General features: G+C 59.5%; 56 protein-coding genes and 1 other RNA gene. 10 read left to right on the top strand and 47 right to left on the bottom strand.

Translation table 11 applies throughout. The features are described from left to right. The first annotated feature begins 367 nt into the window (after window positions 1-367). The 3 genes from yiaY (at window position 368) to J9892_RS12525 (ending at window position 2726) form a co-directional block, all read left to right on the top strand. Window positions 368-1519 carry an L-threonine dehydrogenase gene (gene yiaY, locus J9892_RS12535; RefSeq protein WP_210538440.1) on the top strand — a complete coding sequence of 384 codons (1152 nt, stop codon included), beginning with the start codon at window positions 368-370 and terminating at the stop codon, window positions 1517-1519. A 132-nt stretch (window positions 1520-1651) separates the two neighbouring features. Next, window positions 1652-1990, top strand: a complete 339-nt coding sequence (locus J9892_RS12530) for an outer membrane protein assembly factor BamE (RefSeq protein ID WP_029314185.1) — start codon at window positions 1652-1654, stop codon at window positions 1988-1990. A gap of 100 nt (window positions 1991-2090) precedes the next feature. Further along, window positions 2091-2726 (top strand): NAD-dependent epimerase/dehydratase family protein, encoded by a 636-nt coding sequence (locus J9892_RS12525; RefSeq protein WP_182935432.1) that lies wholly within the window; start codon window positions 2091-2093, stop codon window positions 2724-2726. Between the two features lie 68 nt (window positions 2727-2794). On the opposite strand, the gene J9892_RS12520 is transcribed toward J9892_RS12525, so the two are convergent. Together J9892_RS12520 and J9892_RS12515 are read right to left on the bottom strand one after the other, a co-directional pair. Beyond that, window positions 2795-3151: an RnfH family protein gene (locus J9892_RS12520; protein ID WP_109112424.1), complete on the bottom strand. Its 357-nt coding sequence runs from the start codon at window positions 3149-3151 to the stop codon at window positions 2795-2797. Next, window positions 3144-3578: an SRPBCC family protein gene (locus J9892_RS12515; RefSeq protein WP_010673974.1), complete on the bottom strand. Its 435-nt coding sequence runs from the start codon at window positions 3576-3578 to the stop codon at window positions 3144-3146. The genes J9892_RS12520 and J9892_RS12515 overlap by 8 nt, the downstream gene beginning before the upstream one ends. Window positions 3579-3826: 248 nt before the next feature. Here J9892_RS12515 and smpB point away from each other — a divergent pair, with 248 nt between their 5' ends. Together smpB and ssrA are read left to right on the top strand one after the other, a co-directional pair. Next, the gene (gene smpB, locus J9892_RS12510; RefSeq protein ID WP_010673973.1) at window positions 3827-4315 is read left to right on the top strand and encodes an SsrA-binding protein SmpB; all 489 of its coding nucleotides are present in this window, start codon (window positions 3827-3829) and stop codon (window positions 4313-4315) included. A gap of 122 nt (window positions 4316-4437) precedes the next feature. Continuing rightward, window positions 4438-4797: a transfer-messenger RNA gene (gene ssrA / locus J9892_RS12505) on the top strand. 208 nt (window positions 4798-5005) lie between these two features. Here the strand turns inward: ssrA and J9892_RS25045 are convergent. Next, window positions 5006-5128 carry a hypothetical protein gene (locus J9892_RS25045; RefSeq protein ID WP_258955566.1) on the bottom strand — a complete coding sequence of 41 codons (123 nt, stop codon included), beginning with the start codon at window positions 5126-5128 and terminating at the stop codon, window positions 5006-5008. A 362-nt stretch (window positions 5129-5490) separates the two neighbouring features. On the opposite strand from J9892_RS25045, the gene J9892_RS12500 reads away from it, so the two are divergent. Beyond that, window positions 5491-5853 carry a helix-turn-helix transcriptional regulator gene (locus tag J9892_RS12500; RefSeq protein WP_210538439.1) on the top strand — a complete coding sequence of 121 codons (363 nt, stop codon included), beginning with the start codon at window positions 5491-5493 and terminating at the stop codon, window positions 5851-5853. Window positions 5854-5881: 28 nt separating this feature from the next. Here J9892_RS12500 and J9892_RS25040 read toward each other — a convergent pair whose 3' ends face one another. After that, window positions 5882-6013 (bottom strand): hypothetical protein, encoded by a 132-nt coding sequence (locus tag J9892_RS25040; RefSeq protein WP_257520022.1) that lies wholly within the window; start codon window positions 6011-6013, stop codon window positions 5882-5884. After that, window positions 6010-6861, bottom strand: coding sequence for a phage antirepressor KilAC domain-containing protein (locus J9892_RS12495; protein ID WP_210538438.1), 852 nt, complete (start codon window positions 6859-6861; stop codon window positions 6010-6012). The genes J9892_RS25040 and J9892_RS12495 overlap by 4 nt, the downstream gene beginning before the upstream one ends. A gap of 325 nt (window positions 6862-7186) precedes the next feature. On the opposite strand from J9892_RS12495, the gene J9892_RS12485 reads away from it, so the two are divergent. Then, the gene (locus J9892_RS12485; protein WP_134996537.1) at window positions 7187-7492 is read left to right on the top strand and encodes an Arc family DNA-binding protein; all 306 of its coding nucleotides are present in this window, start codon (window positions 7187-7189) and stop codon (window positions 7490-7492) included. A 97-nt stretch (window positions 7493-7589) separates the two neighbouring features. Next, a complete protein-coding gene (locus J9892_RS12480; protein ID WP_210538437.1) occupies window positions 7590-8267 on the top strand; it encodes a hypothetical protein in 678 nt (225 codons plus the stop codon). Here J9892_RS12480 and J9892_RS12475 read toward each other — a convergent pair whose 3' ends face one another. Next, window positions 8268-8471, bottom strand: coding sequence for a hypothetical protein (locus J9892_RS12475; RefSeq protein ID WP_042878058.1), 204 nt, complete (start codon window positions 8469-8471; stop codon window positions 8268-8270). Between the two features lie 74 nt (window positions 8472-8545). Next, on the bottom strand, window positions 8546-15958 hold the full coding sequence (locus tag J9892_RS24625; protein WP_246876669.1) for an LPD38 domain-containing protein: 7413 nt from the start codon (window positions 15956-15958) through the stop codon (window positions 8546-8548). A 408-nt stretch (window positions 15959-16366) separates the two neighbouring features. Here J9892_RS24625 and J9892_RS12460 point away from each other — a divergent pair, with 408 nt between their 5' ends. Continuing rightward, window positions 16367-16891 (top strand): type II toxin-antitoxin system YafO family toxin, encoded by a 525-nt coding sequence (locus J9892_RS12460; RefSeq protein WP_210538436.1) that lies wholly within the window; start codon window positions 16367-16369, stop codon window positions 16889-16891. 18 nt (window positions 16892-16909) lie between these two features. On the opposite strand, the gene J9892_RS12455 is transcribed toward J9892_RS12460, so the two are convergent. The 40 genes from J9892_RS12455 to J9892_RS12260 all read right to left on the bottom strand — a co-directional run bounded on the left by J9892_RS12455 (window position 16910) and on the right by J9892_RS12260 (window position 47088). Further along, window positions 16910-18412, bottom strand: coding sequence for a hypothetical protein (locus J9892_RS12455; RefSeq protein ID WP_210538435.1), 1503 nt, complete (start codon window positions 18410-18412; stop codon window positions 16910-16912). 9 nt (window positions 18413-18421) lie between these two features. Then, on the bottom strand, window positions 18422-18679 hold the full coding sequence (locus J9892_RS12450; RefSeq protein WP_111896608.1) for a bacteriocin: 258 nt from the start codon (window positions 18677-18679) through the stop codon (window positions 18422-18424). Continuing rightward, window positions 18679-19053: a hypothetical protein gene (locus J9892_RS12445; protein WP_042878069.1), complete on the bottom strand. Its 375-nt coding sequence runs from the start codon at window positions 19051-19053 to the stop codon at window positions 18679-18681. The genes J9892_RS12450 and J9892_RS12445 overlap by 1 nt, the downstream gene beginning before the upstream one ends. A gap of 10 nt (window positions 19054-19063) precedes the next feature. Next, window positions 19064-19702, bottom strand: coding sequence for a hypothetical protein (locus J9892_RS12440; RefSeq protein ID WP_111896609.1), 639 nt, complete (start codon window positions 19700-19702; stop codon window positions 19064-19066). An 8-nt stretch (window positions 19703-19710) separates the two neighbouring features. Continuing rightward, on the bottom strand, window positions 19711-20070 hold the full coding sequence (locus J9892_RS12435) for a hypothetical protein (RefSeq protein WP_111896610.1): 360 nt from the start codon (window positions 20068-20070) through the stop codon (window positions 19711-19713). Continuing rightward, window positions 20070-25034 carry a DUF1983 domain-containing protein gene (locus tag J9892_RS12430; RefSeq protein WP_210538434.1) on the bottom strand — a complete coding sequence of 1655 codons (4965 nt, stop codon included), beginning with the start codon at window positions 25032-25034 and terminating at the stop codon, window positions 20070-20072. Before J9892_RS12430 ends, J9892_RS12435 begins: the two co-directional genes overlap by 1 nt. After that, entirely contained in the window at window positions 25034-26695 is a 1662-nt protein-coding gene (locus tag J9892_RS12425) for a hypothetical protein (protein ID WP_210538433.1), read from the bottom strand. The genes J9892_RS12430 and J9892_RS12425 overlap by 1 nt, the downstream gene beginning before the upstream one ends. Before the next feature lie 103 nt (window positions 26696-26798). Further along, window positions 26799-27080: a hypothetical protein gene (locus J9892_RS12420; protein ID WP_210538432.1), complete on the bottom strand. Its 282-nt coding sequence runs from the start codon at window positions 27078-27080 to the stop codon at window positions 26799-26801. An 84-nt stretch (window positions 27081-27164) separates the two neighbouring features. Continuing rightward, window positions 27165-28901 (bottom strand): hypothetical protein, encoded by a 1737-nt coding sequence (locus J9892_RS12415; RefSeq protein ID WP_210538431.1) that lies wholly within the window; start codon window positions 28899-28901, stop codon window positions 27165-27167. 9 nt (window positions 28902-28910) lie between these two features. After that, the gene (locus tag J9892_RS12410) at window positions 28911-29588 is read right to left on the bottom strand and encodes a DUF6682 family protein (RefSeq protein WP_163136143.1); all 678 of its coding nucleotides are present in this window, start codon (window positions 29586-29588) and stop codon (window positions 28911-28913) included. 12 nt (window positions 29589-29600) lie between these two features. After that, window positions 29601-30182: a hypothetical protein gene (locus J9892_RS12405; protein WP_210538430.1), complete on the bottom strand. Its 582-nt coding sequence runs from the start codon at window positions 30180-30182 to the stop codon at window positions 29601-29603. A gap of 1 nt (window position 30183) precedes the next feature. After that, window positions 30184-30621, bottom strand: a complete 438-nt coding sequence (locus J9892_RS12400) for a hypothetical protein (protein WP_210538429.1) — start codon at window positions 30619-30621, stop codon at window positions 30184-30186. 66 nt (window positions 30622-30687) lie between these two features. Beyond that, the gene (locus J9892_RS12395; protein ID WP_053288662.1) at window positions 30688-31077 is read right to left on the bottom strand and encodes a hypothetical protein; all 390 of its coding nucleotides are present in this window, start codon (window positions 31075-31077) and stop codon (window positions 30688-30690) included. Between the two features lie 68 nt (window positions 31078-31145). Continuing rightward, window positions 31146-32363 (bottom strand): DUF4043 family protein, encoded by a 1218-nt coding sequence (locus J9892_RS12390; protein ID WP_210538428.1) that lies wholly within the window; start codon window positions 32361-32363, stop codon window positions 31146-31148. Window positions 32364-32434: 71 nt separating this feature from the next. Further along, the gene (locus J9892_RS12385) at window positions 32435-33361 is read right to left on the bottom strand and encodes a hypothetical protein (RefSeq protein WP_210538427.1); all 927 of its coding nucleotides are present in this window, start codon (window positions 33359-33361) and stop codon (window positions 32435-32437) included. A 131-nt stretch (window positions 33362-33492) separates the two neighbouring features. Then, window positions 33493-33828, bottom strand: coding sequence for a Gp49 family protein (locus J9892_RS12380; RefSeq protein WP_210538426.1), 336 nt, complete (start codon window positions 33826-33828; stop codon window positions 33493-33495). A gap of 120 nt (window positions 33829-33948) precedes the next feature. Continuing rightward, window positions 33949-36075, bottom strand: a complete 2127-nt coding sequence (locus J9892_RS12375) for a portal protein (protein ID WP_210538425.1) — start codon at window positions 36073-36075, stop codon at window positions 33949-33951. Continuing rightward, window positions 36075-37772, bottom strand: coding sequence for a terminase (locus J9892_RS12370; RefSeq protein WP_210538424.1), 1698 nt, complete (start codon window positions 37770-37772; stop codon window positions 36075-36077). The genes J9892_RS12375 and J9892_RS12370 overlap by 1 nt, the downstream gene beginning before the upstream one ends. Window positions 37773-37831: 59 nt before the next feature. Beyond that, window positions 37832-38191, bottom strand: coding sequence for a hypothetical protein (locus J9892_RS12365; RefSeq protein WP_210538423.1), 360 nt, complete (start codon window positions 38189-38191; stop codon window positions 37832-37834). Between the two features lie 22 nt (window positions 38192-38213). Further along, on the bottom strand, window positions 38214-38411 hold the full coding sequence (locus tag J9892_RS12360) for a hypothetical protein (RefSeq protein WP_043129239.1): 198 nt from the start codon (window positions 38409-38411) through the stop codon (window positions 38214-38216). Window positions 38412-38454: 43 nt separating this feature from the next. Further along, window positions 38455-39015 carry a hypothetical protein gene (locus tag J9892_RS24620; RefSeq protein ID WP_246876668.1) on the bottom strand — a complete coding sequence of 187 codons (561 nt, stop codon included), beginning with the start codon at window positions 39013-39015 and terminating at the stop codon, window positions 38455-38457. A gap of 336 nt (window positions 39016-39351) precedes the next feature. Further along, complete coding sequence (locus J9892_RS12350) at window positions 39352-39513, bottom strand: hypothetical protein (RefSeq protein ID WP_223945640.1); 162 nt, start codon at window positions 39511-39513, stop codon at window positions 39352-39354. A gap of 71 nt (window positions 39514-39584) precedes the next feature. Then, window positions 39585-39815, bottom strand: coding sequence for a hypothetical protein (locus tag J9892_RS12345; protein WP_160317949.1), 231 nt, complete (start codon window positions 39813-39815; stop codon window positions 39585-39587). Window position 39816: 1 nt separating this feature from the next. Then, window positions 39817-40041 carry a hypothetical protein gene (locus tag J9892_RS12340; RefSeq protein ID WP_042880547.1) on the bottom strand — a complete coding sequence of 75 codons (225 nt, stop codon included), beginning with the start codon at window positions 40039-40041 and terminating at the stop codon, window positions 39817-39819. Window positions 40042-40048: 7 nt separating this feature from the next. Next, the gene (locus J9892_RS12335; RefSeq protein WP_210538421.1) at window positions 40049-40597 is read right to left on the bottom strand and encodes a glycosyl hydrolase 108 family protein; all 549 of its coding nucleotides are present in this window, start codon (window positions 40595-40597) and stop codon (window positions 40049-40051) included. Beyond that, a complete protein-coding gene (locus J9892_RS12330; protein WP_210538420.1) occupies window positions 40597-40914 on the bottom strand; it encodes a phage holin family protein in 318 nt (105 codons plus the stop codon). The genes J9892_RS12335 and J9892_RS12330 overlap by 1 nt, the downstream gene beginning before the upstream one ends. A 168-nt stretch (window positions 40915-41082) precedes the next feature. Further along, the gene (locus J9892_RS12325; protein WP_210538419.1) at window positions 41083-41784 is read right to left on the bottom strand and encodes a TIGR02642 family protein; all 702 of its coding nucleotides are present in this window, start codon (window positions 41782-41784) and stop codon (window positions 41083-41085) included. Beyond that, entirely contained in the window at window positions 41781-42203 is a 423-nt protein-coding gene (locus tag J9892_RS12320) for a hypothetical protein (protein WP_210538418.1), read from the bottom strand. The genes J9892_RS12325 and J9892_RS12320 overlap by 4 nt, the downstream gene beginning before the upstream one ends. Further along, window positions 42200-42517: a Ref family recombination enhancement nuclease gene (locus J9892_RS12315; RefSeq protein WP_210538417.1), complete on the bottom strand. Its 318-nt coding sequence runs from the start codon at window positions 42515-42517 to the stop codon at window positions 42200-42202. Before J9892_RS12315 ends, J9892_RS12320 begins: the two co-directional genes overlap by 4 nt. After that, complete coding sequence (locus J9892_RS12310) at window positions 42498-43232, bottom strand: metallophosphoesterase (RefSeq protein WP_210538416.1); 735 nt, start codon at window positions 43230-43232, stop codon at window positions 42498-42500. The genes J9892_RS12315 and J9892_RS12310 overlap by 20 nt, the downstream gene beginning before the upstream one ends. Continuing rightward, complete coding sequence (locus J9892_RS12305; protein WP_210538415.1) at window positions 43229-43669, bottom strand: recombination protein NinB; 441 nt, start codon at window positions 43667-43669, stop codon at window positions 43229-43231. Before J9892_RS12305 ends, J9892_RS12310 begins: the two co-directional genes overlap by 4 nt. A gap of 2 nt (window positions 43670-43671) precedes the next feature. Continuing rightward, a complete protein-coding gene (locus tag J9892_RS12300; RefSeq protein WP_210538414.1) occupies window positions 43672-43845 on the bottom strand; it encodes a hypothetical protein in 174 nt (57 codons plus the stop codon). After that, window positions 43842-44135: a hypothetical protein gene (locus tag J9892_RS12295; protein ID WP_045789804.1), complete on the bottom strand. Its 294-nt coding sequence runs from the start codon at window positions 44133-44135 to the stop codon at window positions 43842-43844. The genes J9892_RS12300 and J9892_RS12295 overlap by 4 nt, the downstream gene beginning before the upstream one ends. Before the next feature lie 76 nt (window positions 44136-44211). Continuing rightward, on the bottom strand, window positions 44212-44514 hold the full coding sequence (locus J9892_RS12290) for a hypothetical protein (RefSeq protein WP_210538413.1): 303 nt from the start codon (window positions 44512-44514) through the stop codon (window positions 44212-44214). A 2-nt stretch (window positions 44515-44516) separates the two neighbouring features. After that, on the bottom strand, window positions 44517-45005 hold the full coding sequence (locus tag J9892_RS12285) for a hypothetical protein (protein ID WP_244911255.1): 489 nt from the start codon (window positions 45003-45005) through the stop codon (window positions 44517-44519). Further along, complete coding sequence (locus J9892_RS12280; protein ID WP_210538412.1) at window positions 44983-46017, bottom strand: conserved phage C-terminal domain-containing protein; 1035 nt, start codon at window positions 46015-46017, stop codon at window positions 44983-44985. Before J9892_RS12280 ends, J9892_RS12285 begins: the two co-directional genes overlap by 23 nt. After that, entirely contained in the window at window positions 46014-46166 is a 153-nt protein-coding gene (locus J9892_RS12275) for a hypothetical protein (RefSeq protein WP_193399780.1), read from the bottom strand. Before J9892_RS12275 ends, J9892_RS12280 begins: the two co-directional genes overlap by 4 nt. Before the next feature lie 53 nt (window positions 46167-46219). Beyond that, window positions 46220-46438, bottom strand: coding sequence for a hypothetical protein (locus J9892_RS12270; protein ID WP_005310218.1), 219 nt, complete (start codon window positions 46436-46438; stop codon window positions 46220-46222). Window positions 46439-46441: 3 nt separating this feature from the next. Beyond that, window positions 46442-46831: a hypothetical protein gene (locus J9892_RS12265; RefSeq protein ID WP_210538411.1), complete on the bottom strand. Its 390-nt coding sequence runs from the start codon at window positions 46829-46831 to the stop codon at window positions 46442-46444. A gap of 41 nt (window positions 46832-46872) precedes the next feature. Continuing rightward, the gene (locus J9892_RS12260; protein ID WP_005310214.1) at window positions 46873-47088 is read right to left on the bottom strand and encodes a Cro/CI family transcriptional regulator; all 216 of its coding nucleotides are present in this window, start codon (window positions 47086-47088) and stop codon (window positions 46873-46875) included. 53 nt (window positions 47089-47141) lie between these two features. Between J9892_RS12260 and J9892_RS12255 the strand changes: the two genes are divergently transcribed. Then, window positions 47142-47703: helix-turn-helix transcriptional regulator (locus tag J9892_RS12255; RefSeq protein WP_246876666.1), on the top strand; the 562-nt coding region annotated here is incomplete at its 3' end.

Genomic DNA, 47703 nt, shown 5'->3' with positions numbered 1-47703 from the left:
GTATAACCTGGCCAGAAGGAGGCAATATCAATATGATGCACGGCGACAGCAGGGTGATGGTGGTGGTGTGTTTGGAGACAGCCAGTTTACCAGCACCCTGTCTGTCAACTTCCACTTCCCCAAGATCCCGCGAAGAACCACAAAAATGGCGCAAAACGTTTGCTAAGATGATGAATTTCTTGAAAAACGTTTTTACGTTCCTTTTGCACTCCCATCCCTTGTCAAGCCTTGAGCGACCGTCCATTCAAAGAGCGCGATCGAGTCCACAAAGTTGCAAACGAGATACCATTGACCCCTTCTCATCCCCTCCGACGCTGTTATGTTGGCGCCCGCATACCACTTAATGGCTAATCATACGGAGTCCATCATGGCGACATTCAAGTTCTACATTCCCGCAATCAACCTGATGGGGGCGGGCTGCCTGCAGGAGGCGGCAGTGGATATCCAGGGACATGGCTATCGCAAGGCGCTCATCGTCACCGACAAGATCCTGGGCCAGATTGGCGTGGTGTGCCGGCTTGCCGCCCTCCTGGCCGAGCACGGCATCGACGCAGTGGTGTTCGACGAGACCAGACCCAATCCCACCGTGGCCAACGTCGAGGCGGGTCTTGCGATGATCCGGGCCCACGGCTGCGACTGCGTCATTTCGTTCGGCGGCGGCTCACCCCACGACTGCGCCAAGGGCATCGCCCTGGTGGCCGCCAATGGGGGCAGCATCAAGGATTACGAGGGGGTGGATCGCTCCGCCAAGCCGCAGTTGCCGCTCATCGCCATCAATACCACTGCCGGCACCGCCTCCGAGATGACCCGTTTTTGCATCATTACCGACGAATCCCGTCAGGTGAAAATGGCCATCATCGACAAGCACGTCACGCCGCTGATGTCGGTCAACGACCCGGAACTGATGCTGGCCAAGCCCGCCGGCCTCACCGCCGCCACCGGCATGGATGCCCTGACCCACGCCATCGAGGCCTATGTCTCCACCGCCGCCACCCCGGTCACCGATGCCAGCGCCGTGATGGCCATCGCACTGATTGCCGAACACCTTCGCACCGCCGTGCATCAGGGGGAGGATCTCCATGCCCGTGAGCAGATGGCCTATGCCCAGTTCCTGGCCGGCATGGCCTTCAACAACGCAAGCCTGGGCTATGTGCACGCCATGGCTCACCAGCTCGGGGGCTTCTACGACCTGCCCCACGGGGTGTGCAATGCGGTGCTGCTGCCCCATGTCCAGGCCTACAACGCCCGGGTGTGCGCCGGCCGGCTCAAGGATGTGGCCCGTCATATGGGGGTGGATGTGAGCGCCATGAGCGATGAGCAGGGTGCGGCGGCAGCCATTGACGCCATCCGGCAACTGGCTCGCGACGTCAAGATCCCCGCCGGTCTGGAGCAGCTCGGGGTCAGGGCCGACGACCTCGACGTGCTGGCCAACAATGCGCTCAAGGATGCCTGTGGTCTCACCAACCCCAGGCAGGCGACTCACGCGGAGATCGTCGCCATCTTCCGCGCCGCCATGTAAGGGGGCAAGATCTGCCAGGGCCGCCACGCGGCCCTTTTTATTGGCTGATGGATCAATGGCTTTTTACTTCCGCACGGGGAGTGGGTATGATTTGCCGAGCTAAAAAGACTGTATGGATGATCTGAACCCGATATGCGGATGAAACACCTGATTGCCGCGGCCCTGACCGCCCTCACCCTGTCCGGTTGCAGCCTGGTCTATCGCATCGATATTCCCCAGGGCAACTATGTGGAACAAAAGCAGGTCGACAAGCTGCGCCAGGGCATGACCCGCGAACAGGTCGAGTTCGTGCTGGGTTCTCCCATGTTGCGCGACAGCTTTGACCCCAACACCTGGTACTACCTCTATGAGTTCCAGCCCGGTCGGGGCGACAAGGAGCGCAAGGAGCTGACCCTCAACTTCGTGGGTGACAGACTGGCCACCGTGACCGGTGATTTCCCTCTCCCTGCCGCCTTCACCACACCGCTCTAGATGACATCACAAAACCGGCTTCTGCCGGTTTTGTTCTCTCTGGCCCCGGTGATGTCGCCGGGCCACACTCTGGATGCCTCATTGCCCCGAGGAGATCATCATGAGTCGATTCCTGATTGCCGGCGCCACCGGTCTGATTGGCAAAGCCTTGCTGCGCGAGCTGGGGACGGAGCACGACCTCCTCCTGCTCTGCCGCAAACCGGGCGACCCCGCTCCGGGACGCACCTGGCTACCCACCTCGTTCGACGCGCTGGACAGATTGACGCTGCCCTCCCCTGTGGACATTGCCTTCTGCTGCCTTGGCACCACCCGCAAGGATGCCGGCTCGGCCGAGGCATTTCGCCGGGTCGATCTCGACTATGTGCTGGCCTTTGCCGCGCTCGCCCGTCGCCACGGCTGCCGCCGCCTGCTGGTGGTCTCCAGTCTGGGCGCCAACCCGCGCTCCCCTGCCCTCTATCCCCGCACCAAGGGCGAGATGGAGCAGGCCCTGCTGGCCCAGGAGTGGCAGCGGCTCGTCATCCTGCGCCCGGCCATGCTGCTCGGCCATCGCGAACCTGCGCGCCGTTCGGAGCAGATCATCCAGGCCATCTATCCGCTGGTAAAGCCCCTGCTGCGCGGGTCGCTGCGCCGCTGGCGTGCCATCGAGGCCAGTCAGGTGGCGCACGCCATGGCGCGCCTTGCCATCCAGGAGAGCGGGATAGAGACGGTGGAAAACGAGCGCCTGCTCACCCTGTGATGCCCCGTGTCGGGCGAGACGATCACAAAGGGGCGCCACGGCGCCCCTTTGTCACAACCCATCACCCGTCAGGTGCCGGCATCGTCTCGCTTGCGGTGCACATCGGGTCGCCCGCCGGTGACCACATCGGCGCGCCCCTCTTCCTTGGCTTTCTCCGCCCGCTTCTTGCGCATCTCCTTGGGGTCGGCGATGAGAGGGCGGTAGATCTCGATGCGATCCCCCTCCTGCACCGGCTCTGTGCCCTTCACCGGACGGCTGTAGATACCGAACTTGTTGACCGACAGGTCGATCTCCGGGTGCTTTTGCAGGATGCCGGACTGTTCGATGGCCGCCAGCACGCTGGTCTCGGGCGCGACCCGGATGCACAGCACCGTCTGCCGCTCGGGCAGGGCATAGGCCACTTCGATATTGAGGAGCTCAGACACCGTAAACCACCTTGGCACGATTGGAGAAGGCGAGCACCATGGAGCTCACCAGCTCGCGGAAGATCTGGCCAAATGCCAGCTCAATGAGCTTGGAGGTGAACTCGAAGTCGAGATCGAACTCCACCTTGCAAGCATCCACGTCCAGGGGCGTGAAGGTCCACCAACCCGCCAGCTTGCTGAAAGGCCCCTCCACCAGCTCCATCTTGATGGTGCGATTGGCATCAAGCTGGTTGCGCGTGGTAAAGGTCTTGGCGATACCTGCCTTGGCCACATCGACCGAGGCCATCATGTAGTCTTCACCTGACTCATGAACACGGCTGCCGACACAGCCGGGCAGGAACTCAGGATAGGCATCAACATCATTGACCAGCCGGAACATCTGTTCCGCGCTGAACATCACCAGGGCACTGCGAGTAATACGGGGCATGGGTTTTCCTCATCCAATCGGCCCGATTTTATCACCTTGTCAGCCAAAATCACCGCCGAAACTGTTCGCGGGTCACCAAGCAGGGCAATTGCACACTTTCCGGCCAGTGTGGCCTGCTCTCGCCCCGCCCTTCCCTCAAAATCGTCATCGAACTGCTCACAAAGCCGCCACTCGGAGCGCTGTGCGTTTTACAGCCGCCGCCACCCACGTATAATGCGCCTTCCTAAACATTGCCTAAGGCCCCCGTCATGAGCAAAAAGAACAGTAAAAACAAAGCCGGGTCCAGCACCATTGCACTCAACAGAACCGCCCGTCACGAGTACTTCATCGAAGAGCGCGTGGAAGCCGGCCTGTCCCTGCAAGGGTGGGAAGTGAAGTCCCTGCGGGCGGGCAAGGCCAACATCAGCGAAGCCTATGTCATCTTCATGCAGGGGGAAGCCTTCCTGTTCGGCTCCAGCTTCCTGCCGCTGAACGCCGCCTCCAGCCACGTGGTATGCGATCCGACCCGCACCCGCAAATTGCTGCTCAGTCGCCGTGAACTCGACAAGCTCGAGAGCCTGACCGCTCGTCAGGGCTACACCATAGTGCCGCTGGCCCTCTACTGGAAAGCGTGCTGGGTCAAGGTCGAGATCGGCCTGGTGAAAGGCAAGAAAGAGCACGACAAGCGGGAAGACACCAAGGCACGGGAATGGGACCGTGAGAAGGCCCGCATCATGAAGAACAAGCACCGCGGTTGATTGTGCGCCGCCGGCCCCCATGCGGCGACCAATAAACCAGCAATCGACCGGCCAAGGCCGGTCGATTGCCATCAACGCCTTGCCATGACAGGATTTTTGCGTACAATCCCTTTTGACAACTTGGGGCTGATTCTGGATTCGACAAGATTCACGAAACCCAAGGTGCATGCCGAGGTGCGGTAGGCCTCGTTAACAAACCGCAAAAAAATAGTCGCAAACGACGAAAACTACGCACTCGCAGCTTAATAACCTGCGCTGAGCCCTTCTCCCCTAGCTTGCCTGTGTCCTAGGGAAATGGAAGGTCATCCTTCACAGGATCGTGTGGAAGTCCTGCTCGGGGCGGAAGCATTAAAACCAATCGAGCTAGTCAATGCGTGGCGTGTCTCTCCGCAGCGTGTTGGCGAATGTAAAGAGTGACTAAGCATGTAGTACCGAGGATGTAGTAATTTTGGACGGGGGTTCAAATCCCCCCAGCTCCACCAATTTAACTAGGACACCGACAGGACAAACCCAGATAAAACAGCCACTTAGCACAAACAAGGCGACAGTGACTGGCCCAAAACTGGAATCAAAATGATCCACTGGTGATCCAAGAACAAGAAAGCCTGCAGAAATGCAGGCTTTTTTCTTTTCTACCATCCAGGCATAGAAAAGCCCGCACAGTGGCGGGCCAATCCAAATCCTTCCACATCACGCTGACGCGGTGGCTTCATCGCGAAGTTTTTCCAAAATGCGCGCGATTTTTCTTTCCTCCTCAGGCGCCAAGTCCAGCGTCTCAACAACCCCTTCCAGTTCGCTCAGTAGTGACTCCATCCTTTCTCCCCCTTGCTCTCCCAGTCTCTCGACTGTGAAACACTGTATGTGCATACAGTAACCGCATGAATTTACCACTTTTTGCGGGCTCACGGGAGTACAATTTCGATCCCCTTCTTCTATTGACCTGTTTGTTAAAAATAATTCCCGTACTCGGTGACTCGTCATACAGCCGCTACACTCCGTCGTTTTGGTGGTGATGGCGCTGACTTCACTGTGCGTTCTTCTTCTATTTTTTAACCTACAATTTATCTGACTCTTATGTGTCAATACTGAGCATTTGCACCATAAGAGTCCCATATTTGAGACAAATAACTAAATTACGATCTCGGGCACGGGCCGGCGTCAAACAAGGAACACCAATGAAACGCTACTTGACGAGCTCGAGCCTTGCCTATGTCCATCGCACTAAGCAGAAAGTGCGCAGCTTGCTAGCCGAACGCAAGTTGACACAGACCCACATCAGCAAGATGACCACGATCCCAAGGTCCAGTATTTCGCGCTGGCTCTCCCCTCATCATGACGACTTCATGGGTCTAGCCGAGGCGGTGATGGTGTCCTCCGCGATCGGCGTGTCTGTCCAGGCCATCCTGGCGGATCCCGACTGGGACGTGTTTGACGAGGAGCATATGGAGTTGATCAGCCGGGCGGCTATGCTGCCTAAACCACACCTGGCTTCGATGTTGAACTGCTACGCGGAAATTTTGGGGGTCAGGGTGGGGTAACAAAAATGGGGCCGCAGCCCCATCAGTCTCAGTCAGCTTTGTCAGGCATCATGCGCTGGATCCTGTCAACCAGTGCCCTGCGCTCCTGAGGACAGAGGTCGATAACCTCCAACTCCCCCAGCAGTGCATTCAACTCAACTTGCAGTTGGGCGGCGCTCATGACAGCAACCTCCCTTGGTCTACCGCCCGCAGCTGTTGCAGCTTTGATAGTCCCTTCCCAGTCACCAGCGCAACCGATCGCTTCTGCAAGCCAAACTCAGGGTGCTCCCAAGGGCTGATCTTCACATCCATCAACCCCTGCTCGATCTTGGCTTGGTACGGCTCATTTTTGCGGCTTACCCAGCCAATCTGGCGCAAATAGGCAAACAGCCGGTTTTGGCCGGTGCCAATGATCTTGGCCGCCTTACCAACGCTGATTGAGTCAGGAGTGACTTCAACCTGCTTGGCGAAGCGAACCAGCGGCGCATCAGTCTCGATCTTCTGCTCCAGCTCTTGGTTGACGGTCAGCAAGCGCAGGCGCTCCTGCTCAGCCTGCATGGCGATTTGTAGGATCTCGATGGTGGTGAGTTGCTGCGTAACAGGTGCCAGCTTTCCGGTGCGGAAATCCAAGAACGCCTGATTGACCTGGAGCTGGAATGCTGGACTGATCCAACCTGCATAGGAGATTGCCAGCAGCTCGTGGGCGAAAGTGCCGCCACCATAACGGCCGGCCTTTGTGACAACCAACCCAAAGTGCTGATCTTCTTGGTTAAAGCCCCAACTATGAAAATCTTCGGAGTTAAAAAGAGCCTCAATCAGTTCCTTTGTCTGATCCAGTTTCAACCAGTCAGCTGGCTGCTTGCTGTTCTTGTGCAGGCTAGGGTTCATGCTCAGGTGAGCCTTGTGAAGGGCATTGAGATTGAAACGCCCAGCTTCATCAGTGGTGATCTCCACCCCGGCAATCACCGGCATGGAATTCTGCGGCCCTGCCAAAACTTTGGTTTGCTGATACTGTTGTTGTATAGTCATACAGTAATCCTTACTTGGTCGTGGGGTTTACATTCCTCGGCCTTGGCGGCTGCAACCGCTGGGGCCGAATCATTTATGTTACTTGCACTCGCTCTGCCCATCCCTCTCCATCTCCTTCCTCAAGATAAACAGCACCTCTTTGTTCATGCTGCGCTCATTGCCTTCAGCTCGCTTAGCGAGCCAAGATTTGATGTCATCTGGCATTCTTATCCCTGTCGGCGGTATTGATTTGCTCACGTTCTCCTCTCTCGCATATGACTACACAATGTAATCATTACATTGTGTAGCTATTGACGTCAAGCTCCAATGACTACATTCTGTAGTTATGAAAGTAAGCAACATTGCGCCATTTGGGGTTAGGATGCCGCCAGACCTCAAAAAACGGCTTGAAGTATCGGCAAAGAAAAACAGCAGATCTCTAAATGCTGAGGTCGTTCACTGGCTGCAAAAAGCCATGGATGAGCAGGCTGAAGAGGATGAGAGTGGAGTTGCTAGGCACATGCCTTTAACCATGATCGATGGCTTCGGCGGCTGGGTGAACAACCAACCTTCCGAAGCTGCTACCGTTGCGGTTCTGGAGCAAATGAGGCTGTTGCTTGGCGAGCTAGAAAATCAGATTACAAAAAAGTAGCGCCGTGTTTCCCGTACTTTGTGCAACTAGTCAAAGATTTTTAGTTCCATGTGAAGCATAGTTGATGCAATTATGCTGTTTTAACGTGGAGTCATGTATGATGAAACCTGCTTTGTTATTGTCTTCTGTTGCCATTATTTCGGGTTGCTCTAGTAATATATATTACAACCCATATATAGAAAGTGATTCACAGCGTGCAATGCAGCTTGAAATTGATGACGGCTACTGCACTAGCGTTTCTGTCGGTGCAGTTCCTATGCCAGAGGTAAGACATTACGATAGTGGTGCAAGAATTTACACTTTTAATGCCAATGTTTATCAAGCCGGAATGCCTACTTCAAATATATCTGGATACGGTTCGGTGTCGCAATCTCCAGCAGACGCATTTTCAAGTGGCTTTGCTAATGGAGCTGCGATAGGTAGTGCAATGAGGGCTAGCATGGATCGTGATACTGTTTATGATGGTTGCATGGCAAGCCTAGGCTGGACTACCTCAAAGGATATTTCCAATGCCATTTATGCTGAAAGGAAAAATGTATCGCGACAAGCAACTGAAACAATCCAGAATGACGTTCCTGCCCCAGTAATAAATGCCATAAATAATACGGCCTATCTCAAAAAATGGTATTACGAGAAATCACCAAAGTTTGATTATGCAGTGGATGTAGATGATAAATTAAAGACAGATCCTGAGTGGGGAAATAAATCACTTGAGGAGAGGTTTGCCGAGGCCACTAGATTAACCAGAATCCACTTTGGCGAAATCTCTCAGTAACTAAAAAATCTGATCAAGTGCCGCAATAGCAAATCCAACCAGGACAAAGAAAAAGCTGAATGCCATAAAGTCATCCAGATCGCTCCGGCTGGATTTGCTGAAGCACCAACACCCAGCGGCAAAGGGTATTAGCGCCAGGGTGAAGCTAAAGCTGAACGCCTTAAGCGCCACCACCATCATTATCAACGCAAACAGTATCCACATGGTCAGGTCCTCACTGGTCATGGCCCAGCTTACCCGCTCTTGTCAGGGGTAAGCCAGGGCCGCGATTCTCCCCCTTACTCCCAGTTCGCCCTGTTCTTGTTGACCGCCTGATATGCCAGGTCATTGCGGCGTGCCAGCAACTCGTCAATGCGCCGGCGCTTTTCCTCTGCCGCCATGGTGCGGTCACGCTGGATCAGCTCAATCCTGTTGCGCACCACACGCACTTGCTGCTGGGTGCGGCTCAGGCTTTGCCGTGATTTCAAGATCCCGCCCTGCTCCTCCAGCAGCTCGTTCGCCTTGTCGGTCAGCCCTTCACTGCGGTATTGGTCCACTGTGCGCTTGAGCTGGTTCACCTCGTTCAGCATCCGGTAGAACTCTTCCATGTGCTGAGTGGACTTTGCAGGGCCAGTGCCGCGATACACCGCTTTCACAAGCGGGATCTCGTCGGCGCGCCAACTTGCCGATTCCCCAGGTCGGGCAGCCCGGATCACGCCATCAGCGGCAGCCATCACATAGCTGCCCATGGTGCCGGTGTAACCGACCACCAGGTGCTCAAGCTGCTTGGGCGAGAAGCCAGTGAGCTCCCCCAGCTCGCGCATCAACAGGCTGGTTTGCTCGTTGTAGCGAGCCTCTGCCATCACAGCCAGATCCTGCGGGCCGTCGATAGGACCTCCCCGGAAGCTGTCATAGTTGAAGGCGGCCTCCACCATCGGCTTGACGATCTGGGGGGTCGGGTTGAGGGCGAAGGTGTCGCCAATCGCCCTGGCCACGGCCTTGCCGAACTGAGCCCCGGTATCCTTGTCGCCCAAGGCCCGCACCATGCGCTCGGGAATGGTGCCGAAAAGCACGCCAATCTCGAACGGCTTGGGGATCCGCCAATGGTGCTCGCCAAGCCAGAAGTGCCAGTTTGCATCCTTGTCCCAGTCCGGCAGCTCCTCATAGCGCTCATCGTCCCAGTTGTGTGCCAGCAGAGCCAGGCTCGCTGCCGTGATCATGCCTGCCCGTTTGGCGATGGCTCGCGGGTTGTCTCGCAGTTCGCGGGTCAGCTTGCCAAGACCCTGCACCCGGGCATTGAAGAACGGCAGCAGTTGGGACATGAGCTGAATTGTGCGAGCCGCACCGAGCATGGAGAAATCCATCAGGTCCTTCGACTCGAACGCCGCCTGGGCGTGGCTCTTGCCAGCCTTGATGGCTGCGGCATAGACCGCCTCGCGGTTGGCATTCTCGAAAGCCTCGCCCAACCTGCTGTATTTCTCCCATGCGTCAGCAATGATGCCCTTGGCATGCGCCGCATTGCGGATGATGCTCTTCTCGTAGCGAGCGATCTGCTCCGGAGTCATTCCTTTGCGTCGCAGCGACTTACGCACGGTATCGGCCATCGCCTCTGGGTCATTGCCATTCACGTAGCCGCCCAGGAAGGAGGCTCCACTGAACATCACGTCAATGGTGCTGCCGTCCATGCGCCAGGTTTTCCTCACCCCCTTGATGGAATCAATCATCGGCTTGAAGCCATCCTTGCTGATGGCCCAACTGGAGAGGGAGTCGCGCAGGAAGTTGCGCAGCATGAATTCGGGGGACGCGGTGATGCCTGCCGTTAAGATGCGCTTGGCCTTGGCGGCCACATTGACCATAGCGCCGAACGGCTCGCGGTCGAAGAAGGTCATGGCGCGATAGAGGTCTGGGTCATTCACCCGGATCATGTAGTCCTCGCCGTCCATCTTGATGGCGATCAGGTCCTTGCCGTTCTTGAGGGCGCGCCAGTCCATCATGTTGGGCTTCGCCACCACGTCGATGATACCGGTATCCGCCAGGTTCCAAACGGTCTTCTGGGCCGCCATGTTCTTCATGGAGGCGTCGATCAGCTTGGAGGTGGAGGTGAAGATGTTCTCGAGCAGGTCGTTGGTGTTGGCCTCCCCCCCCTTGAGCTTCTTGATGCCGGCGTTCTGATTCGCAATTCCCTTTGGCTTGAAGGGGGCGATCACATCGCCGTCGTCGGATTCACGGAAGAAGGGGATGTACCACTCGCTTTCGAACTCCGCCCGGGCCTCTTTGGTGAAGAGCCCAGCTTCTTGTGCCAGGTCCAGGGTGGCGGCATTGAGCCGATTCCAGCGCGCTTTGGCGTCATGGAACTTGGCCTCTTTGCCCTTACCTTGAGCCTTGAGGGCAGCGATGTCCTGGGCGTCGAGAAGGTTCTCACGCCCTTGGGCCAGCAACAGCTCGGCCCGGTGGCCGGCCATCCAGCCCAGCCAGTTGTGCAGGTCAGCTCCCAGGTCGGCAAAGATTCCCAGCAGCGCATCCTTCTCGCCGGTACCCGCCTTGCGCTGGATCACCCCGTCATTCCACTCCGGCAGACCATAGAGCATGGTCGCCTGCATGGTGGAGGCGGCCCCCGTCGCCATCCGTGCCGCCACATAACCGGAGTCTGCGGCATCAGTAATGCCGGCAGCCTCCTCGGCGTATTTGATGGGGGCCAGCGCGTCGAGCACCTCGGTGTTGGCTTTCTTGATGACGCGATCGATCCATGAGCTGACCACGCCTCGGTCAACTTGACGGAGCTTGTTCAGGCTGGCCTTGGTCTTGTCGATGATGTCGGGCTTGGGGCCCAGGTTGAGCTTCTCCATGGCCGCATCAGCTGCGGTACTGGCCTGGCTCATCTTGATACCGCCTTTCAGGGCTGGCCGCTCGGCTTCCTGGCTGAACTTCTTGCCGCCATCCGGCCCGCTGTCGTCTGGGCCGCTACGCTGCAACTTCTTGCCCAGCCCCTCGATCAGGGAACGCGTCTCCGCGGCGGTAATGCCATCAGGCACAAACCCGACCGCTCGCAGCGCCCGGGTAACCCAAGCAACAACCCGATCCCAGCCACGGCCCCAAGCTCCCTGTTCCAGTTCGGCGAGGTGAGCCACCACCTCTTCGGCCTTGGTGCCGATGTCCTCGTCGGCGTAATGGGTGTTTACCCAGTCCCACACCGGCTTCATGCTGGGGTCCTTCTGCGACTGGATGAGACGGCTCATCAGCTTGGTATATTCCCCGTCACCCAGGACGTTGGCCAGGCCATAGTGGGCCAGCACCTCATGGCGCAGGATCTCGCGCATCCGCTTGGGGTCGGAAATGGTGTCCGCAGCTACGTGCAGGGTGCCCGCATCGTCGTCAAACGCCGCTCTCCGGATAAGCCCCTCCTTGGCTTCCAGTCCCAGGGCCCCCTCAAGCTCCCCCTGAGTGGCGTGGATCTGCACCTTGATGCCGCTCGCCCCCCGGTACTGCTTGAACCAACCATGGGAAACCAGCTCAGCCTCTTTACGGGTCAGGTGGTTGGCCGGCTTGTCCCCTTGTGCCATTGCCTGCTTGGAGAAGCGGATGATGCGCTCAGGTTTGCCCGATTTGGCAAGTTCATTGGCTTGCTTGCCGATCACCTCTTCGCCCGTGCGGATGTTCTGGCGGGTGCGCTTTCCGCTGCGAATGCCTTCACCAACAGCCCGGATCAGGCTATCGAGCTCGTGCTCCTTGATGGGGCCCTTTGCCAAACCGGCCTTGCGCAACATGCGGGAGAACTCGGTCTTGATACCGTTCCATGCCTGGATGGTGCGCGACGGCAACTCGTTTTCAGTAAGGTGGGCAAACACCTCTTCCGCCTGGTGCTGCTCACTTTTATCGCCATACATCTCCGGGCGGGAGATTTGTGACCAGGCAGGAGCAAGCCATTTCTCACTTTTGGCATCACTCAGCTTTTGGAGGAGAGCTCGCTTATTTTCAGGCGTAAACGTGTCCAGGCCATAGTGACCCAGGACCTCATGACGTAACGTAGAGACGACTTCCGCTTTTGCTCTTTCAACTCCTCCCATACCCTGTTCATTTCGTGGCGCAGGTCTGTTCTGCTGTAAAAGACGGGGATCTCCAGATACCCCTCTTTCTCCCCCTGCGCCTTCGTGAACACCCTGACGCCCGGCTCTGCGGGTGATGCTGTCTGCGATGAGGTGGACTTGCTGCTTGCCGGGGAGGTATCCCCCATCCCGCCATCCAATTTGCTCGGGGCTGCCTTCTGGTCCATAAAGGTCCTCTTGAGTTTGACCAACAATAAAGTCGAGTGACTGAGCCCCTTTATACTCACGTCTAAAGTCAGAAACAATCTGAGCCACATCGTCAGCGGACAGTCCCTCCCGCTGCTGAGACATGCGGACTTTCTTGGTGACTGGCTTGGTGGTATCCCCCTCCTTCACCCAGCGCTTGAACGATTCCACCGGCATCGCCTTGATGGCACCCAGTCCTTTCCAGCCCGCCTCGTAGTTGCCAAGGTAGCCTTCCCGGGCGGCCTGCTCATCGGAAAAGCCCATCATCACCTTGTGTTCGTCAAACTTGCCGGTTTTGGGGTCAACCTGGTCAACCACATAGACCGTCTCGCTATCTGGCTTGTCACCGATGAACACATCGACATGATCACCGTCCGCCCCCAGGGTGCGTTTGATGTAGCCGTAGTCATGGGCCATGGTTGAATACCACGCCCTGCCATCCTGATCGGTACCTGATCTGGTAGAGCCTTTGGGGTTCTCGAGCGCAATGTCCAGCCCCTGCAGCTTGAGGTGACCCTTCTTGTAGTTCCCCGCTTCCTTCTGTGCTTCGGTGGGCTCCGGCGCTATCTCGGCGCGGGCCGCTTCAATCTGCCGCACCGGTTCACTGGTGGCAGGCGTGGTGAGCTGTCGCACCTTCGCTACCGAAGTCGTGGACACTACCAGGCCACCCTTGCCCGGGATCGCCTTCACGCCGTTATCCTTCGCCCACTGCTTGATGGCCGGCACCTCGCCTTTCAGGGTGATGGTACCGTCAGGGTTATCGATCATCCCCGACCAGGGTGTCGGCGCTGCCGCTGGCCCAGCAGTCGCGCGGGCTTGCTCAGGTTGCCCCCCTTCAGATACAGCAACCCCGGCAGGTGCCGGGGCTGTCAGTGCATTTTCCTCTCCTGGTTGGGTGACAGGTAAAGGTGTAAGAGGAGCACCATCTGCCGGATCTCCGGGTCCAGCTCGCTCCGCGAGTTCGGCAGTGGTTTGTCCAACACCTGTTGCAACCGGATCGCCTGCTCCAGGCTGATCACCTGATCGCTCACTGCTGATTGCAGGTATCGGGGTAGGCTGGCCATGGGTCACCTCTGTCTGGGGTTGGTTGACGGGGATCACCTCGCGGTATCCGGTATCGATAGCTGGTACTAATTGGCTGGCCTCGCCCGCTGTGGCAGACGGTGCCGGAACTGTTTCAGCGCTTACGCTTGCAACTGGCTGATCAGATGGTTGATTCTGGTCGGTGACACTGATGTCGTCGAGTTGCTGAACGCTGGGTTGCGTGGTTTCAGCAGCCTTCGCCCTCTCCACTTCGGCGATCTCGGCCACCCCAAAGCCGCCACCATTGAGCGGCACCGGCATCTCCTGGCCCTTGCGGCTGGCCATGGCAGCCTCTTTCTCGGTTGCGAACGGCTTGCCTTTGCGGGTGATTCGGAGTGTCTGGAGCGGGCCAACTGCCGATTCTGTGGCGCTGCCACGCATCGGTTTGGCGTCAGGCTGTCGCTGATCTGCTCCATAGACCACATCACGGTGCGGCAACTCGGTACCGACCTCGCGAGCCTCCCCATCAATCACCGCGCCCGGCAGCTCGCCGGCAGGGTGGGCGGTGGCAGCCTCAGGCGGGAGCAGATCCCCCTCCTGCCCGTTCTGCCAACGGGTGCGCTCACCACCTCGAAACTGCGGGCCAGGGCCTGCCTGTTGGTCATCATGATCCCCTGGGGCTGCCACAGCCTCCCCCACGGGTTTGGCATTCGCATCGCCGGCGAAGATCACATCCTTGAGCGGCAGGGCTGGGCGCTGGTTCTCCATGGCTACCTGCTGGGCGCTCTTGTTTCCTGCGAACGGGTCAAGCCCGAGCTCGCCAGCCTGAGCTCGCTCATAAAGGCTCTTGCCCTGGTCGCCAGCCTGCATCTGGGCCGTAACCAGATCCTGCACCGACCGCCCGTACTCACCGGCCAAGGCTCGCTGAACGTCGCTATCCTGCGCCATCCCCTTGAAACGATCGGCGGTATCGTCTTGACGCAGATAGGCGGGAACATCACGCAGCTCGTCAAACTGGCTGCCGCTGGGACCGAGCGGGTTCAGATCTCCCTCAGCCTGTGTGGCGGAGGGCGCCTGCTCGCCACCCTCCTGTGGACCGAATGCAGAGACCGGATCCACTGCTAGGTCAGCAGCGTCCTCCGTCACCGGCGCGGAAGGCTCTGCAACCGGATCGGTCCCAACGCCATCTTCCTGGCTGGCATGCTTACCGCCTCGCGCCCCACCGACAGCACCTACCGCACCACCTGTCCCCATCCCTATCAAGCCGCCCTCGATCGCGCTCGACATGACCCCCTTCATCGGGTCGATATCAGCGGCGGCCACCTCGTTGAGGGATTCGTTGACGGCGTATTGCTGCACCCCCTCCTCCAGGGTTTCGCTGATACCCTCACCTGCCGCCCCCTTGGCAGCACCTTTCAGCACTCCACCGGTGGCTGCCTTGCCAGCCAGCATCTTGAACAGCATGGCGTCGCCCATCATGGAGCCCATGGCGGCAGCTCCCCACACCTTGGCATCACTCATGGTGGCTCGGCTGGCCAAGTTGGCCGTTTCCTCACGGGCCAGCCCCAGCTTTTCCTCATCAGAGAGATGGGCGGTCTGTTGATCCTGGTCGATGCGAGTAAACGACTGGCGGAAGGTATCGCTGCCCGCCAGCTCGTCAAAGCTCATTCCCAGCACAGTGTCGCGGGTGTTCACCCCGGCACTGCCCACCGATCCTGTCGCCCCGGTGGTCACAGCGGCGCCGGTGGCAATTTTGGATACTGCCTTGGCGGCGACCGCTTCGGCTACCTCCTGGGTAGCGCCACGCTTGACCATGGATGCAGTGACAGCCCGGCCGATAGAGGCTTTGGCGGCCACCCCAGTCACCCCGCCAGCGGCGAGTGTCGGTAGCAAAGAGCCAACGCCCTGCGCCATTTTCATCGCCCAGACATCGATATCCCCTGCGCCATCCCCCAGGGTCAACCGGCCTTCTGGCGTTTCATCGACCAGTCGGCGTCCCAGTGCCTCCTTGGCGTCCGCACTCATCCCATCATTCAGAGATTCCGCCCCAGACGCGGCCAGATCACCTGCACCTGCGACCACATCCAGAACCGGGCTCAGTTTGTTGGCCATATTGGCACGAGCCTGTTCCAGGTAGTCGCCCCCCTGCTTCCCGGCATTCTCTTTGCCGAAGTTGCTTGCCTGCCGTGCCAGCTCACCAATGCCGCCCACCAGATCCAGTGCGCCAGCGCCCACCGCCTTAGGATAATCACTCCATTCTGTTTCGAGGTCTCGCTTTGGGGCCGCAGCTGCGGGCGGTGATGAAAGCTGACTGTTGATGCCATCCCAGAACTGCTTTCCTCGAGAGTCAGATTGCAGCGGTTGTGGCAGGGATGCGTCACGGAGACTGTGCTTGTCCATTCGAGTGGCCTCGGCTTTATGCAAAAGAAAAGCCCCGAGCGGCGAACCGATCAGGGCTTGATATGGGGAGTGCTGGCCAATAAGCAGACTGGCCGACTATGGGGAGATGCTAACGCTGGTTAAGTTTCGTGGCAATGAGTTTATAAAAACACACTTAAATCAAGTAGTTACAAAATAAAGGTGCTTTGGTAGTTTTTAAGTTTGTGTTGACCGTGGGGTCAATGTGATTTAGGCTTTGGGTAGTTAATCATTTTTGATCAATCTACCGCCAGATCATGAGGCATCAGCATGAATGTTCAACGTCGCAATGTTAAAAGCCCCTTCACGAAAGAAGAGCGTGCTGGCGTGTTCATTCCTCGCGAAGAGGCTCGTGCAAAGCGCAACTATGACAAGTTCAAAAAATAATCCTTGTCTTCTCCTGCCTCCCCAATCTCCGTCCGCGCCATTGTAGAGCCTGACATTCAGTTTGAAGAAGGCTCCAGTAAACGAGCCGTTCAGGACTATGTTGTTGCTGAATTCTGCGAGTATAAGCGGCTTAGCTTAACCATGAGCTACAATAACTTCGTTGCGAAGAACGAAGGGCTTCAAGCAAAAGAGCCGTCTATTCACAGTCAGTTTGGTCGCGATAGGGTGTTTGACCACCCACAAGCTCTTCTTCCTAGCATCATTGATGAGAACATCGCGCACGTTCACTATGATGGCGATGCGCGTTGGTCCCCAGAAAAACCGCAGTGGTACTGCACAAGCCATGAATCGGTCGTCTATTCAGCCTTCTTGGAAGGAGACGGTTACTGTTTTGTTATTCATGATCTGCTGCTTAATCATGATGGCGACCCAGATTTTGATGCTCACAATTACTACTCCTTTAAAGACTTGGAGTACTACGTGGCAAATGCAGAATACCACCGTGAAAATGAACAAAAAGGCAGCTAATTAGCTGCCTTTTTGGTATCACTTCCTTGCTTGAGCCAAACTCATAGCCTGATAGGCTGCAGCACCATCTGGCGCCTTGTTGAGTGTCGGCTGTCCATTAGTAAATGGTGCAATAACCGTATTAACGGCCGCCTCTTCTGCTGCGCGGTAGTTGTGCGGTTTATTTTTACCCCCTTCCATATTGCGCACCTTCTCAGCAGACACCGCCGCTTGCTTGGCTGCCTCCTCTTTCGCAACAGCTTGGCGCCATAACGCAAAGGCACCGTCCATTTTTTCCGGGCTTTCAAGATAGCTGCCAAGCCACCCCCCCTGCTCAGCCTCCCTCATAAACTGCTGGCGTTCAGGGTTGCTCTGGCTCCACTGCTCAGGATTGACACCAGAGGGTGCCGCACCAGGTGTCCCGCCAGTATTCACCCCGTAGACAGACGGCAAGCTTTCTCTGGCCTCATCAAATGCCGCTTTGACCGTGGCCGGATCCCCGCCATCGGCCAGCGCCTTGGCTTCTTGCTTGTGGAGATCAGCCAGGGCAGCCTTCAGCCCTTTATAGTCAGCCGGTGGATTAACACCGGTCTGTACAAGAAAGTTCTCCCATTGTTCTGGGTTTTGCTGGATCTGCTGGCTGACCTGGCGCGCCTTGCCGAAGTATTGAATCAACCTCTGGGGGGTGAACTCCTTGACGGGGTCGCTCGGGTCACCAGTTCGGCCCTCGGTTATAGGGGCATCTTTTACAGTTTCTTCACCAGTCTTTGGGTTGATGTAGGTCACAGGGGCCTGAAGGAAGAATGTCCCGCGGTCTGTTGGAACAACCTCCACCTCTCCATATGACTTAACCACTCCTGTGGGGGTGACGGTCCCAATACCTTTTTCGAGATCGCCCTTGACCATATAGGTCAGAGCTTGCGTCACCTCGGAAGTATTAATTGCCTTATGCAATTTCCCCATATCCCAGGCCCTGGCGTCCGGGTTGTTAATGATTGCTTTCATCCCTTGATAAACAGTGTCAGAACTCCGGTGCCATTGCGGGTCACCAAACACGCGGTATGGATTTCGCCCGGCGGCATATTCATGGTTCAACAAAGCATCTTGCTCTGGTGTAATTTGCTCTCCTCGCCCCAGCGCTGCTGTCGCCATATTGAACGGCACCTCATTGTCAAGCCACCACTGGTCCCGTTTGTTCTTTGCCACGGCCAGTGCGTGAGACTCTTTGGCCCTCCTCTCCGCAGCCTGAGCGAGCACCAAGTTGTCATTGCGGTAAGCCCGCAGGCTATCCGCCTCTTTCCGTTTGAGATCAAACTCCTGCCCCCACTGATCATTCGTCACTTTTTGCTGAGCAACCTGGTTGTCAAGGTAGGCTTGCCGCAAAGAGAAGTCCCGATTTGAATTTGCTGTGTTCTGCTTGAACATCGCATCCCGCAGGCTCATTTCACGTTCAGCGCGCTCGTCTGCCTTCTGGCCGCGCTGATAGTTATCCATGGTGTTGAAGCCAGCCAGAAAACCTTCCGCCAATCCCGATACGCTCATCATGCCTCCTTAAAACAAGCTGTCTGCCAGAAAACCAACCCCAGCACCTGCCAGTGCGCCCAGAGGGCCACCGAGTGAACCCGCCATGCCCAACATGGCGCCCATCGATGCGCCAGTGCCGATGGTGCTCAGGGTTTGCCCCTTGCGAGCGGTCTTGAGACTCTTGTTGGCAGCCTCCATCTCCGACTCTCTGTTGGCCGCATCACGCAACCCTGCCATACCCTGCTGGCGCGTCTGGGCGCCAATATCAAGCAGTCCGTACCCCATCACATACCTCCACCAGTTTTGATTGCCTCACGCAGGCCGGCATCGGCGCCGGTCAAGATCCCCATCTGGCGTGCCTGCTCCTGCTCGCGCAGGCCGTTTTCAGTGCCCGCCGTCATCAGGGCAGCCCGCAAACCCTGGCTGTTGTCGTTGGTGTTGCTGCTCACCCCCATGCGGGCATTGCGGTTTGCCGTAGCCTGCTGGGCAGAACGCAGGGCGTTGGCGTTGTTCTCATCCACCCGGCCGAGCTGCTCCTGCAGCAACTTGCCGTTGGTGGCCAGCTCCATAAGCTCCTTCTGCTTCGGGTAGAAGCGGTCTTTCCAGTCCTGGTAGCTCTCGCGAGTGATCTGTGCAAATGTATCTGCGGCGTATCCCATCGTTTACCCCTTAATAGCCCTTGCCTTGCAGCACGCTGGCTGTCGGGCTGATCTTCTTGCTCACGGTTGCGGTTGTTGCAGGCGCCTTCAGCTCCTTGAGCCCATACGCCGTGCCAGCTCCAGCCAACGTACCAACCAGACCAGCTGTCGCCTGCTGGCTCTGGAATGAGCTCTGGGCGTCACTGGTGGCCTTGCGCAGGCTGGTTGTGGCCACATCCCCCATACCAGCCATAGATTCAGCCTTCTGCCCCGCGCCAATACTCACCACGTCCTTGAGCCCAGCAACATACTTATCTTGCTGGCTGGACTGGGCGCGATTGGTGGTGTCGGTCTGGCTCAGCGCCTGATCCGTCTCCAGATTGGACATGGCAGCCTGGTACTTGCCGCTGGTCGGATCCACGCCGCCTGCCGCCATAGAGTCGGCCAGCCCGGCGCGTGCCTCGCCAAAGGATTGAGCGGTACCCAGCGCGGCCGTGCCAGCCAGCTTGTCGTACTCGCTCTCGTTGTTGAGGTCATCCACCTTGTCCATGAAGATGTCCTCATACTGCTGCAGGTCGTTTTTATAGAGCTGCCACTGCTCCATGGCCACGTCAGCCGCAGCTTTCTGGGCTTCCGTCTCCTGAATTTCGTTAGAGCCACCCTTGCCCATCGCTCACCTCACAAGTTGATCTGAAACACAAAGAGCCCGTCAGCATCATCTGGCTGACGCACCCACCCCATTCTTGGCGCTACCCTGAGCCACCCCTTGCGCGCAGAGTGAAAGCGCAACCAGCGGGCACCTATCATGCGGGCCAGTCGCTTCACCTCCGGCAGGTGGCGCTCAGGTGCCCCACCATCCCCCCACCCCACCCAGACCAGGACACCGATCACGCCATCTTCTGCCTGTGGCTTGAGCACAAACCCATCATCACCACGCAAGAACAAAAACGCCTGCTTTTGACGGCAGGCGCTGGCGATGTTGCTTGGTAGGCTGGGCTCTCCTACCGATTTTCCTATCCGGCCCAGAGCGGCTTTCATCAATTAAACTGGCTCCCTGAGGGTAGCAAGCAGAATGCAATGCTTTGAGCGGGGACCCTAACACCTGCACTACCGCCGTATGACGCAGACTGAGAATCTATGATGACCGCGCAGGATATGGAGGCCGCGCCAGTACCAGCGTCAAACCCACCCTGGATTGTTATCGATTGGCTGGCTGCGGCAATTGAAATGTTGCTTCCTGATCTCACCTTGAATGGGGCTGTCGCGATGATGCCCCCGGCTGAATTTGTCAGAACGAGGCGGCCCGATATGGTCGCCGGCACATCCTGATCGTTACCACCTGGCCGATATCCACCCGACGCATACACCTCAACTGTTACCCCAAGGCAATACAAGTTTGCGGCATGAGTCCTCGAACCTTTTACGGACGCCGATGCCACTACATGACCACTCCCTGCGCTGTCTGTTGAGTTCGCACTGACAACCTTAGCACTCAGCACATCCCCAACAATCTTGTTGGCATAGACAGTGCCTTTCACATTGCAGGTTTCCTCGATGGTGACATTCTGGAATGTGCCTGCATTGGCGTTGACTGTACCTGTAAATGATCCGTTCGAGGCGAATAAACGGTCAGTGTAGAGCGAGCCATCGGCATAGATGATCGTATGCCACGTCCATGACCAACCACCATATGGCCCGCCTTTACCGAACCCTGCTGCCCCGCCAGACAGGAAGGCATTGCCCATATCGATGGAACCGCCCGAGATCGCAGGCGCCGACATGCTGACACCAGCCTTCACATAATCGGCGGTGATCTTCTCTGACTGGATGATCTGGATGGTGGCCTTTCGGATGATGGCTTCGGCGATCACCGTCTGGCCATTGTCGATGGCAAACAGAGGGGCGGTGGCGTTTGGGCTGTTTGGGTTGAACACAAAGAACTGGCTGGCAGACACCATCACCTGGCTGGTGCCATCACTCTTGGCTACCAAGCCGATCCCGGCCTTGATATCGCCAGCCTGAGCCTTGACTGACCACATGGCTTGCGCACCATTCTCCAGGTCAGCGATGGCCTGGCTTTGAGTCTGCACTGCCGACTCCAACTCTCCTGCCTGAGCAGCAACCGTATCAATGCGCTTACCAAGCGCCCCGTCAGCCGTCGCTCTCGCCTCTGATTCAGTGGTGATCTGCCCGGATAGAGAGTCATCACCCTTTTGAAAGTCAGCCGTAACCTGCTGGATCTGGCTGGCCAGCGACTCCACGGCATCAGCCCGGGTGGTTGCCTCTTCATTGATGCGACTAGAAAGCTCAGCATCCGCCGTTTGCATTGTGGACTGTTGCTGATTCAGCTTCTCGGTCATGACGGCATCAGCATCAGCGCTGACCCTGGCCACCTCGGCAATACTGGCTGAGAGGGACTGATCCACCCCCTCGATTTGCGCTTCAAGCACAGATGTCTTCTGTGCCAGGGCTTCATCTGCCGTTGATCTAACCAACTGCTCATTGGTGATCTGCGCCCTGATCTCCCCATTCTCAGCATCAAACTCAGCGGTCAGTTGCTCAACAGTCCTGGCTTGCGCCTCCTGTTGATTCGCCAGAGTGCTCTGCTGTTGGAGAATGACGCCGCGAGCCTTTCGGTTCTCCCGGTCACGCTCATCCCCGGTCAGGGCGCCTTCGACCAGGCTGGCGGCGCCGATATCTACCTCCGACTCAAGTTTGTCCTGGCGCTGGCTCTGCGACTCCTCATTGCTCACCACGACTCGCTGCAGCTCGGTGATGTTGGCCGCGTTATCCCCGACTGTCACATCGATGGCGCTGATACGCTCACCAAGCGCTCGGTCGGAATCTGCCAGGGCCTTGCTCGACTCGGAGAGGGAGGCAGACAGCGCCGTATCGGCGGCCTTGAACGCCGCATCGACAGTGCTGATCTGCTGGGCAAGCGCCTCGTCTTTTGTTGCCCGAGCCAGCTCCTCGGCCGCAACCCTCGCTTTCGCATCCTCGAGGTCGCTGCCGAACTGCGCCTCGACCTCAGACACCCGCCTCGAGATAGCCTCATCAGCGGTGACCCGGGCCGACTCCTCCTGGGTGATGTTTGCCGCAAGCTCTGCCGTCGCGCTCGTTAACTCGGCGGCCAACTGGTCCTGACGCAAGGACAACGCCTCATCAGCCGATGCGCTAGATTGTTCAAGAGCGCTGATAACGGCATTGGTATCCGCATTGGCCGCCTTGTACTCGGCATCAACAACGCTGATCCGCTGTGACAACGCCTCATCAGCCGTCGCCCTGGTCAACTGCTCATTGGTAATCTGCGCCTTCAGATCTGCCGTTTCGGCATCAAACTCAGCGGTCAGTTGCTCAACAGTCCTGGCTTGCGCCTCCTGTTGATTCGCCAGCGTGCTCTGCTGTTGGAGAATGACGCCGCGAGCCTTTCGGTTCTCCCGGTCACGCTCATCCCCGGTCAGGGCGCCTTCGACCAGGCTGGCGGCGCCGATATCTACCTCCGACTCCATCTTATCCTGGCGTTGGCTGATCGACGCCTCATTGCTCACCACGGCCTGCTGGAGTTCTGTGATGCTGGCTGAGTTCTCTCCAACCGTCACATCAAGGGTGCTGATCCGCTCCCCCAGCGCTCGGTCGGCATCTGCCATGGCTTTGCTCGATTCAGCGAGAGATGCAGACAGCGCCGTATCCGCGGCCTTGAATGCAGCATCCACAGTGCTGATCTGCTGGGCAAGCGCCTCGTCTTTTGTTGCCCGAGCCAGCTCCTCGGCCGCAATCCTTGCATTCGTATCCTCGAGGTCGCTGCTGAACTGCGCCTCGACCTCAGACACCCTCCTCGAGATTGCCTCATCGGCGGTGACCCGGGCCGACTCCTCCTGGGTGATGTTTGCCGCAAGATCTGCCGTCGCGCTCGATAACGTCGCAGCCAATTGGTCCTGGCGCAAGGACAGGGCCTCGTCCGCGGCGGCGCTCGACCGCGCCAGCGACAGGATATCGGCATTGACCTGAGCATCAGCCGCCTTGAACTCCGTTGTGACGTTATCAATGCGCTGTGCCAGCGCCGAGTCTGCATCAGAGGTCACCTTCTCAACCGACGAGATCCTGGCTTGGGTAGCAGCGTCCTTCGCTTCAAACTTCACTTCCATGTCTGCTGTGCGCTGAGCCTGGGCCTGCTGCTCCGTCAGGATTACCCTCTGCTCTGTACGGATGGCCCCGAACGCCTTCCGCGTCTCCCGATCCCGCTCATCCACGGCCAGGGCACCATCGATCGCAGCAGATGCGTTGTCGTCATCATTCCCTCGCTGCAGCTCGAGTTCTGCCGTGATGGCGTCGAATCGGCCAGCAGTAATACCACCGTCATCCGCGAAGATTTCTTCGAGCGCCTGGATCTTGGCCTCTGATGCCCCCGCCCTCACTTCGAGCCCGCTGACCCGCTGCGTGGTCACCTGATCGCTTTCCGCCGAAACACGCGCCAGCTCAGTGATACTGGCCCGAAGAGTCTCGTCGCCCTGGGTGATCTGGGCTGCCAGCCCATCAACGCGCTGCGCGGTCACCTGATCGCTTTCCGCCGAAACGCGCGCCAGCTCAGTGATACTGGCCCGAAGAGTCTCGTCACCCTGGGTGATCTGGGCCGCCAGCCCATCAAGGCGCTGCGCCTGTGAACTCAGCTCATCGGTGTGTACCGTCAGCTTGCTTTCCGCGTTGGCCAGCCGCTCGCCATGCTCATCCACCTCTTGCTGGGCGGCCTTCTGGGTCAACTCCCCTTTTGTTGCGTTTAGCTCCTGCCCAATCTGGGTGACTCGCTGTTGTTCGTCAGTGAACTCCCCCTTGGTGACCGTTTGGCTCAGGCTGGCATCAAGGCCATTGATGCGCTGCTCTGCCTCAGTGATGCGCTTGCCCTGGCCATCCACGGTGACATTGTCAGCCTTGCTGCTGATCTGGCCAGCAACGGCATCAAGATCTTGCTGCACTTCAGCAATCGAAGTGTGAAGCTCATCTCGCACCGCATTGACGGCATCCATGGTGATGCTGCCGTTTTCAGGATCGACGACAAACACCGCATCGCGGAACGAGTCAAAATCCCCCTTGTACTTATCGATCTTCGCATTCAGGCGATCCTGTACCAGTCCGATCTCAATGCTCGACATCCCCAGTTGCTGCTGGGCATCATCCAGCAGCTCTTGCGCTACCTTCTGGCGCTCATCCAGCCCGGCCAACTCCTGCTCAATACTGGGGATCTTGACCTCGATGGCAGCGACCTTGGGACTGATAACCTCGATTTCATCGACCTTTGGCTTTAGGATCGCAATGTCCTGCTCAATACTGGGGATCTTGCCCTCGATGGCGTCAACTTTCGGGCGGATTACCTCAATTTCATCGACTTTTGGTTTCAGAATAGTGACATCAAGCTGTAGCTGTGGGACGGCCTCTATGGGATTGAGCAGCTCCTGCACAAGATGACTCTTTTCAATCTTCCCCTGCAGTTCGTCGAGAATGTCCTGCACATCCCGGCTGGTTTCAGCCTTAACGCCCTGCATACCCTGGAAGGGACCCTTGTCATCCTTGCCGTTGACGAAGCGCACCCAGTAGTAAAACGTGGCACCCTTGCCAATGGCGTCAGAGAAGAGATTGGCCGAAGAGGTCCCCACCAGGGTGGCCTCGGCTTGGTTGTCACTCTCAGCTCGCCATATCTCGGCGTGAGCATGCCCCCGGTACTGCGGAGGATCCCACTCAACAAGGACCGTGTGAAATGCGCCATTGGCGATCACATTGACCGGAGCGTGGGGAAAATCCATCTGGCCCGCAGGGAAAAGGTCCGGGTTCTTGCCGGGGACGTACACGCCACCCGCACCAGGGCGCAGCGTAGACAGCCCCAATGCCTCCAGCTCCCTGAACGTGACGGCCTTATCAAGGCGATCGCCACGCTGCCCAGTGAGCAGCTCTACGTTTTCTACTGTAGCCGCCTGGTCTCGGCCTGCTCGATATGCGGGTTTCTTGGCCATCAGATCACCATCTCCGCCATGCTGCTCGCCAGAGTGATGCGGCTCACCACCGAGGTACCGAAGACCTCTATCTGCCAGAACCGGCCCCGCACTGGCGGCAACCTGAACGCCCCGGTCACCAGGTTGCCAGGGGACAACTCCATCACCTGTTCCCCGTCAACGAACAACTTGATCCCGACCAGGCCAACATCCTGAGCCAACACCCGGCAGCAATTGAAAGACGTTCCCTCTGGCACCATGAAGAGCTTCGACCGCCAGATGAATTGGCCATTGCTGGCGCTCCCGCCCCGCCAAATCTGCAAGCTTCGGCCCTTGGCAACGTAGAGGGAGTCGCTCTCCATATCGGAGACAGCCGCATCCCACCGGTTCGTCAGCTCACGCAAGTCGCCACTTTTCGGGTCAAAGATGAATGCGTGAGTGTCAGTCATGCCCACATATTTGCCCTCGTGGTGCCATGCCCGCATAGTTTCAGGCTTCATGGTGCGCCACTGCTTGCTGGTGATGACCTGCTCGGTCACCACCTGCCCACCGTTGGCGCCGATGCCGACCAGCCCGTCCGGGGAGGCATAGAGCACGACGCCATCCATCGCCACCATCGAGCGACCACTGACACAGGACTGCGGCAGTTGGCTCAGCTTCTGGGTGGTCACCGATGCCGGACTCACGCCCTGGGCAAGATAGGGGTATCCCTTGGTCCCGATCACCAAGGTGGTATCGATGGCAGCGATCGCCACGATGTCGTGCTCAGTGGTCAGCCGGTACTTCTCCGGCCAGGCGTAGGGAAGGTAGGGTTCGCACAGGTAGAGGGAGTTGCCAGCAAACCCCGCACACATGCCATTCGCCATTTGACACAAGCCGCGCATGCCATCCGGCGGCATGGTGTAGTCGTAGGTCTCCAGCACAGGGCCCAGCTCCCCATCCTCCCGGATATCGACAAACGATGCTTGGGCAATGGGCAGCTCGGCGACCAGCAGGTAATCAGCCAAGCCGCCACCGGACACCGACCGATATATCCGGCGCTTGGTGATGTTACTGTTCTGGGTTGTCGGTGGGCTCAGCATCAAGGTGACGGATGACCCTGGGATCCCGATATTCACCTTTCCGCTGACAGGGCCCGGAGGCCCCTCCTCACCCATCGCAGTAACGAAGGTATCCACATAGAAGCGGGTTTCGTCATCTGTCAGGTCATCATCCACACCACCAACAGGTGGGGTGATGGTGCCAACCCCGACCGGAACACCTGGGGCTGGAATGCCTAGCCGATACCATGCCGTCGGCTTGTTGCTGCCGCCTGTGGCGATCTGGGCATGAGTCACCTTGGGATACTCACCATCCGTGTAGTAAACCCGACCATACGAGTCCTGAGCTATCGGGGAGCGGATGGCCTCCACCACCTTGTTCCAGGCGAACCAGTGCTGGCCATAGTGAAAAAGGGTGGTAGGCACGATGGGCAATTCCACACCAGCACTGGCGTCATCCTCCAGAGGCGAGATGACGCCATGGTCAAAATGGCAGTCACGCGCAATCACCGCGACTTCATCAGACAAGAGGTGTGGCTCCACGCGCGGCATAGTCCCTCGCATGGTGACGATATCGAGTACGGGCATGGGGATCTCGGAGAGGCAGAAACGAAAAAGCCCCACTCGGGAGAGCGGGGCCATGATGGGTAAATCCTAACGCTGACAGCGCCAGGAGGCAAGGCTCACTTGGCTGGTTGCAGCAGCACGGCGACCACGCTCGCCGTGATGGGCTCGAGACGGACGATCACTCTTCCGTCCCACGGGCCACCGGGTAGCGCAGCTTGATCTCCGCCACCTTGTCGCGCCATGTCTGCTCGGCGGCTGGTGTCTTGTCGTATTGCCACTCCAAGAAAAGGGGGTCGGACTCCGCCACGTAGGCGCGCTGGCGGCGCGACCGTTGCCCCTCTGTCAGCTCATAGTTGTGCTGGGCGAGCACGGAGGCTATGACCTCCTCACTCATGCCCAGCTCCGCCATAAAGGCGGGATCGTAGTTGTCATGCGTTTCGCCGTCGTATAAGTAGCTCATCTATTTGCCCTCTCGAAATGTTAAACAGGCATCAACCGATTAAGCGCCACTACCGTGGCGCCAACAAAACCCAAGGCGCAAGGCTCAGGCAAAGGCGGGGCGAAACCCAATGTCCGCGGGCGCGGCCGCGCGAGAAAGGTTCAGACCGAGCACAGCCAAGCCAGCGTTGGCCCCGCCGCCCCAAGAGCCGCCACGATACGGGAGTCGCTCGCCGAAGTTGCGCATATAGAGCCGCCCCTGTGGCAATGCATTGGCCGGCTCCAGCAGCAGCCGCTTCATCGCCTGATTGCTGACGTAGCTGCCTGATTTTGTCATTGCTCGCCACTCTACGTTGGCTGAGTTGCCTGCGTTGGCGTTGTCTCCGATGGCTCCCAGTCTGTTGTTGACTGCGTTGGACAGGATGGCCGATCCACCGGTTGGTGTTGACGCATCAAGAAACGCATCAGCGAACGCCCAGGCCGCCTCGATCTGCGTATTGTGGGATGACAACTTAAAGCGTCCGTCTTGCAGCAAAAACCCATCCTGCCACTCCCATACGTTACCGACCAGATCCGCAATCCCGCCCAGCGTGCGAGTATGCGTCGCCTCGGACCCCATCGAGCCGGTCTGGGTTCGCCCCGTGCCGGCTGTATCACCCGGCGCTCTATTGTCGGCCCGATCGCCCACCATCCAGGTTTTGGCGTGGCTGCGACCCAAGTTGGTGTTTCCGATTGGCTCGTAGCCGTTGGCCATGCACCACAGGGCGATTGCCGCCCATTCGTGCGCCGTCATCAGATGCCAGCCTGCGCCCTTCGCGGCGCAGGCGGCACGCGCTGCCGTGTGGTCCAGTGATGCGCGGGGATCTTGCCGCGGCGCGCTGACAGCGCCGGAGCCGGACGCAAGATAGGCGCCGATAAAAATTTCGCCCTTAATGCTGCCGCTGCCAAAATCGAACGCCGTCACATCGCCAGTGCCCATATCGGCAGTCATGCCCAGGTCGGCGTAGCTGAAGCGCGGCAGCACGAACATAGCATTGGCGTTGCCAGCGCTGTCGCGAATGATGGTCTGTCTGCCGCCGGTTGCCCGCTCCAGGGCGTAGCGCTCCGCATCGAGGATGGTGGCGCCGCCCACGCGCATCAGCGAGCCGGTCCCGGCTTCGGCGAGGTCAGTTACAGTTTCCAGTCCTGCGATAAAGCTGGCTCTGTCCGCCTCAGACTTGGATCTGTCGGCTTCGGCTTTTGCTAAGGTAGCGCTAGAGGCTGAAGACGCAGCAGAGGCTGTTGCATTGGATTGCGCAGTCTGAGCAGATGCAGCAGAGGCTGTTGCTTCAGCTGCCAATGCCACGGCTGAAGCAGCGCGATCCGCTTCGGTCTTTGCCCGGTCGGCTTCGACCTTGGCGCGGGCCGTCTGCCCCTCGCCCTCGCTGGTCACACGCTTCCACGGGATCATGGTGTGCTTGGTTCCATCCGGTGCAGTTACCTCGATGGTTGCCGCATCACTGGTCAACAGTGCTTGGAAAGCATCACTCTGCTGCTGATATGCCCCCAGAGTGGCGTTCAGTCGGCGGGCAAACTCCGGGATGGAATCCGAAAAGGTCGTGATGATCTCGTAGGCCTTGCCTGTGGCAGTTGTGCCACGGTAGGCCTGCACCAGATACAGCTCCGTGTTGGACACCACGTAGTCCACCTCGTAGAAATCCACCGAGGTGCCACTGGTGATACAAAAAAGGTGGCCCTTGGCCACCCCGTTCTTGGTGTCTGCGAAGGTGGTCCCGGTACCGGTCACCTTCTTGTTGCCATTGGTGACGGCCACCGTACCGTCACGCTTCCACACTCCAGCCATGTTGCCCCCTTACTGCCCGGTCACGCGGGAGAAGCCTTCGGTCTTGCGCTGCTCCATATTGGTATCAACCTGGGTCTTTTCACCCAGCTGCTGCAGGTAGGCGTTGTAGTGGCCGACAGCCCGATTGGAGTTGGCGCTGTATTCGGAATCCTTCGAGAAGGCCCGGTACATGATGAAGTCGATAAGCGGGTTGATGTAGATGTCATCCAGATCGGCCAGCGCCGGCGTGCCCACGTTTTCCACATCCGTCAGCACCTTGGATTGCGGCGCCACGGAGTAGATGACATCCACTTTCACCGCGGCGGCGGGGCCTGGGTAGAGATAGAAGTTCTTGGGATCGCGGTCGTCGTAGGTGTAGGCCGCCACACTGGTGCCATCCTTGCCAGCATGCCAGTCCGGGTAACTGTCATCGAGGGCGCGTCGCGGCACGAAGCGGATCACTTTGCCGTCGGCATTGCGCAGCACCTCGATCAGCCGCAGGGCATCTGCAGGCAGGCTCTGCTTGGTGCCGGCTGCGCAGTTGAACTGCACGTTCTTGGTGTGGGCGTCAGGACGCATCAACACGATCGCCTTGGCGGCATCGTTGTAGTAGTCCAACAGCTCCTGCTTGGGCCAACGAACCCAGGTGCGATCGTTGAGCAGGGTGTTTACCCGCTTCAGGATCGAGTCAACGGTAACGGTTGCCATGTGTGGGGTCCTTTAGAAAAATGTGTGTTTGCGGGACGGGTTGTGGAATTCGACCTGGGTCGGGGCGCTGTGCTCTTTGCGGAACCGGCCAGCGCGACGCCAACCTTCGACAAACTCAGCCCGGTGGTATCCTGCTCGCTTAGGGTCAGACCAGGGGCGGTCTGGCTGGGCATAGAGCAAGGCTGCGACGCCATGGGCAATGGCATCGGCGTGATCGTGGTAGAGCTGGGCTGGGAGCTCGGTGGCGTTCTTGACCGGGGCAGCCACATACCAGATCCGCACATTGCAGAGATCTGTCAGGATGCTCAGCTCATTGGCCGACATGGCGAAGTAGTCTCGCCCGCTGACAAATGGCGCGCCCCCTTCTCCGGTCAGGTGCAGCACATTGCACGATGTCATCCCGCTGATGTTGCAGACCTCCACCAGGCTGCCGGCTGACGCGCTTGGCAATAGTCGGTCAAGGGTCAGCAAGGCCGACTCCCGGCAGAACGTGATGGCCGCCTCTGTGACGGCCTCACTCAGCATGACTTCGAGCGGGCCGGTGATGTGCAGCCTGACAGTGGGCAGGAACTGCTCACGCGACACCATCTGCATGCTATTCCCCCTGCTCTGCCAGCTTGGCCTTCAGGGCGTCACGCACGCGCACCCGGTATTCGGGCACCTTCTCTTGCGGGCCCTGCGGCTCGATATCCAGATCTTCCCCTTCCACCAGGGTGGCCAGTTGGGCAGAGGTCATCTTGGCCAGGTCACGCTCACCGACCACCATGCTCTGCTCTTCCGCCAGGCGGGCCTGCTCGGCGGCGAGGCGCTCCTTCTCTTTGGCGGCAGCCTGGGCAGTGGTCTCCTGCCGCTCCAGCTCGCCAGCCAGTGCCTCATGGCGGATCCAGACGGTCGGGAACTCCAGCAATTGCATGGCGATGTGACTCTCCACATCCACTGCGGTATGGCGCGGGAAGACCAGGCGGCTGCCGGTGACCGTGTCTTTCTTGCTCGGCTTGTCGCCGATGTAAACCACGGCAATCTTGTCGCTCATGGCGATGACTCCTATTCAGAAACGAAAAAGCCCGGCACAGGGCCGGGCGGACAGTGATCGGCAGCCTTACAGGTTGCCGACTACCTCGTAATGCAGCTTGAGCTTGACGGTGCCCGTCGCAGCGCCGCCACCAACGGTGAGGGTGATCTCCTGGTCGGGCAGCGTTTTCAGATCGTCCACCGGGAAATACTTGGATACCGCCGTTGCCGTGCCTTCGGCGTTGATGATGGTGGTGTCGCCAATTTTGACGGTCAGCGTGGTGCTGGCACCCAGCGCGCCGCTGATGAGGGTGGCGCCAACCACTTTCAGGTTGGGCTCCACCTTGTCACCAAACGCGATGACGTCGCCTGACGGCACAGCCGCCAGCTTGGCCACCAGGGTCGGGGAGATAGAGAGGTTGCCGAACGAACCAACAAACCAGCGGTAAGCTCGGGCGATCAGGGTAGTTTTGGCCATGACATGGCTCCTTATCTGGTCAGATATCAACAGGAGGGGGTATCAACCCCCTCGCTCTGGTGGGTGGATTAGCGCGCGACGGCGCTGACGGCGGTATCCAGCACCATGCAACCATGGTCCTGAATGTTGCCGTTGCGCTGCTTGAAGCGGATCTTCTGCAGGCCGGATACCCAGCTGATGGAGATCTCGGTACTGTTGCCGTGGTCGGTTTTCTCTTCGTGCATGCCGAAGGAGCCGCCCTGCTCGCCAGAGCCGAAGGCGTTAGCCAGCGCCTGACCACCCAGCAGCACGGCGCGGTCGATGGTGGTGCCTGCTACCTTGTCCACTTCCACGCCGGTCGCGGAGTTGGCGGCGCACACCTTGACGGTGCTGCCTTGGTTGAAGCGGATCGGCATGCCCTTGTAGGGCTTGACCAGGATGCCGCGCCACATCGCCCCTTCACCCCGGAAGATGGGGTGGTTCCAGCCCTTACTGCGCTCCATGGCGGCAGCCAGCATCGCCTGCCAATCCTTGCCGGAGGTGGAGGTGTAGAAGTCGTGCCACTGGCGCGGGGTGACATAGAGCACGTAGAGCGGCTCGCCACCGGACGGATCCGCCACCATGCGGATCGGCTGGATGGGGTTGGCCATCTCGGACAGGAACAGCGACATGTTGTCCACGCAGCCCAGATTGAAGCGGTCAGCCGCGTCGATAGCTTCGAAGCTGGTCGCATCACCACCGAAGAAGTGGCGCTCGTAGGTGGGCGCAGTCAGCGGGTTGATCATGATATCGGCAAATTCCGGGTCATCCGCCAGCGGCAGGATGATATCGGTCGCGTAGTAGTCGCCGCGGGCGCCGGCCAGCTGGGCAAAGCCGCGCTGATCAACCAGTCGGCCGTAGTAACCATCAGCAAGCAGCGTGCGGGCGGTCTTGATCAGGTCGTGCTTGGTGCGCTGCTGGCTCATCTTGCCGCCAGCATCCACGCCGTGACGGGTCTGGTTGATTTTGAGCGCGAAGTCAGCAAAGGACAGGGACTCCAGGCGGCCATCCAGCTTCTGATCGCCCATGCTCGGGCGACCGGAGAGCTGATGGAACAGCTGCATTTCGACAGCATCGCCGCGCTGCTTGGTCAGGTCGGTGATGCGAACTACCGGCGCACCTGCACTGGTCTGCTTGCCGCCGTTGACCTTGGCACCCTTGGGAGCCTCTTCGGTCAGCATGTTCACCAACGAGTGGGAACGGTTGGCCGCCGTAAACAGTGCGGCCTGCAAAATCTTGTTGGCTTGCGCCGAGGTGACTTGGGTCATGATCCTCTCCTACATGAAAACAAAAACCCCGACACAGTGGTCGGGGTTGGCTTATTGAAATGGGTGGTGGGTTAGTACCCGGCCTGCTCCAGCAGCGCCTCCATTTGGGCGTCCGTCATGGCGCCCATCTCGCCGATAAGCTCGGTCTGAGACATGGCACCAAAGCGCTCCACTCCAGTGGGAGCGGCATGATGGGTCTGGCCGAGTGCCGAAGGGCTGGACGGGATGAAATCAGCGGGCTTTTCTGCACCCTTGCCGGGTACCTTGGCGGGAGGGATGACCTCATCACCAAAGGCCAGCTTGGTGCGGCGCGCCGCCTCTGCGAATCGCTCATCCAGCGACTTGCCTTGCCACGCGGGATCAGCCTGGAGCTTCTCATCGACGATGATGGCGAAGTCGAAACGGTCCTGGTCCTTTTCCCGCCAGCTCACCAGATCAGGTACCGCCTGCAGTGCGGCCTGTACCGGGTTGAGGGTGGGTTGAACCTGCCGCGGTGCAGCCTGCTGCTCCAGCCTTTGGAGCTTGCTGGCAATGGCTGCGATGGACTTGCCCAGATCCGGGTAGTCCTGTGCCAGTTGTGCCAGCTCCTCTTGGCTGATGTCGTCAGGGTCAACATCGGGGTTGATCCCGTGCTTCTCCATCAGCGCCTGCAGCTTGTCCCGCTCGGCTTGGGCCTGCTGCGACTGAGCCAGTTGCTCACGCAGTTGCTTGGCTTCATTGCGCGCCTGCTCCAGCACTTCATACGGGATGGTGTGTTGACCGCTCTTGGCCAGGATCACCTTCTCAGGCTCCGCGACCCCTTCACCGCCCTGCTCGGTGCTGCCCTGTTCGTTACCGGCTGCCACCTCGCCCGCCGACGGCGCGGGTTGTACGTCCGTTTGCTCGGTGCCAGTGCCATCATCCAGCTCGCTATCGGGCTCACGCTCGATCGCTTCCAGCATGGCTTCCAGTTCGTCCAGGCTCTCAGTGCCGGTCAGGTTGTCGATGTTCTTATCCATGGTTGTCCTCGTGGGTTTTCAGTGGGTGGTATCGCTGCCCAAGCGGGGGAAGGCTCTCGGTGAAAGCGCTCCCCGGCTGGGGCTGGGCACAAAAAAGCCCGCACAAGGCGGGCAAGGGTTGCCGTCTATCGCTAAAGATTCGCTAAATGGCACTTGAGCCGCCAGCCTTCCAGCTTCCACAGCATGGCCTTCGCCTTGCTCTCCGCGTCCTTGATGGCGTACTTGGCGCCAAACTTGGCATTGAAGTTGGCCGGGTCCGCACAGGCGGTCATGCCGATGGCCAGGGTGAAGCCATTGGCAGCAATGGCGGTGGCAATCGTGGTTGTGGTACCCGGGATCACATGCACGTCATATGTCACCCCAGCCATCAGCGCATCGATCTGCTCAGGGGTGACGCGCGGGGCGGTCAGTTCGAGCGTCTGGATCTCGCGCTCCATTTCGGCATCAATGTGTTGCTGGTCGGTCATGGCCCGCTCCAAATAAAAAACCCGGCACAGTGGCCGGGTCTGGAAATGAAAAAGGCCCAATCTCGAGAGACTGGGCCATGTTGGGGAAATCGTAACGCTGGCAGGTCAGGAAAGCAACTATCAGAGCGCGATCGCGTCTATCTGCTGCTGAATGGTGTCCAACAGCTGGGCCTGCAGGGCTGCCTGCTCGGTCTGCATCGCCTGCTGCTGGGCTGCCAACTGCTCCATCTCCTGCAGCGTCTTACCGGTCTGGGCCTGCTTGAGGGCATCCTCGAACCGGATAGAGTCGGTCAGCTTGGCGATGCGCTGAGCCTCTGCCTGCCACTTGGCGGCTTTGCCCTCCAGCTCGGCCAGCTTGGCCTGCATCTCGCGCATGACCAGCTCCTGCTGCATCTGGGCCTGCTGGGCTTGCTGCTCGGCGGCTGCGCGCTCCTCCTCGTTCATCTCGTCCGGGTCTTTCGGGATGTTCAGGGCATTGCGGATCCGCTCCACAAACTCGGCCTTGCGCGGCACATCCATCAGCTCAACCAGCAAATCGAAGCAGGCAGCGGCGGCCTCTGGCGGCAGCTGGGACATAGCCTGGGTCATCCGCTCGGCCAACTGCTGCTTGTAGGCGGCAGTCTGCTGGATCGGCGCCAGGGCGATATGAGCCCGCAGCCGGGTCACATCGTTGGTCAGCTTGCCATCCTCCTGCTCCACGTTGATCACCACGGCCTTGCGGCGGCGGGGGTCATCGCGATTCACGGTCACCTTGTAGTTGCGCTTGCCGGCCATGTCTTCCAGCAGGTAGGCCAACGCCAGCTGACCCACCTGCTGACAGCCCATCCGGTAGTTGTCGTTGATCTCGGAGAGCGTGGTCGCCCCCTGCTCCACCAGGTTGCTGATGGCCACGCCTGACTGACCGGTGGAGCCCTGCCCCAGAAAAGCCGCATAAATCCCCATGGTGTCCTGGATCAGTTTCACCGAGTCCTGCATCACCTGGAACTGCTGGGCCGCCACGTTGAAGTCCTGCTCCACCTTGAAGGCATCGGCCACACTGGTCTTGTTGGCGCGGTCAGGGTTGAGCTCGATATAGCCATCCGGGCGCTCGACTTGCTCCAACACCTGATCCCGGCTCATGTTGGTGGCGTCCTTGTCCATGATGACGCGCTTGGCCTGCAGCAGGAAGGTCAGCTTGATGCGCCGCAGGTTCACCTCGTCCTGCGCCGGCATGGCCCGAGCAATCAGGCCGTATGGCTCGCCGGTACGGTCTTTCCGGTACCCCCAGAACGGCACCAGCGGATACATATTGTGCGGGGCGGTGCAGGGGCGATCGACCAGATGATGGGGGCCGACGAACCAGGATTCCCGGATCACGGCCACCGGGCAGCGTTCCAGCTTGGCGCGCCCCATGGCCACAGCAGCGAGATGCAGTTGATTGGTCTTGTCGTATTCCAACGCCCGGCCTGAGTCGAGCTTCAGCACCTGACGCATGGTGTAGGTGCGGTAGTAGACCACTTGCAGCAGCACCCGGTCTCGCTCCCTGCTGCACCACTCCACCTCCTTACCGCTGAACTGGCTCCACTCGTCATAGGCGCTGACCAGGTTGGGGTCCAGCCCCTCGATGGAGGTCAGGCTCACGACCCCCTCCCAGTCGTTGACGCCCCACTCCAGCGCCTGTGCCTTGCTCGGGAACATGGTCTTGGCCTCATCCAGATCGACCCAGCGGCGTCGCATCAGCCAGCGGCAGTCGCTCAGATCCGGCTCCCTGCTATGCCAGTCCCAATAAACCTCGTCACGGTGGATGCTGCTGAACTTGTAGCGTGGGCCGAACGGGTCATCGCGGCGACACACCTCCATCCAGCCCAGGCCGGTCTTGATTTGGCCGCTGTAGGCCTCGCCCCGGGCTCGGTCCAGTCCGCCAAGGCGGCACATATCGGCGTATTCGGCGTTGACGGCCTCGGCAAGTTGCTCCAGCTCGTCGTCGTGGTCATCGGCGATCACCATCAGATCGGTGCGGCTCTTGGCTTCCATCCCCAGCACGCCGTCAATGGTCGGCGCGATCAGGTTGTGAATGGTGATGGGCTGGCCCCGCGCCTTGAGCACACTCACCACCTCGGGCGGCAGTTGATCGCCGTCGTAGTAGGCGCACGCCCGATTGGCGATAGAACGCCAGTCCGGCTGGCCGTTGATATCGCTCATCAGTTTGAGCAGTCGCGGGGTATCGAGGCCGCCTTTTTCAGGGGCCTTGGGTTGGGCGTTGATCATCAGTTGGCCATCCAGTGCTTGGGTTTGCGGAAGGATTCAGGTTTGACGATGCGAGCCGGCATCCGGGCACGCATCTCTTGGGCAATCATGTAGCTCATGAGCTGGTCGTCGTAGCAGCCGTCCTGGGCGTTCATGCTGCCGCTCTTGTCGTAGACGTAGGTGGTGGCTTCGGAAATGGTACCGATCCAGCGGATCCCGGACTGCCCGGCACGCAGCAGGGCCTTGAGGCCATCGACGAGGATCGGCTTTGACTGCCGGGTGGTAAGCCAGCCAAGGCGCGGCGTCTCGTCGTCGCGGTCCCGGTCGATGTGCTCCTGGGTGTAGATGCGCCGGGTTGGGTAGATCTCACGGAGCTTGAGCAGCACAGCGTGGCCGTGGTTGTTGCGCTCTGGTCCAATGTAGGCCGGGCCATGCTCTGCGGTGCCGTAGAACCTGCCGACGTGGGCAAGCAGCTGGGCAAACAGCCCCGGGTCGAGATGGCCGAACCAGTGGGCCACCTGCCGGCCGTCGCTCTTGGCCGTCACATCCAGGCTTGAGCGGTCGCCGTGCTCCAGCCCTTCCGCCACGTCGGCGCCGATGGCGTAATCCTCGTCAGGGTCTGGCAGCTCCCAGACCAGCAGCATGTTCTCGAGCGAGCGCTGTCCCTGCTCGTCCAGCTTCTCCGGTTTGCGGGCCTTTTCGCGCCTGCCGGTGACCGGGTCGATGTCATAAACGATGAGCGGGGCCATGCAATCGCCCTCTGCTTCCATCGTGGCGATGGGGTCGAACACCCGGCGCCCGGAGGTGAGGAAGGCTTCCAGCGGCGTGCTGGGATACTCCTGCTTCATCTCCCCACGCTGCGTGCCCTCTTTCAGCACGTACCACTGCCGCTGCTCGTCGCTGATGGTACAACCCATCGCCTTCTCCACCGCGGCGAAGTATTCCGCTTGGGCCTTGCTCATCACCACACCGGAAGCGGGGACGTCGGCGCGATACTTGGGATCCTGCCACCAGGCGAAGAAGTGGAACTTCCAATCCAGCTGGGTCAGCTCGCCGGTTGAGCGAGACAGCTCCAGCGACTTCATGCTCATGGCGTGGAAGTCGCCGCCTACCCCTTCCGCCGTGCTCTCGATGAAGGCAATAGCGCCTGGGTGGATTGCGTTGAGGGTACCGGTTCGCACCTCCTTGGCCTTCTCCGGGTATTTGGCGCAGATCTTTCCGTGCTCGGATACATGCAGGCGCTGGACGGTACCGGAGCGGAACGAGGTGGCCACCTGGATGCTGGAGCCATGCCGGAACAGGATATGACCGCCATTCGCTCCGCCCCGCCGGGTCACCACCTTGAACTGGGCCTTGAGCCAGCCCGGCAGGTTATCGAACGGGACTTCAATCTTGGTGCGGTAGATCTCACCGGCGGCCGTCAGGTCCTGGGCGATGATCCCGCACTTGAGGTTCTTGTTGAACAGCGCCTCGTCCAGCAGATAGATGTCGATGGCCGTGGAGAATCCGAGCTGACGCGCCTTGAGGATGATGTTCAGGTACCACATGGTCCGGAACAGCAGCTCCTGCGCCGGGCGCAGCCTGAAGCGCACCAGCTGGCCCTGCTCGTTCTCGATCATGTAGAGGTTGTTCATCCGCCACCACTTATCGCTGAGCTTCGAGCGGATGTAGGCCATCTGCTCCTGCTCAGTCATGGCGGAGGTATCTAGTTCGGTCATCGTGGGATCTCAGGCAATAAAAAACCCGCCGAAGCGGGTTGGTGTGGGTGATGCTGTAGTTATGTTCGTTCTTGCCATGCTGCGGTGATGGCGTTGACCTCTGCCCTGGCTGCGGCACGCTGCTGAATGTTTTCGGCCAGCATCCTCACATGACTGGGATCTGCAATCATTGCGCCCATCTCGACCAGCGCGCCGTTGCGGTAAAGGCGGTATGGCTCGAGGAGCACGCGCTCAATGGTGACAGTAGCGGCGTAATCAGGTTCGATGTCATAACCAATTTGTCGCGATGGCCCCAGAACTGGCGGCAACTCGTATTGCGCCTCACGCCCTGAATCAACGGCGTCGCACACCTCCTGAGGCAATGAGCAATCGGCGATGTAAACCGCTTCCCCAGCCTCATTCTTGCGATAAATTCTCATTATTACTCCAGTGGAAGCAAGTTCAGGCGATCGGGCTTTCATCTTTTATCCACCGCTCAAGCTCTGTGATCTTTTCATCCCAACGCTTGAAGTCAGCCGTTGCACGTTCATCGTCAAGCCCCACATCTTCTACGCCAAACAGCTCTGACACCGAGCGAAGTTTGGCGATCGCCTCAATAGCCAAAATCCGTTGTGCGGCCTGACGCTCTCTTTGTTTCATGGCTGGCTCCTGCATGGGGGGGTGAACTCTGGCTCGCATTTTATCACGACATCAGCCCGCCAGTCCCCATCCCCTGCAGCTCGGTGACCATCTCGCTGACGGGCGTTGCCTCACTGCCGCCATCCTTCTCAAGCCGATCTGCTTCGGCGGTCAGCTTGCGGGCCGCAGCCCGGATGCGCCGAGTATCTTCCTCAATTTTCGGCACGCTCACCTCGTCGATGCGAAGGGCGCTCAGGGTCCGCTCGATGGACTCAATCCGCTGGATGTTGCGGTCGAGGGCCTGCTCGGCTTTCAGGATCTTGTCGTAGAGTGCGATCCGGTCGGTCATCTCGCTGGCGTTAACCAGGTCCTGCTGCAGACCCTTGAGCAGCTTGGTGACGGAAATGACGCGAGCCCGGGTGAAGTCCAGCTCGTCGCGCAGTTGCAGCTCGCGAGCTTGGTCGAACAGCTCCTCGGCATCGAGGAACTGGGCGTAACCGCCGTGGGTCTTGGCTATCTGCATGCCCGGCTTGATGTTGGCGGGCGGGTTCGGGTTGCCAGAATTACCTACCGACTCCTTGTGTCCCTCGGTAAAGCGGCCGCTGCCATCCCTGCCGCTCCCCATGTTGTTTTTCGGCGCTTGGCCTGAGTCGTCAGGGATCTGTGTGGATGAGGATGACTTTTCCTCTCTTCCCTCTCCCCCTTTGGCCTTGGCCTCATTCCCCTTGGCTTGCGCACTTTGCGCAGATTGCGCAGTTTTGCGCACTTCGGAATGCGCAGATTGCGCAGCTACGCGAGATTTATCAGGTTGCGCAGGGGATTGCCCCCGGGATTTCAAATAGCGACGCGCCGAGTTGTAGTTCAGGCCGCGGCTGTCACACCAGTCTTTCGCACTGATGCCGGTCGCGTCATGCTCCTGCAGGAACTCTGCATTGAGCTGTGCCCAGTCGGTCTTTGCCATTTAGATGGATAGCTCGCCTTCGACGATGGCATCACCAGGTACAGGCTCATGGGTAGCCGGTACTACGACGGAGACGCCAGTATTCAGGGTGACCAGGGCCTGACTCCCGTCATACTCCCTCACCTGAGTAACAACCCCGGTCACGGTAATGCCATTAACCACCGCATCGCTCCAGTGCATCGAGATAGTCCAGTAGGTCGGCTGTGGATTCCCCAGAAAGACAAACCCCGCCATTAGCGGCGGGGCTCCATGTCAGCCTGGGTGTGGGTGGCGGGCAGTTCACTGTTTGACTTGGGGCTATCTGGCAACTGGCCAGAAGCAGCACCGAAACGCTCAGCAAAACGCCCCTGTGGGTCCGCATGATTCTTGTCATGGCTTTCCTGCGCCTCCCTTGCCCTCTCCTGCTTAAGCCAACGGCCCAGAAGGGCCGTTAGAATGTCGAGCAGTTGGAGCAAGCTGTTCATGTTATTGCTTCCTGGCTTTCTCAGCCGGCAGGTTCATAGCCAGCTTGTCCAGCACCTTGGTCAGGCCAACCAAGAAGGCCTGCACCTTCCCGATCACCTCATCGTCCCGGGTGGACGGGGTGACGGCCGCGATCTTGGCCAGCCCCTGCACCACCATGGACGCGCCGCCCACTACAGCCATCAGGATGACAATCCAGTTGATGACCACCTCAACGATGTGCTCCATATCTACCTCACAGGTTACAAACCCGGCTCAGCCAGCCGTAGGCATTGGCCTCCTGCGACTCCTGGCGCTCAGCCAGTGTGATGCAGTGGGCAATTCGAAGGGAGTTCACAGCCTCGGCCAGCAGCCGCTTGCCACCGGTACCGCGCGCCTTGATGTACCCCTCCAGCGCAGAAAGAGAACGAGGCCCTATGGCCCCGTCTGCTTTCACGTCCGGATAGAGCCTTTGCCTGTCGTTCAACACATTCAGCAGGCGCTGAAGGTCTTTTGCTGCCCGACCTGGACCGGAGTTGACCCCATAGTCAAACAGGTAGGTGGCCAGATCGGCATCAATCACCTCAATGGATGAGAGGCTCATCTGGTTCCAATAAGAGGTGTAGACCTTTACCGCCTCAGCCTTTGGATAGTCGCGCATATGGCCGGTGTAGCCGAACTGGCGAGCGGTGGCTTGAGTCACCCCCCAGCGAGTCGGGCCGCCGCGGTCCTCTGCGCGATCAGTGAACTTGTCACCCCCCTCACGCTGGATCACCTCATCAATAACCTGCAGGCGAATACTCATTACCCCTTCCCCCCAGTCATCCAGCCGGTTGCCCGGCGTTCGTACAGCTCCAGTGCTTTCGATCCCATCAAGCCAGCCAGGCCAGCCATGAAGCCGCACAACGGGAGTGGGGCTGCGATGTACCAGCTCAGCAGCATGGTCAACATCCCGGCGAACCCTGACACCACCACCTGGAGCAGCGCCTCAGCCCATCGGAATCTCCTTCCCTCGCGTTTCACCGTCTGTATGTAGGTCACAAGCCCCCCCCATACGCTCAGCCCGCCGAATGCCAGATAGGCGAGCACGCTGTAGTTCTGTGGATCCTTGTCAGGCATCATCGCCCCTCCAGAAACGACAAAGCCCGCACGAGGCGGGCCAGAAATGAAAAAGGCCAGGGTCACGGGGACTCTGGCCATCTTTGAGCAATACTAACGCCGGGGAGGGGTAGATTCAATCACTGCGTCTATTCATGGGGTTGCGCCTGCTCGGCGGCGAACGCTCCGCGCCTAATCCGCCCGCATCTCCCTCACTTGTCGGCCCATGACTTTGGCCAGATCTGACGCCTGGTGGATCACCTCATCAACAGCACGCTCTACGGCCTGCCTCATCTCCTGCCCGAACCGGCGCGACACCAACTCTACGTGTGGCACGACCCGGCCGGTGCCGTGGCACTTCGGGCAGCCGTCACCCTTGCGCGGGCGGGTCCCGGTGCCATTGCAGTGCGGGCAGCGCCCTGACTGCATCATCTCGGCGACACAGTGGTCATTGGCCAGGGACAGGATCTCGTTCCGCTCAGCCAGAAGGCGCTGGTACTCGTGATCATTGCCGGACCGGTGGGCGCGCTTGGCCTTCTCCATCACCACGGCGGCCCGGCGGCGCTCCTTGTCATAGTGAGGGTGGCAAAGTACCAGGTGATCCAGCTGCTCAGGCAGCGGGCGGCGCAGCAGGATAGCCATGGCCATGCCACCGGCATCGCTGCTGCCAAGAGTGGCGCTGAAGTGCGTCAGCAGCGACGCAAGGGCTTGTTCATCCCCCAGGTGGTCTGCCATCAGGAACTGGAGCCCCTGGGGGTTGTTCTTTGCAGCAACCTGCAGGGCGCCGATAAACTCGTTCCGGCCCAGAGCATTGAACTGCCTGCCGGCGGCGGGCTCATGGAGCGCCCCCTTCGGCGAGAATAGGCGCAGAGCCATTTCGATAGCATGGGTCATGGATTGGTCCTCTGGTCTGGGTCCTGATTGAAGGCGGCGAGCAGCCAGGCGCGCAACTGGCCGGATTTGATGTGTTCCGGGGTAACTTCCAGCACGGTCCACCCGAGCAAGGTGGCCTCGTTCATCTTGGCCCGGTCCTCTACGAACCCTCTCCCCCGGGTGTGCCGGCCGCCGGAGTGGATCCCGCCATGGACTTCGAGCGCGATCATGCGGGTGGGCCAGGCGTAGTCGAAGCGCCATTTGCGCTTGGGGTGAAACAACAGCTCGGTGGCGGGGTCAGGAAGGCCGACCAGCTGGGTCAGCACCTTGTCGTGCAGGGAGGTGACCTGCTGCGCCTTGCGCACCTGGTTGGCTGCGCTCCTGACCTTCGGGCTGCTACCCAGCAACCGGGTCGCATCGAGGGCGGTAAGGTGGATCATGCCGCCCTCCCGATGGTGTTCTTGCGCAGTTCGGTGACTTCTCTGGCCACCTGCTCCAGCAGGGTCTCCTCGCTGCCGTGATCTTGTTGCCAGGAACGCGGAGCGGCGTGGAACCCCGTGGGGTAGCTGGCGCGATGGTGACGGGGGCAAAGCGGCAGCACCCGGGTGTGCTCGGCGCGCTGGGCCATGCCAGATCCAGAGCGCACATGATGAATTTCCGCAGGTGTGGCGCCATGCCCGGCATTGCGGCAGGCGATACAGCCGAGCGAGCTCACATCGTTCAGCCAATCCTTATCAGCCTTGGTTTTGCTCATCGCGCGCCCCTTTCATCGTGTGAGCCTGCAGCGATTGCAGGTTCAGCAAGGTGAATGCTCCGCCTTTTTGCGGGCACCATCCGGCCGTATCGATATGGATCACGTTGCCAAGCGCTACCGGGCTGCTCATGGGGGTGTGACCAACAACGAGGGCATGCACATCAGACACACCGCTCTCATCACCAAGCTCCACACGCCGACGCGACCACATACAGGAGTTCTTGATGGATCGCAGCAGTCCAGGGTTCCCCTCTGCGCCATCCTCAAGCTTTTCAATCAGGTAGCTCCAGGACGGGAATGGGCAATCAGCATGGATCAAGCCAATCAACCCACTCGGCGTATCCACCTCGATGGCGATAGGCAGCTCGCGGAACTGGGCTGCGTACTCGCCGCGCTCCACATCGAGCAATGACATGAACCACGCCCCACCGTTCTGCAACCAGTTTCCTGTGTCACAGGTGTCGTGTCGGCATACATAATCGTCATGGTTGCCGCGCACCGGGTGGAACCAGGGCTTGGCCAGCCACTCCAGCACCAGTTCGCATTCCGGCCCCCGGTCAACCAGGTCACCAACAGAGAACAGGCGATCGCGCGCGGTATCGAATCCCACTTTGTCGAGAGCCCGCTGCAGCAGAGTGAAGTGGCCGTGGATGTCGCCGACCGCGAAATCTCGCCCCGCGGTATTCGCTGAAAATCTCTTTACCAGTGAGCTCATGCCGCCGCCCTCCCGTATGCCGCTACCCAGTCGAAGCCGCGGCGGGATTCATCCCCGAACTTCACGCCCTGCTGGGCGCCGAAGGATTGGGCCAGCTCAATGAGATCGCGCATCTCGCGCACGGTCATCTTGGAAGTGGACTTGCCCAGCACCACGAAGCCGTTACCGTCGATGTTCGGCACCACGTCTTGCTGGTACAGGGCGGCGGAGAGAACGTGCTTCCAGTCCTCCTTGGAGAGCTTGCGGCCGTGCCAGACCACCTGCTCGGCGATATCGGTCATGACGGCCCAGAACAGGGCATTCTGGGCCAGGGTCCGGGTCAGCTCCTTGATTTCGATAACCAGCGGCTTGTCCTGGTCAACCGGCAGGCTGGCGACCAGTTGGCTGGCGCGGGAGCGGATGTCGGGGCTTCGCAGGAAATACTTGGGGTAGCTCATGCTCACCCCCGCTTGGACTTGTTGCGGCGCTTGGCGGCGGCACGCTGACGCTGTGCGGCCCGGTCATTGCGCGGGTTGGGGATGCAGAATGAACTGGATGGCGTGAAGCGGATAGGGTCAATCCAGGCCGGGGCGCTGGCCGCCAGAACGGCTGCGATAGCGTGGGTGAATCTCATGCTGCCACCGCCTTAGCCGCAACGGCCTCGGTGGTGGGAGGCAGCGCGATGCGGTAATGCCACACCTGCTTGCCGTCGATGACCTGATTGCTGGAATGCTTCACCCAGCCGTAGCAGCAAACTTCACGCAGTCTGGCGCTGATGGCGGCCTGGGTGTCGGCGTGGCCGTAGCGGCTCCAGCACTCGCGCTCGATGTCGCGCAGGGTGCGGGCCTTGCCGTCGCTCATGATGGATATCACGCGCCCCAGCTGGGTCGCGATGGATAGATCTCGGGTATGTGGTTTCGTCATGGTCAGGGTCCTTTTGGTCAAGCTGCCGGGTGGTCTAGGTCCGGCAGAGTCATGGTACGGCGCAGTACCTCTGGTGTCACTGGTTGGCAAGGCCCTCCCTTTCAAAGTTATCCACAGCCCCAAACGTGTCACCACCTCGCAACACCAGCACTGGCGCGGCTCTCAGTCGAGCAGCCTCCTCCGCCACTTGCTCCGGCGTCGTGCTCTGCACCAGCCAATGCCCTGCGCCACGCTGCTGATCGGTGTGGCCCAGTGCGGCGATCTCGTCGGCCACCTCGAGCTGTACCCGCTCCCCGCACCAGCCCCACACGGCCGGATAGATCACCACCCGGCAGAATTTCGCGGCCTTGACCGCGGCGATCACGTCTTGGTTGAACATCCCTAAATCCTCCCTGTGATGGTGTAACCGCGCTGGCGGCGTTCGGTGAGTATCCTGTCCAGCTCAACCTGCACCGCCTCGCTCGTCACGTCGCCGTCACGCTGCAGCACAATCACGGTCGCCTCCATCTCGCATGCCCTGATGGAGATCACCAGCCTTGACTCCCGGGCTGGCGCAGCCGTGGCTGGCTGCCGGCGCAGTATCTCTGCCCGCACTTCTGCCGGGCGCGGAGCGAACTGGCGCTCCACATCGGCCGCCATGTCCTGCACCACCTCCCGGATCTGGGCTGGAGTGAACCCGCGCAGCACGCCACCCCAAGCCAGCGCCACGCCGCGGGCATTGGCATCCAGCTGGTTGGCACTGGCAGGCCAGCTCCCGGCCATCAGCGGCAGCAGCTCCTCAGCGATGAATGCGGCCATGCGGGCGCTCATGGCGGGCGCATCCTGGTTGGCTGGCAGTGCGGTCACGTTAGAGGGGAGTGTCGTCGTCATAGCTGACAGCTCCCGATTCGATGAGACTGCGCGCCTGCTGCTGGGCGGCGGCAATGTTGGACATCGGCTTGCGCTTACCCTCGAAGCCCTCCCACTCGCCGTTCAGGCAGCGCGGGCGACCGATCTGAACCCAGCGTTGGGCGCCAGCCAGGTACCCGGCGAACTTCTGCGGCGCAAACAGGGTCATTGGCCGCAGGTATTCGGCCATTTTCAGGTTTGCGGACCAGTGCTCGCGCTTGAAGTCGATCACCAGTTGCAGATCGGCCACGGAGTAGCCCTCCGCCAGTCTGGCGTTGATGTTCTGCAGGGTGGTTGGCTTGGCCTGATAGCGGCGATTGCATGCGGCGTTGAGGTGGTTCAGCACAGCCAGAGAATCCGCTGATGGCTCTGCCGTTTTTTTAGCCGGTTTTGTTTCGTCAGAAACAGAACAAGAGATCTGTTTATTATCTTCAGAGTTTATATTGTTATTAATGATAAGATCTTCGGCATGATACTCCGCACCTAACTCCGCGCCGCTGAGTTGGTGATCACCCTCTAACCCCATATCTGGCGCGCCCTCAAACTCCGCACCATACTCCGCGATAAAGTGTTGCGAAACTCCGCGCTGATAAGCGTCGAAATTCAGCAGGCTGATGATGGTGTAACCACTCTTGCCCTGCTTGGTCGTCCTGCTGATCGCTCCCTCCTCATCGAAATAGTCCAGCGCCCGGCGAGCCTGATCCTCAGATACGCCACACGCTTTCCCGAGCGAACGAGCAGAGCAAGCCAGCTGACCACGATGAATGGTGAGGCGGTTGCCATTGAAGGTGACTTCACGGCTCTCGTAGGCCGCATCCAGCAGCAAATGCAGCCACACGGACTTCTTGGCTACATCCTTGTACCAGGGGGCATTCAGCATCGACGAGTAAGCGAGGCGGAAGCCATTGCGGGCATTTTCGCTCACGTTGCTACCTCTGCTGATAGGTTTGGAAATGGGGGCGCTGGGCCCCGGGAATTTGATAACGGCGCTCATGCCGCCACCTCCTGCTCGGTGTAGGCGCAAGCCGGGCACTCAAAGGCGCGGTCATCGTTACCGGATTGCAGTTCACCGCCACACAGCGGGCAGTGGTTGAGGTCGTTCAGCAAGGGGTGGCCCCCATGGGCCATGGTTGAATTGGTCATTGTTGGGTCCTGTGGTGTTTAAGCTGCCCGCTGGTGAGGCGGGCAGGTGCTGCCTATGCGCTGGGTTGTGCCTCGGCACGTTCAAGGGTGCGGGCTTCGAGCTCGCGGGCCAGGCGGACGGCTTGGCGATCGGTGCCAGCGGCGTGCGCGGTCGAGATCAGCGGCTCGTCGAGGGCCAGGGCCAGCTCGTGCATGACCGATTTCAGGATGATGTTGTCGCGATCGCTGACGTGCTGGGATGCCGGGCGCGGCGGACGTAATTGCATGGTCATGGGTTACCTCCCGAGGACAAAGTTGATGAGTTTTTGCAGGGGGCGCAGCGGGCGCTCCTCGTTGTAGGTGGCCTCGTCTTCTTGGCTGAACTGGAGCAGGCCGCGCTCGGGCAGGCCGGAGCCCTCCAGGATCTCCTCGACGGTCACGGGCGGAAATCCCTGCTCGAGTAAGCTCCGATTGGCCCGTTTGACGGCCCTCGCCAATATGGTGGGCTCGTGCTGAGATATGGCCTGGAGCAGGATCAGCAGCGAGGTGCGGGCAAATGCGGTTTCGGTCATGCCACACTCGGCGCCTACTTCCTGCCATACCTGGCGCTGAGCTGGGGTGCCGCGCACCCGCAGCGGGGAGCGGGTGCTCATATTTTCATGATCGGGGAGCGTTACTCTTCCCATGGGGTTGGTCCTCTGTGTTGGATAGGAAAACGGGCCGGTGGTCAGGCGGCCTGCTGGGTAGGATGGTCTTGCTCCTTGATCAGGGGGTAATCCTCCAGTCCCAGCCGCAGCTCGCCATTGCTGGCAATGACAAAGCTGACTGCATGCTGGGCTGGAATTACCTCCCCCCACTTCACGGCAAGGCTGCGGGAGATGCCAATCGCTTTCATGGCGCGGGCCATGTTGCCGAAATAGCCGATTACTTCATGTTTCTTCATTGGTCTGGGTCCTGTGCATGGTGACATGCAAATGATGTCCTCTATAGAGAACGATGTCAATCTTCATCGTCTCCCAAAGTGATCAGTCAAGGAATTACAATTTAGTCTCTAAAGAGAACAAGAGGTTATTGATGAAAACTTTCGGGCAACGCCTTGAGGAAAAGCTGCAAGAGTTGGGCATCAGCATGTCTGAGCTTGCGCGCCGTACCGGCTTATCAAAGAGCGTGATTAGCAACACCATCAATAACCCGAATCGTGAAATGCGAGTGTCATCCCTGATTTCCATTGCCAGGGTGCTGAAGGTTGATCCCATATGGCTATACACCGGCCGCAGCAGTGGTGATCTGCTGAACGACATTCAGTTCAATTCGGATAAAGTGCCGGTCTGGACCTTGGATGACGTGGGGAACCTGGCAACAGATATGCTGCCGAACATGAATAGCGGGCGGTATGTGGTGGCAGAGAACCAAAGCCACAGCATTGCCATCGAGGCCACAAACGATCACCTATCAAAATCAGGCATTGTGGCCGGTGATATCTGCATATTCAGCCTGGCTGACCGCACTCCAGAGGAGGGTGCTGTAATGCTGATCAGGCTCGAAAAGAATGATCAAG

Origin of the sequence: Aeromonas sp. Prich7-2, from assembly GCF_017939255.1 — a bacterium.
Lineage (GTDB): Bacteria > Pseudomonadota > Gammaproteobacteria > Enterobacterales > Aeromonadaceae > Aeromonas > Aeromonas caviae.
This window is presented reverse-complemented; position numbering and strand designations above follow the sequence as displayed.

Coding starts and splice junctions, on each gene's coding strand:
- J9892_RS12280 (WP_210538412.1), bottom strand. CDS start 46,017: ATGAGCGCCGTTATCAAATTCCCGGGGCCCAGCGCCCCCATTTCCAAA.
- J9892_RS12405 (WP_210538430.1), bottom strand. CDS start 30,182: ATGCAGATGGTGTCGCGTGAGCAGTTCCTGCCCACTGTCAGGCTGCAC.
- J9892_RS12260 (WP_005310214.1), bottom strand. CDS start 47,088: ATGAAGAAACATGAAGTAATCGGCTATTTCGGCAACATGGCCCGCGCC.
- J9892_RS12450 (WP_111896608.1), bottom strand. CDS start 18,679: ATGGGGTACGGACTGCTTGATATTGGCGCCCAGACGCGCCAGCAGGGT.
- J9892_RS12380 (WP_210538426.1), bottom strand. CDS start 33,828: ATGACCGACCAGCAACACATTGATGCCGAAATGGAGCGCGAGATCCAG.
- J9892_RS12270 (WP_005310218.1), bottom strand. CDS start 46,438: ATGACCATGCAATTACGTCCGCCGCGCCCGGCATCCCAGCACGTCAGC.
- J9892_RS12525 (WP_182935432.1), top strand. CDS start 2,091: ATGAGTCGATTCCTGATTGCCGGCGCCACCGGTCTGATTGGCAAAGCC.
- J9892_RS12515 (WP_010673974.1), bottom strand. CDS start 3,578: ATGCCCCGTATTACTCGCAGTGCCCTGGTGATGTTCAGCGCGGAACAG.
- J9892_RS12340 (WP_042880547.1), bottom strand. CDS start 40,041: ATGGAGCACATCGTTGAGGTGGTCATCAACTGGATTGTCATCCTGATG.
- J9892_RS24620 (WP_246876668.1), bottom strand. CDS start 39,015: ATGGGGAGCGGCAGGGATGGCAGCGGCCGCTTTACCGAGGGACACAAG.
- J9892_RS12285 (WP_244911255.1), bottom strand. CDS start 45,005: ATGACGACGACACTCCCCTCTAACGTGACCGCACTGCCAGCCAACCAG.
- J9892_RS12485 (WP_134996537.1), top strand. CDS start 7,187: ATGAAAGTAAGCAACATTGCGCCATTTGGGGTTAGGATGCCGCCAGAC.
- J9892_RS12385 (WP_210538427.1), bottom strand. CDS start 33,361: ATGGATAAGAACATCGACAACCTGACCGGCACTGAGAGCCTGGACGAA.
- J9892_RS12410 (WP_163136143.1), bottom strand. CDS start 29,588: ATGGCAACCGTTACCGTTGACTCGATCCTGAAGCGGGTAAACACCCTG.
- J9892_RS12325 (WP_210538419.1), bottom strand. CDS start 41,784: ATGACCCATGCTATCGAAATGGCTCTGCGCCTATTCTCGCCGAAGGGG.
- J9892_RS12370 (WP_210538424.1), bottom strand. CDS start 37,772: ATGACCGAACTAGATACCTCCGCCATGACTGAGCAGGAGCAGATGGCC.
- J9892_RS12390 (WP_210538428.1), bottom strand. CDS start 32,363: ATGACCCAAGTCACCTCGGCGCAAGCCAACAAGATTTTGCAGGCCGCA.
- J9892_RS12440 (WP_111896609.1), bottom strand. CDS start 19,702: ATGGGCAAGGGTGGCTCTAACGAAATTCAGGAGACGGAAGCCCAGAAA.
- J9892_RS12315 (WP_210538417.1), bottom strand. CDS start 42,517: ATGAGCAAAACCAAGGCTGATAAGGATTGGCTGAACGATGTGAGCTCG.
- J9892_RS12300 (WP_210538414.1), bottom strand. CDS start 43,845: ATGAGATTCACCCACGCTATCGCAGCCGTTCTGGCGGCCAGCGCCCCG.
- J9892_RS12425 (WP_210538433.1), bottom strand. CDS start 26,695: ATGGCCCCGCTCTCCCGAGTGGGGCTTTTTCGTTTCTGCCTCTCCGAG.
- J9892_RS12375 (WP_210538425.1), bottom strand. CDS start 36,075: ATGATCAACGCCCAACCCAAGGCCCCTGAAAAAGGCGGCCTCGATACC.
- J9892_RS12430 (WP_210538434.1), bottom strand. CDS start 25,034: ATGGCCAAGAAACCCGCATATCGAGCAGGCCGAGACCAGGCGGCTACA.
- J9892_RS12310 (WP_210538416.1), bottom strand. CDS start 43,232: ATGAGCTCACTGGTAAAGAGATTTTCAGCGAATACCGCGGGGCGAGAT.
- J9892_RS12290 (WP_210538413.1), bottom strand. CDS start 44,514: ATGTTCAACCAAGACGTGATCGCCGCGGTCAAGGCCGCGAAATTCTGC.
- J9892_RS24625 (WP_246876669.1), bottom strand. CDS start 15,958: ATGGACAAGCACAGTCTCCGTGACGCATCCCTGCCACAACCGCTGCAA.
- J9892_RS12345 (WP_160317949.1), bottom strand. CDS start 39,815: ATGAACAGCTTGCTCCAACTGCTCGACATTCTAACGGCCCTTCTGGGC.
- J9892_RS25040 (WP_257520022.1), bottom strand. CDS start 6,013: ATGAGCGCCGCCCAACTGCAAGTTGAGTTGAATGCACTGCTGGGGGAG.
- J9892_RS12360 (WP_043129239.1), bottom strand. CDS start 38,411: ATGAAACAAAGAGAGCGTCAGGCCGCACAACGGATTTTGGCTATTGAG.
- J9892_RS12445 (WP_042878069.1), bottom strand. CDS start 19,053: ATGGGATACGCCGCAGATACATTTGCACAGATCACTCGCGAGAGCTAC.
- J9892_RS12265 (WP_210538411.1), bottom strand. CDS start 46,831: ATGGGAAGAGTAACGCTCCCCGATCATGAAAATATGAGCACCCGCTCC.
- J9892_RS12475 (WP_042878058.1), bottom strand. CDS start 8,471: ATGTGGATACTGTTTGCGTTGATAATGATGGTGGTGGCGCTTAAGGCG.
- smpB (WP_010673973.1), top strand. CDS start 3,827: ATGAGCAAAAAGAACAGTAAAAACAAAGCCGGGTCCAGCACCATTGCA.
- J9892_RS12435 (WP_111896610.1), bottom strand. CDS start 20,070: ATGAAAGCCGCTCTGGGCCGGATAGGAAAATCGGTAGGAGAGCCCAGC.
- J9892_RS12500 (WP_210538439.1), top strand. CDS start 5,491: ATGAAACGCTACTTGACGAGCTCGAGCCTTGCCTATGTCCATCGCACT.
- J9892_RS12305 (WP_210538415.1), bottom strand. CDS start 43,669: ATGAGCTACCCCAAGTATTTCCTGCGAAGCCCCGACATCCGCTCCCGC.
- J9892_RS12530 (WP_029314185.1), top strand. CDS start 1,652: ATGCGGATGAAACACCTGATTGCCGCGGCCCTGACCGCCCTCACCCTG.
- J9892_RS12365 (WP_210538423.1), bottom strand. CDS start 38,191: ATGAGAATTTATCGCAAGAATGAGGCTGGGGAAGCGGTTTACATCGCC.
- yiaY (WP_210538440.1), top strand. CDS start 368: ATGGCGACATTCAAGTTCTACATTCCCGCAATCAACCTGATGGGGGCG.
- J9892_RS12275 (WP_193399780.1), bottom strand. CDS start 46,166: ATGACCAATTCAACCATGGCCCATGGGGGCCACCCCTTGCTGAACGAC.
- J9892_RS12395 (WP_053288662.1), bottom strand. CDS start 31,077: ATGGCCAAAACTACCCTGATCGCCCGAGCTTACCGCTGGTTTGTTGGT.
- J9892_RS12320 (WP_210538418.1), bottom strand. CDS start 42,203: ATGATCCACCTTACCGCCCTCGATGCGACCCGGTTGCTGGGTAGCAGC.
- J9892_RS12335 (WP_210538421.1), bottom strand. CDS start 40,597: ATGAGTATTCGCCTGCAGGTTATTGATGAGGTGATCCAGCGTGAGGGG.
- J9892_RS12420 (WP_210538432.1), bottom strand. CDS start 27,080: ATGAGCTACTTATACGACGGCGAAACGCATGACAACTACGATCCCGCC.
- J9892_RS12330 (WP_210538420.1), bottom strand. CDS start 40,914: ATGATGCCTGACAAGGATCCACAGAACTACAGCGTGCTCGCCTATCTG.
- J9892_RS12400 (WP_210538429.1), bottom strand. CDS start 30,621: ATGAGCGACAAGATTGCCGTGGTTTACATCGGCGACAAGCCGAGCAAG.
- J9892_RS12295 (WP_045789804.1), bottom strand. CDS start 44,135: ATGACGAAACCACATACCCGAGATCTATCCATCGCGACCCAGCTGGGG.
- J9892_RS12415 (WP_210538431.1), bottom strand. CDS start 28,901: ATGGCTGGAGTGTGGAAGCGTGACGGTACGGTGGCCGTCACCAATGGC.
- J9892_RS25045 (WP_258955566.1), bottom strand. CDS start 5,128: ATGGAGTCACTACTGAGCGAACTGGAAGGGGTTGTTGAGACGCTGGAC.
- J9892_RS12455 (WP_210538435.1), bottom strand. CDS start 18,412: ATGAGCGTATCGGGATTGGCGGAAGGTTTTCTGGCTGGCTTCAACACC.
- J9892_RS12480 (WP_210538437.1), top strand. CDS start 7,590: ATGATGAAACCTGCTTTGTTATTGTCTTCTGTTGCCATTATTTCGGGT.
- J9892_RS12495 (WP_210538438.1), bottom strand. CDS start 6,861: ATGACTATACAACAACAGTATCAGCAAACCAAAGTTTTGGCAGGGCCG.